The 47,213-nt window shown below is 74.1% G+C and carries 43 protein-coding genes; 27 read left to right on the forward strand and 16 right to left on the reverse strand.

The features are described from left to right. The first annotated feature begins 382 nt into the window (after positions 1–382). A complete protein-coding gene (locus ABZT17_RS33585; RefSeq protein WP_356354541.1) occupies positions 383–1,756 on the forward strand; it encodes an FAD-linked oxidase C-terminal domain-containing protein in 1,374 nt (457 codons plus the stop codon). A 558-nt stretch (positions 1,757–2,314) separates the two neighbouring features. Further along, the gene (locus ABZT17_RS33590) at positions 2,315–3,868 is read left to right on the forward strand and encodes an acetolactate synthase large subunit (RefSeq protein ID WP_356354543.1); all 1,554 of its coding nucleotides are present in this window, start codon (positions 2,315–2,317) and stop codon (positions 3,866–3,868) included. A 26-nt stretch (positions 3,869–3,894) separates the two neighbouring features. On the opposite strand, the gene ppdK is transcribed toward ABZT17_RS33590, so the two are convergent. Together ppdK and ABZT17_RS33600 are read right to left on the reverse strand one after the other, a co-directional pair. Continuing rightward, positions 3,895–6,582 (reverse strand): pyruvate, phosphate dikinase, encoded by a 2,688-nt coding sequence (gene ppdK / locus ABZT17_RS33595; protein WP_356354545.1) that lies wholly within the window; start codon positions 6,580–6,582, stop codon positions 3,895–3,897. A gap of 59 nt (positions 6,583–6,641) precedes the next feature. Continuing rightward, a complete protein-coding gene (locus ABZT17_RS33600; RefSeq protein WP_356354547.1) occupies positions 6,642–7,565 on the reverse strand; it encodes a universal stress protein in 924 nt (307 codons plus the stop codon). A 272-nt stretch (positions 7,566–7,837) separates the two neighbouring features. On the opposite strand from ABZT17_RS33600, the gene ABZT17_RS33605 reads away from it, so the two are divergent. From ABZT17_RS33605 to hypE, 11 genes are all read left to right on the forward strand, one after another. Further along, positions 7,838–8,356 carry a hydrogenase maturation protease gene (locus ABZT17_RS33605; protein WP_356354549.1) on the forward strand — a complete coding sequence of 173 codons (519 nt, stop codon included), beginning with the start codon at positions 7,838–7,840 and terminating at the stop codon, positions 8,354–8,356. After that, positions 8,353–10,641, forward strand: coding sequence for a carbamoyltransferase HypF (gene hypF / locus ABZT17_RS33610; protein WP_356354551.1), 2,289 nt, complete (start codon positions 8,353–8,355; stop codon positions 10,639–10,641). Before ABZT17_RS33605 ends, hypF begins: the two co-directional genes overlap by 4 nt. A 6-nt stretch (positions 10,642–10,647) precedes the next feature. Further along, complete coding sequence (locus ABZT17_RS33615) at positions 10,648–10,905, forward strand: HypC/HybG/HupF family hydrogenase formation chaperone (protein WP_356354553.1); 258 nt, start codon at positions 10,648–10,650, stop codon at positions 10,903–10,905. A 171-nt stretch (positions 10,906–11,076) separates the two neighbouring features. Continuing rightward, positions 11,077–12,213, forward strand: a complete 1,137-nt coding sequence (locus ABZT17_RS33620) for a 4Fe-4S dicluster domain-containing protein (RefSeq protein ID WP_356354555.1) — start codon at positions 11,077–11,079, stop codon at positions 12,211–12,213. After that, on the forward strand, positions 12,213–12,677 hold the full coding sequence (locus tag ABZT17_RS33625) for a cyclic nucleotide-binding domain-containing protein (RefSeq protein ID WP_356354557.1): 465 nt from the start codon (positions 12,213–12,215) through the stop codon (positions 12,675–12,677). The genes ABZT17_RS33620 and ABZT17_RS33625 overlap by 1 nt, the downstream gene beginning before the upstream one ends. Next, entirely contained in the window at positions 12,674–13,480 is an 807-nt protein-coding gene (locus tag ABZT17_RS33630) for an FAD/NAD(P)-binding protein (RefSeq protein WP_356354559.1), read from the forward strand. Before ABZT17_RS33625 ends, ABZT17_RS33630 begins: the two co-directional genes overlap by 4 nt. A gap of 1 nt (position 13,481) precedes the next feature. Beyond that, the gene (locus ABZT17_RS33635; RefSeq protein ID WP_356354561.1) at positions 13,482–14,234 is read left to right on the forward strand and encodes an oxidoreductase; all 753 of its coding nucleotides are present in this window, start codon (positions 13,482–13,484) and stop codon (positions 14,232–14,234) included. Next, positions 14,231–15,592, forward strand: coding sequence for a nickel-dependent hydrogenase large subunit (locus tag ABZT17_RS33640; protein WP_356354563.1), 1,362 nt, complete (start codon positions 14,231–14,233; stop codon positions 15,590–15,592). The genes ABZT17_RS33635 and ABZT17_RS33640 overlap by 4 nt, the downstream gene beginning before the upstream one ends. Further along, positions 15,585–16,205, forward strand: a complete 621-nt coding sequence (locus ABZT17_RS33645) for a CBS domain-containing protein (RefSeq protein WP_356354566.1) — start codon at positions 15,585–15,587, stop codon at positions 16,203–16,205. Before ABZT17_RS33640 ends, ABZT17_RS33645 begins: the two co-directional genes overlap by 8 nt. After that, complete coding sequence (hypD, locus tag ABZT17_RS33650) at positions 16,202–17,311, forward strand: hydrogenase formation protein HypD (protein WP_356354568.1); 1,110 nt, start codon at positions 16,202–16,204, stop codon at positions 17,309–17,311. The genes ABZT17_RS33645 and hypD overlap by 4 nt, the downstream gene beginning before the upstream one ends. After that, on the forward strand, positions 17,308–18,342 hold the full coding sequence (hypE, locus tag ABZT17_RS33655; RefSeq protein ID WP_356354570.1) for a hydrogenase expression/formation protein HypE: 1,035 nt from the start codon (positions 17,308–17,310) through the stop codon (positions 18,340–18,342). Before hypD ends, hypE begins: the two co-directional genes overlap by 4 nt. A gap of 59 nt (positions 18,343–18,401) precedes the next feature. On the opposite strand, the gene ABZT17_RS33660 is transcribed toward hypE, so the two are convergent. The 5 genes from ABZT17_RS33660 to ABZT17_RS33680 form a co-directional block, all read right to left on the reverse strand. Next, positions 18,402–18,989: a hypothetical protein gene (locus tag ABZT17_RS33660; RefSeq protein WP_356354572.1), complete on the reverse strand. Its 588-nt coding sequence runs from the start codon at positions 18,987–18,989 to the stop codon at positions 18,402–18,404. Positions 18,990–18,991: 2 nt separating this feature from the next. After that, positions 18,992–19,981 carry a hypothetical protein gene (locus ABZT17_RS33665; protein ID WP_356354574.1) on the reverse strand — a complete coding sequence of 330 codons (990 nt, stop codon included), beginning with the start codon at positions 19,979–19,981 and terminating at the stop codon, positions 18,992–18,994. Positions 19,982–20,042: 61 nt separating this feature from the next. Further along, the gene (locus ABZT17_RS33670) at positions 20,043–20,552 is read right to left on the reverse strand and encodes a flavodoxin domain-containing protein (protein WP_356354576.1); all 510 of its coding nucleotides are present in this window, start codon (positions 20,550–20,552) and stop codon (positions 20,043–20,045) included. Positions 20,553–20,577: 25 nt separating this feature from the next. Further along, complete coding sequence (locus ABZT17_RS33675; RefSeq protein ID WP_356354579.1) at positions 20,578–21,309, reverse strand: CBS domain-containing protein; 732 nt, start codon at positions 21,307–21,309, stop codon at positions 20,578–20,580. A 12-nt stretch (positions 21,310–21,321) separates the two neighbouring features. Continuing rightward, a complete protein-coding gene (locus ABZT17_RS33680) occupies positions 21,322–24,015 on the reverse strand; it encodes a GNAT family N-acetyltransferase (protein WP_356354581.1) in 2,694 nt (897 codons plus the stop codon). Between the two features lie 236 nt (positions 24,016–24,251). Between ABZT17_RS33680 and ABZT17_RS33685 the strand changes: the two genes are divergently transcribed. Beyond that, positions 24,252–24,716 (forward strand): cyclic nucleotide-binding domain-containing protein, encoded by a 465-nt coding sequence (locus ABZT17_RS33685; RefSeq protein ID WP_356354583.1) that lies wholly within the window; start codon positions 24,252–24,254, stop codon positions 24,714–24,716. A gap of 44 nt (positions 24,717–24,760) precedes the next feature. Further along, positions 24,761–25,420 (forward strand): CBS domain-containing protein, encoded by a 660-nt coding sequence (locus ABZT17_RS33690; RefSeq protein WP_356354585.1) that lies wholly within the window; start codon positions 24,761–24,763, stop codon positions 25,418–25,420. A 158-nt stretch (positions 25,421–25,578) separates the two neighbouring features. On the opposite strand, the gene ABZT17_RS33695 is transcribed toward ABZT17_RS33690, so the two are convergent. After that, positions 25,579–26,391, reverse strand: coding sequence for a universal stress protein (locus tag ABZT17_RS33695; protein WP_356354587.1), 813 nt, complete (start codon positions 26,389–26,391; stop codon positions 25,579–25,581). 449 nt (positions 26,392–26,840) lie between these two features. Between ABZT17_RS33695 and ABZT17_RS33700 the strand changes: the two genes are divergently transcribed. Both ABZT17_RS33700 and ABZT17_RS33705 read left to right on the forward strand, forming a co-directional pair. Beyond that, positions 26,841–27,671, forward strand: a complete 831-nt coding sequence (locus ABZT17_RS33700) for a universal stress protein (RefSeq protein WP_356354589.1) — start codon at positions 26,841–26,843, stop codon at positions 27,669–27,671. Positions 27,672–27,884: 213 nt separating this feature from the next. Further along, positions 27,885–30,218, forward strand: coding sequence for a heavy metal translocating P-type ATPase (locus ABZT17_RS33705; protein ID WP_356354591.1), 2,334 nt, complete (start codon positions 27,885–27,887; stop codon positions 30,216–30,218). A gap of 38 nt (positions 30,219–30,256) precedes the next feature. Here the strand turns inward: ABZT17_RS33705 and ABZT17_RS33710 are convergent, their stop codons facing one another. After that, a complete protein-coding gene (locus ABZT17_RS33710; protein WP_356354593.1) occupies positions 30,257–31,324 on the reverse strand; it encodes a zinc-dependent alcohol dehydrogenase family protein in 1,068 nt (355 codons plus the stop codon). A gap of 262 nt (positions 31,325–31,586) precedes the next feature. On the opposite strand from ABZT17_RS33710, the gene ABZT17_RS33715 reads away from it, so the two are divergent. After that, positions 31,587–32,252, forward strand: coding sequence for a DUF4389 domain-containing protein (locus ABZT17_RS33715; protein WP_356354595.1), 666 nt, complete (start codon positions 31,587–31,589; stop codon positions 32,250–32,252). Between the two features lie 47 nt (positions 32,253–32,299). On the opposite strand, the gene ABZT17_RS33720 is transcribed toward ABZT17_RS33715, so the two are convergent. Further along, positions 32,300–32,974, reverse strand: a complete 675-nt coding sequence (locus ABZT17_RS33720) for a pyridoxamine 5'-phosphate oxidase family protein (protein ID WP_356354597.1) — start codon at positions 32,972–32,974, stop codon at positions 32,300–32,302. Between the two features lie 287 nt (positions 32,975–33,261). On the opposite strand from ABZT17_RS33720, the gene ABZT17_RS33725 reads away from it, so the two are divergent. The 9 genes from ABZT17_RS33725 to ABZT17_RS33765 all read left to right on the forward strand — a co-directional run bounded on the left by ABZT17_RS33725 (position 33,262) and on the right by ABZT17_RS33765 (position 41,125). After that, positions 33,262–33,834 carry a hypothetical protein gene (locus tag ABZT17_RS33725; RefSeq protein ID WP_356354599.1) on the forward strand — a complete coding sequence of 191 codons (573 nt, stop codon included), beginning with the start codon at positions 33,262–33,264 and terminating at the stop codon, positions 33,832–33,834. Positions 33,835–34,047: 213 nt separating this feature from the next. Beyond that, entirely contained in the window at positions 34,048–35,073 is a 1,026-nt protein-coding gene (locus ABZT17_RS33730) for a 6-phosphofructokinase (protein ID WP_356354601.1), read from the forward strand. 135 nt (positions 35,074–35,208) lie between these two features. Further along, the gene (locus ABZT17_RS33735) at positions 35,209–35,910 is read left to right on the forward strand and encodes a response regulator transcription factor (RefSeq protein ID WP_356354603.1); all 702 of its coding nucleotides are present in this window, start codon (positions 35,209–35,211) and stop codon (positions 35,908–35,910) included. Next, positions 35,907–37,292 carry a HAMP domain-containing sensor histidine kinase gene (locus ABZT17_RS33740; RefSeq protein WP_356354605.1) on the forward strand — a complete coding sequence of 462 codons (1,386 nt, stop codon included), beginning with the start codon at positions 35,907–35,909 and terminating at the stop codon, positions 37,290–37,292. The genes ABZT17_RS33735 and ABZT17_RS33740 overlap by 4 nt, the downstream gene beginning before the upstream one ends. Positions 37,293–37,373: 81 nt before the next feature. Next, positions 37,374–37,769 (forward strand): hypothetical protein, encoded by a 396-nt coding sequence (locus ABZT17_RS33745; protein ID WP_356354607.1) that lies wholly within the window; start codon positions 37,374–37,376, stop codon positions 37,767–37,769. After that, positions 37,766–38,842: an FAD:protein FMN transferase gene (locus ABZT17_RS33750; protein WP_356354609.1), complete on the forward strand. Its 1,077-nt coding sequence runs from the start codon at positions 37,766–37,768 to the stop codon at positions 38,840–38,842. The genes ABZT17_RS33745 and ABZT17_RS33750 overlap by 4 nt, the downstream gene beginning before the upstream one ends. Continuing rightward, the gene (locus ABZT17_RS33755; RefSeq protein WP_356354611.1) at positions 38,839–39,531 is read left to right on the forward strand and encodes a ferric reductase-like transmembrane domain-containing protein; all 693 of its coding nucleotides are present in this window, start codon (positions 38,839–38,841) and stop codon (positions 39,529–39,531) included. Before ABZT17_RS33750 ends, ABZT17_RS33755 begins: the two co-directional genes overlap by 4 nt. Then, a complete protein-coding gene (locus ABZT17_RS33760; protein WP_356354613.1) occupies positions 39,528–40,835 on the forward strand; it encodes an NADH-ubiquinone oxidoreductase-F iron-sulfur binding region domain-containing protein in 1,308 nt (435 codons plus the stop codon). The genes ABZT17_RS33755 and ABZT17_RS33760 overlap by 4 nt, the downstream gene beginning before the upstream one ends. Continuing rightward, positions 40,832–41,125, forward strand: coding sequence for a ferredoxin (locus ABZT17_RS33765; protein ID WP_356354615.1), 294 nt, complete (start codon positions 40,832–40,834; stop codon positions 41,123–41,125). Before ABZT17_RS33760 ends, ABZT17_RS33765 begins: the two co-directional genes overlap by 4 nt. A 39-nt stretch (positions 41,126–41,164) precedes the next feature. Here the strand turns inward: ABZT17_RS33765 and ABZT17_RS33770 are convergent, their stop codons facing one another. From ABZT17_RS33770 to ABZT17_RS33795, 6 genes are all read right to left on the reverse strand, one after another. Beyond that, positions 41,165–42,154: a nitroreductase family protein gene (locus tag ABZT17_RS33770; RefSeq protein ID WP_356354617.1), complete on the reverse strand. Its 990-nt coding sequence runs from the start codon at positions 42,152–42,154 to the stop codon at positions 41,165–41,167. Positions 42,155–42,234: 80 nt separating this feature from the next. Then, positions 42,235–42,501 (reverse strand): SHOCT domain-containing protein, encoded by a 267-nt coding sequence (locus ABZT17_RS33775; RefSeq protein WP_356354619.1) that lies wholly within the window; start codon positions 42,499–42,501, stop codon positions 42,235–42,237. A 55-nt stretch (positions 42,502–42,556) separates the two neighbouring features. Further along, positions 42,557–44,992, reverse strand: coding sequence for a glycosyl hydrolase family 65 protein (locus ABZT17_RS33780; protein WP_356354621.1), 2,436 nt, complete (start codon positions 44,990–44,992; stop codon positions 42,557–42,559). A gap of 31 nt (positions 44,993–45,023) precedes the next feature. Beyond that, positions 45,024–45,899: a universal stress protein gene (locus ABZT17_RS33785; RefSeq protein ID WP_356354623.1), complete on the reverse strand. Its 876-nt coding sequence runs from the start codon at positions 45,897–45,899 to the stop codon at positions 45,024–45,026. Positions 45,900–45,955: 56 nt separating this feature from the next. Further along, positions 45,956–46,186 (reverse strand): hypothetical protein, encoded by a 231-nt coding sequence (locus tag ABZT17_RS33790; protein WP_356354625.1) that lies wholly within the window; start codon positions 46,184–46,186, stop codon positions 45,956–45,958. 293 nt (positions 46,187–46,479) lie between these two features. Beyond that, a complete protein-coding gene (locus ABZT17_RS33795; protein ID WP_356354627.1) occupies positions 46,480–47,019 on the reverse strand; it encodes a hydrogenase maturation protease in 540 nt (179 codons plus the stop codon). Positions 47,020–47,213: the final 194 nt, after the last annotated feature.

A 47,213-nucleotide genomic window follows, 5' to 3' on the forward strand; every position in this document is an offset into this window, starting at 1 on the left:
CGGAGTGCGTGGACATCCCGGGCGGCCCGCAGACGGAGACGTTTTTCGGCAAGGACGGGCACCGCCGCGGAAACTGACGTGTCGTCACTTCGCGGGCTCGCGGGCATGATCGCGCTCCCTGCGCGGATCGGTGCGAACGAGTCCTTCCATGCACGATCCTTCTCGGTGGCGGTCGCCGTGATCAGTGGCCGAACATCCCCATCCGGGACCGTTGGTCCCGGCCGCCGCGGCCCGACCGGCCCACATAGGGCCAACCGGCCCTGTTCCAGGGCCCGTTGACCGCGTTCGGCACCCACACCCTGCCCTCATCATGGCGAGCGCGCGGCACCGCCGCGCGGAGTGCGGGCCTCCGGTGCGGAAGGCTCGGGAAGGGGAACGGACGATGACCGACACCGGATCGCTCCTGGCGAAAGCGGTGGGACCGGAGCACGTTCTCGCAGGGGACCGGGTTCCGGAGCAGTACGGACACGACGAGTCGCTGACGGCCGCGGCACGGCGGCCGAGGTATGTGGTGCGTCCCGGCACGACCGCCGAGGTGTCGGAGATCCTGGGCATCGCCGGCGCACAGCGGGTCCCCGTCACCGCGCGCGGCTCCGGCACCGGGCTCTGCGGAGCGTGTGTGCCCGGCACGGACGGGATCGTCGTGTCGTTCGAACGGATGGACCGGGTGCTGGAGATCGACACCGACAACCATGTCGCTGTCGTCCAGCCGGGTGTGATCCTGGCCGAACTCGACTGCCTGACCGCGGAGTCCGGACTGTGCTACCCGGTGCGCCCGGGCGAGTCGAGTGCCTCGGTCGGCGGCACCATCGCCACCAACGCCGGCGGTATGCACGCCGTTCGGCACGGCGTCACCCGGCACCATGTCCTCGGTGTCGAGGCGGTCCTCGCCTCCGGCGCGATCGTGCGCAGCGGCGGAAAGTACGTCAAGACCAGCACCGGCTACGACCTGACGCAGCTGCTGGTCGGCTCCGAGGGCACCCTGGCCCTGGTCACCGAGGCGGTCCTGCGCCTCAAACCCCGCGCCGGCCACGGCGCGACGGTGCTGGCGCCCTTCGCGACGGCCGAGGAGATCGCCCGCGCGGTGCCCCGGCTGCTGGCACAGGGGCTGGATCCGTTGGCCCTGGAGTACGTCGACATGCTCACGATGGCGGCGATGACCGCCCAGGAGGACCTCGGGCTCGGCATCCCGCGACAGGTCCGCGACACGGCGCTCGCCTACCTGGTCGTAGTCCTCGAAGAGCGGTCGGCCGACCGGCTCGAAGCCGATGTGGAGTCGCTCGGCGGTCAACTGCTCGAACTGGGCGCGGACGACGTCTACGTCCTGCCCGCGGCGGCCGCACGCCGGCTGATCGAGGCCCGGGAGCGGGCCTTCTGGGCCTCCAGGAAGGCCGGCGCGGACGAGATCGTGGACATCGTGGTCCCTCGCGCCGTACTGCCCCGGCTGCTCGCCGAGGCGGACGTCATCGCCCGGGACAGCGGATCGATCATCACCGGCTGCGGCCACGCGGGCGACGGCAACGTCCACCTCGCGGTCTTCCAGCCGGACGGAAAGCGGCGGGACGAGGTGCTCGCACGGCTGTTCCGGGCGGGCCGGGCCCTCGGCGGGGCCATCTCCGGTGAGCACTGCATCGGCACGGCGAAGAAGCGGTACTTCCTGGACCTGGAGGACCCCGCCAAGGTGGAACTGATGCGCCGGATCAAGCAAGCCTTCGACCCCGACGGGATACTCAACCCCGGTGTGCTCTTCGACTGACAGTGGGTCCCATCAGCGTCTCGTCCGTCTGCCCGACCCGCCCCCGCCCGCCCCTCGGTGCGCGTGGGAAGGGCGGCACACAACAGCCTGGCAGCAAAGGACACAGCGGTGGTGGCGCTCGCACGGCGAGGTCCTGGCCGTCCGGATCGAAGGGACCGGCCCGGCCGCAAGGCCAGACGGGACAACGGCAGGTGCGACTCCATCGACGCCTGCGCGGCCGCGACCGCACTCCTGCCGGGACGGGCCGCAGGCACGCCGAAGGCCGGCAACGCAATCGTGGAGGCGATCCGGGCCCTGCGGGTGGTCCGCAAGAGCACGGTCAAGGCCCGCACCCAGACCATCGACCAGCGAACTCGCCCACCTGGCCTGCACGGTGAAGACCGCGCTGCACAGGCCCGCCCGCCGCTACCAGGCACTCGACGAGGAGATCAAGGAGGCCGACCAGGAGATCGGACCACTGCTCACCCACTGGTCCGCATGAATGACCCACACCACAGAACCGCTCCCACAGACCGCTTGACGATCCATGGGAGCTTCCGATCGAAAGGCGGAATCATTGTGAACGGTGCTCATGCCGTCGCGCGCACCCTCCTGAGCTGCGGGGTGGAGGTGTGCTTCGCGAATCCGGGCACCTCCGAACTGCACTTCGTCGCCGCCTTGGACGACGAGCCGGCTCTGCGGGCCGTGGCGTGTCTGTTCGAGGGCGTGGCCACCGGCGCGGCCGACGGCTACGGCCGGATGACCGGCCGTCCCGCCGCGACCCTGCTGCATCTCGGCCCCGGGCTGGGCAACGGCCTGGCCAACCTCCACAACGCCCGCCGTGCCGCCACACCGGTGGTGAACCTGGTCGGCGACCACGCGACCTTCCACAAGAAGTACGACGCGCCGCTGGAGTCGGACGTCGACGCGCTGGCCCGCACGGTCTCCGGCCGGGTGCGCCGCTGCGAGGACGCGGCCACCGTCGGCGACGAAGTGGCCGAGGCGGTGGCCGCCGCCACCGGTGCTCCGGGCCAGGTGGTCACCGTAGTGCTGCCCGCCGACGTGTCCTGGTCGGACGGAGCCCGGCCGGCGCGGCCCGTCGCGCCGCCGCAGGCCGCCGCCGTACCGGAGCCGACCATCGCCACCATGGCCGCGGCCCTGCGCGACGGCGAGCCCGCCGCCCTGCTCCTCGGCGGCCCGGCCACCCGTGAGCCCGCGCTGGGCGCGGCCGGTCGGATCGCCGCCGCGACCGGCGCCCGGCTCCTGTGCGAGACGTTCCCGGCCCGCCTGGAGCGCGGCGCGGGCCTGCCCTCCGTGGAGCGGCTCGGCTATCTCGCCGAGGGGGCCATCGCGCAACTCGAAGGCGTACGGCACCTGGTGCTGGCGGGCGCCCGCGCCCCGGTGGCGTTCTTCGCCCACCCGGGTCTGCCGGGTGCGCTGACCCCGGACGGCTGCCGGATCCACACCCTCGCCACGGCGGGCGACGACCTTGTCCAAGCGCTGGGCGACCTGGCGGACCGCGTCGCCCCGGACGCGTCCCCGGTGCTCCGGGCCGCCGTACGGCCGACGCCACCGACCGGCCCGCTGACCGCCGAGACCGCGGCGGCGGCCATCGGGGCCCTGCTGCCCGAACGAGCGATCGTGGTGGACGAGGCCAACACCTCCGGCCTCGGGCTGTCCGAAGCCACGGCGGGGGCACCGCGCCACGACTGGCTCACCCTCACCGGGGGCGCCATCGGCCAGGGCCTGCCCCTCGCCGCCGGCGCGGCCATCGCCTGCCCGGACCGGCCGGTGCTGTGTCTGGAGGCCGACGGCAGCGCCATGTACACCGTCTCGGCGCTGTGGACCCATGCGCGCGAGGGGCTCGACATCACCACCGTGATCTTCGCCAACGGTTCGTACGCGGTCCTCGACATGGAATTCCAGCGCCTGGGCGGGGCCGCCGGCGGCCCCGCCCAGCGTGATCTGACGGACCTGACCCGGCCCGGCCTCGACTTCGTCGCCCTCGCCCGGGGGATGGGCGTACCGGCGTCCCGCGCCACCACCGCCGAGGAGTTCACGGACAGGTTGCGTGAGGCCTTCGGCGAGCCGGGTCCGCATCTCGTCGAGGCGGTGGTGCCTGCACTGTTCTGAGCCGTGAGCATCTCGCTCCCGGCCGTTCACCTGCTGTCGCTGCTCCCGGTGCTGTCCATGAGGGCCGCCCGTCCCGCCTCCAGCCGTGCCGTCGGGATGCGGAACGGTGAGCAGGAGACGTAGTCGAGGCCCGCCCGGTGGAAGAAGTGGATGGACTGCGGGTCTCCGCCGTGCTCGCCGCACACCCCGGTCTCCAGCCGGGGGTCGACGCCGTGGCCGGCCTCGACGGCCAGTTCCACGAGCCGGCCCACGCCCTCCTGGTCGATCGTCTCGAACGGCGACACCTCGAACACGCCCTTCTCCAGGTACAGCGGGAAGAAGGAGGCCTCGGCGTCGTCGCGGGACAGTCCCCAGGTGGTCTGGGTCAGGTCGTTGGTGCCGAAGGAGAAGAAGTCGGCGGCCTCGGCGATACGGGCCGCGGTGAGCGCGGCGCGCGGCAGCTCGATCATGGTGCCGATGGGGCAGTCGAGGCGTGTGCCGGTCTCCTGCTCGACCTCGGCGAGGACGCGTTCCGCCTCGGTGCGGGCCAGCCGCAGTTCCTCGACCGTGTCGACGAGCGGGATCATGATCTCGGCGTGCGGGCTGCCGCCGGCCCGCAGCCGGTCGACCACCGCCTCGGCGATCGCCCGCACCTGCATGGCCATCAGACCGGGCACGGCCAGCCCGAGCCGTACCCCGCGCAGCCCGAGCATCGGGTTCTGCTCGTGCATCCGCTCGACGGCGGCGAGCAGTTCACCGTCGTGCGGGTCCGGCCGCTCGGCCCGGGCCAGCCGTACGGCCAGCTCGGTGCGGTCGGGCAGGAACTCGTGCAGCGGCGGATCGATGAGCCGGATGGTCACCGGCAGCGCGTCCATCGCCGTCAGGATGCCGGTGAAGTCCGCGCGCTGCAGCGGCAGCAGCGCGGCCAGCGCCCGCTCCCGGGCGCTGTCGTCGCGGGCCAGGATCATCGCCTCGACCAGCGACCTGCGGGCGCCGAGGAACATGTGCTCGGTACGGCACAGTCCGATCCCGCGCGCACCCAGAGCGCGCGCACGGGCGGCGTCCTCGGGGGTGTCCGCGTTGGCCCGGACCTCCAGGCGGCTTACGGCGTCGGCATGGGCGAGGCTGTCCAGGACGGCCTCGGTGAGCGGTCCGCTCGCGGTGCCCGTCTCCAGCGCGCGTCCGACGTCGGACGCGGTGAGCGGCAGGGCGCCGAGGTGGACGGTGCCCGCGGTGCCGTCGACGGAGACGATGTCCCCCTCGCTGACCACCACGCCGGATTCCGTGGTGAAGTGACGCGCCGCCGGGTCGACGGCGAGTGCTTCGGCGCCGCACACACAGACCTTGCCCATGCCCCGGGCGACGACGGCGGCGTGGCTGGTCTTGCCTCCCCGGCTGGTCAGCACGGCCTGGGCGGCGATCATGCCGGGCAGGTCGTCGGGGGTGGTCTCCCGGCGGACGAGGACCGTGTCCTCACCGGCGGCGGCCCGTCGTACCGCCTCGGCCGAGTCGAAGACGACGGCGCCGACGGCCGCGCCGGGCGAGGCCGGAACGCCGTGGGCCAGGGGCACGTCGGCCGGGGTGGTGTCGAAGCGCGGGAACATCAGCCGGGTCAGTTCGGTGCCGTCGACGCGGACGAGGGACTCGTCCGCCGAGATGGTCCCCTCCTCGCGCAGGTCGTGGGCGATGCGGAAGGCGGCCTCCGCGGTGCGCTTGCCGACCCGGGTCTGCAGGATCCACAGCTTGCCCCGCTCGACGGTGAACTCGACGTCGCACAGGTCGCGGTAGTGCCGCTCCAGGGTGCGCAGATGGTCGCCGAGCCGGACGTACGAACGCGGGTCGAGGCGTTTGAGTTCGGCCAGGGGCAGTGCGTCGCGGACGCCCGCGACGACGTCCTCGCCCTGGGCGTCGGGCAGGTAGTCGCCGTACATGCCGCGTTCACCGGTGGCGGGGTCGCGGGTGAAGGTGACGCCGGTGCCGGAGTCGGGGCCGAGGTTGCCGAAGACCATCGCCTGGACGTTGACGGCGGTGCCGAGGTCCTCGGAGATGTGCTCGCGCCGGCGGTAGACACGGGCCCGTTCCCCGTTCCAGGAGTCGAAGACCGCGCGGATCGCGCGGGCCAGCTGCTCGGCCGGGTCCTGCGGGAAGTCGGTCCCCGTCTCCTTTTGGATGATGGCCTTGAACTCCTCGGTGATCAGGGCGAGTTCGCCGGTGTCGAGGTCGTGGTCGCCGGTCACCTCCCGCCGTGCCTTGTGCGCGGCGATGGCCTCCTCGAACAGGTCGCCGTCCACGCCCATCACGGTGTGCCCGAACATCTGGATGAGCCGCCGGTAGGAGTCCCAGGCGAACCGTTCCTGTCCGGAGACCTTGGCGAGCCCGGTGACGGACCGGTCGTTGAGGCCGATGTCGAGGATGGTCTCCATCATCCCGGGCATGGAGAAGCGGGCGCCCGAGCGCACGGACACCAGCAGCGGGTCGTCGGGCGCCCCGAGGGTGCGGCCGATGGCCCGTTCGAGCCCGGCCAGCGCGCGGGCCGCCTCGACGGCCAGCTCGGGCGGCTCCTCGCCCGTCCTCAGATAGACCTTGCAGGCCTCCGTGGTGACGGTGAATCCGGGCGGCACGGGCAGCCCCAGCCGGGTCATCTCGGCCAGACCGGCGCCCTTGCCGCCCAGCAGGGCGGCCATGTCCCGGGTTCCTTCGGCGAACTCGTACACGAACTTGGTCGGAACGGACATCAGCGCTCGGGCCTCTCACTCGTGGGGTGCGACAGCGGCTTGCGGGGTACGACGGAGACTCACTTGTGGGGTACGACGGCGACGGGGCAGCCGACGTGCTGGATGGCGGCGTGGGTGACCGGGCCGATGCGCGGGCCCGCCGGCCGGTCCACGAGGTGCCGGCCGACGACCAGCAGGCCCGCCCCCGACGCGGCCCTCAGCAGCGCGGACCGGGCCCGGTCCCGGGTGACCGTCTCGACGACCTCGACGCCGGGGTACTTGTCGCGCCACACCTGGAGTACGGCGGCCAGGAAGCCGCGCCACTCCTCGGCCCGCTGGGCATCGCCCACCAGGGCGATCTCACCGGGGCCGAGCCCCAGGGCGGAGGGCGCCTGCCAGGCATGGACGGCACGCAGCCGCGCGCCCCGCAGCCGGGCGACCTCGAACGCGAACTCGATCACCTCGTCGCACGGGTCGCCGAGGTCCACGCCCAGGACCACGTCCCGGAAGCCGGTACGGGTGGAGGCGCCGCCGTCGGCGGACGGCAGATGCTCGTCGGCGGACGGCAGATGCTCGTCGGCGGCCTCCTCCCCCGCCCGGACCAGCACGACGGGCCGGGTGGCCCGCGCGACCACGCCCAGCGCGACCGAGCCGACCAGGAACCCGGTGAATCCGCTCAGTCCGCGCGACCCCAGGACCAGCAGCTCGGCCTCCTCGGCCGCGTTCAGCAGCGCCGCGGTCGCCGGGCCCTCCACCTGTGTGTCGTCCAGGTCGACAGCGGGTTCCACGGCCCGGACGCGGTCCTCCGCCTGACGCAGGGTGCGGCGGCCGAGATGCCGCTGGGCCGCCGTGGCGATCTCGCCGTCCTCCCGGCGGGGATGCCAGTTCCAGGCGTGGACCAGACGGAGCGGCCGGCCGCGGCGCCGCGCCTCCCGGGCCGCCCACTCGGCGGCTGCCAGGCTCTCGGCGGATCCGTCCACTGCGGCCATGACGGGCAAAAGCATGATGCGCACCTCCTGCGGTGGGTCTGCCTCTCGCTTCCAGCCTGGTCCGCCGGCCTACCGGCAGGTATGGGCCGCCAGGTCTCCGAGGTGGTCCGTTCGGCCCCAGCGCGCACCGCCGTCGCGCGGGCAGGGTGGAGTGGCCCACCGACCGGGCCACCCGACGGACCGGAGGTGGCCGTCGTGCCGAGCGCGTGGCGGTGAGGAGGGACGGCCCCGGCACAGGGGTCGTTCGGCCCATGGGGGGCCGGGCCGCGGCGGCGCACGGTGAGCGCATGAGGTCACCTGGACGGATCGCCGTCATCGGCGTCGGCAACGAGTTCCGGCGCGACGACGGTGTGGGCTGGGCCGTGGTCGAACGGCTCCGGGAGCGGGCCGCGGACCGGGCGATCCCACCGGGGACCGCGTTCGCCACCAGCGACGGCGACCCCGGCCGGCTGATCGGACTGTGGGAGGGCGCCGCCCTGGCGGTGGTCGTGGACGCGGCCCACGCGCACCCCGGCACTCCGGGCCGGGTGCACCGCCTCGAACTCGACGCCGGGCACCTGGCGCGGCCGTCGACGACCAGCTCGCACGGGCTGGGACTCGGCGAGGCCGTCGAACTCGCCCGCGTCCTGGGCCTGTTGCCGGACCGTCTGGTCGTCTACGCCGTGGAAGGAGCCGACGGTTCGTTCGGCACCGGGCTCACCGCCGCCGTCGCGGCCGCCGTGCAGCCCGTGGCGGAGGCCGTCGCCGACGAGCTCTCCCGGCACCCCGCCCGGCACCGGGACCCCGCCCTCGGAGGCCCGTCGTGAGCGCGCGGCGCTTCCGGGTGGACGGCGTCGTCCAGGGCGTCGGCTTCCGCCCCTTCGTGTACCGCACGGCGGCCTCGCTCGGCCTGCACGGCTGGGTGGCCAATGTGAACGGTCATGTCGAGGGCGAGGTCGCCGGACCGCCCCGCGCGATCGAGGAGTTCGCCGTCCGTCTGCGGGCCGACGCCCCGGTCCTCGCCCGGGTGCGCCAGGTACGGCTCACCGCCGTCGCCGGGCGCCCGGCGCACGCCTCCGGTTTCCATGTACGGCACAGCGCGCCCGCGGCGCCGGACCGCGCGCCGCGCGAGATCCCGCCCGACGCGGCGATCTGCGACGCCTGTCTGCGTGAACTGCGCGATCCCCGCGACCGCCGCCACCGCTACCCGTTCATCAACTGCACCGACTGCGGCCCGCGCGCCACGATCATCGAGGACCTCCCCTACGACCGGGTCCGCACGACCATGCGGCACTTCCCGATGTGCCGGGACTGCGCCGCGGAGTACGCCGACCCGGCCGACCGCCGCTTCCACGCCGAACCGATCGCCTGTCCGGTCTGCGGACCCGAGCCCGCCTGGGAGGGCCTGCGCGGTGAACCGGCCCTGCGGGCGGCGGTCGACACCGTCTCCGGGGGCGGGATCGTCGCCGTCAAGGGGCTCGGCGGCTATCAGCTGGTGTGCGACGCCGGCGATCCGGCGGCCGTGGCGGAGCTGCGGCGCCGCAAGAGCCGCCCGGCGAAACCCTTCGCCGTGATGGTGCGCGACCTCGCCACGGCGGCCCGGCTGGCACGGATCGGCGGCACGGAACGCGCGGCGCTGACCTCCCCGGAGCGGCCCGTGGTGCTGCTGGCCCGCCGGCGCCGCCACGGTGCGCCGCCCCTCGCACCGGATGTGCACCCCGGCCTGACCCGGGTGGGCCTGTTCCTGCCCACCACCGGCCTGCACCACCTCCTCCTCGACGAGCTGGCCCGCCCGCTCGTCGTCACCAGCGGCAACCGGAGCGACGAGCCGATCGCGATCGACGACGCGGAGGCCCTGCGCGCGCTGTCCTCGGTCGCGGACGGCTTCCTCACCCACGACCGGCCGATCCGCTCGCGCTACGACGACTCCGTGGTGCAGTTCACCGGCCGCACCCGGATCACGGTCCGCCGGGCCCGCGGGCTCGCTCCCACCCCGCTGCCACTGCCGGTCCTGGAGCCCGTCGCGGGGGTGGGCGCCCAGCTGAAGCACACCTTCACCCTGGCCGCCGACGGACGGGCCCATCTGGGACCGCACACGGGAGACCTGGCGGACCCGGCGACCCACGACGCGTTCGTGGCGTCGTACGACCATCTCAAACGGCTCACCGGTGTCGAACCGGTCGCCCTCGCCCACGATCTGCACCCCGGCTGTCTGTCCACGCGGTGGGCGAAGGAGCAGCCGCTGCGGAGGATCCCGGTGCAGCACCATCACGCGCATGTGGCGGCCTGCGCGGCCGAGCACGGGGTGCGCGGTCCGTTCCTCGGCGTGGCCTACGACGGTCTGGGCCTGGGCGACGACGGCACCCTGTGGGGCGGCGAGATCCTCGTCGCCGACCTGAGCGGCTACCGGCGCGTGGGCCGGTTCGCGACCGCGCCCCTGCCCGGCGGGGACGCGGCGGTACGCCACCCCTCCCGTACGGCGCTCGGACAGCTGCTGGACGGCGAGACACTGGGCTCGCCGCGCCCCTACCCGTGGCTGACCCGGCCGTTCACGGACCGGCTCGACCCGGCCGAGGTCGCGGCCGTGCGGGCCATGGTCGCCCGGGACGTCAACTGCCCCCGCGCCTCCAGCGCGGGCCGGCTCTTCGACACCGTCGCCGCCGTGCTGGGCCTGTGCGACCGGGTGAGTTACGAGGGCGAGGCGGCCGTCCTGCTGGAGGCCGCCGCGGGCGCCGAGCACGCCGTACCGCTCGCCCATCGCGTCGTACGGGCGCAGGGCCTGTGGGTGTACGACCCTGCGCCCACCCTGACCGACCTGCTGGAGCGGCAGGCCGACGGGGAGCCCGTGGGCCGGCTGGCCGCGGCCTTCCATCTCACCCTGGCGATCGTCACGGCCGAGCTCGTCGCCCGGGCGGTGGCCGAGGGCGCGCCGCGCACGGTGTGCCTGGGCGGGGGCTGCTTCGTCAACCGCCGGCTGCTCACCGAGGTGCGGCGCAGACTGCGCGCGCAGGGGCTGCGGGTACTGGTCGGCGGCCGGGTCCCGGTCACGGACGGCGGAATCAGCTACGGCCAGGCGGCGGTCGCGGCGGCGCGACTGGCCGCGGAGAGGTGAACGCGTATGTGTCTGGGCATCCCAGGGCGCGTCGTGGAGATCCACGACGACGCCGGACTGCGCATGTCCACGGTCGACTTCGGCGGCATCCGGCGCGAGGTCTGCCTCAGCTGCACCCCGGAGGCGGACGTGGGGACGTACGTCATCGTGCACGTCGGTTTCGCCATCACGACGGTCGACGAGGCGGAGGCGAGGCGGACGCTCGACGTGCTGCGGGCGATGGCGGGGGCGGTCGAGGGGGAGCTCGGGGAGCCGCTGCCCTGACCCGGGCGGAAGGGCCGCCATGGGGCCGGTCGGCCCGCCCGGCAAAGGCCGGTCAGCCCCTGCCCCCGCACCCGGCCGGGGACGGAACCTGACGGTGGAGGAAGACCAGCCGCTTCGGACCACAGCCAGGACCCCGGCTCGGACCGGACCCCGGACCAGGAGGACGACGACATGACCGCCACCGCAGCCCCCGCCGTGCTCGACCGGCACGGTCTGGACGCGCTGGTCGGGGCTCTGGTGGCGCAGGGACGCACCGTCGTCGGGCCGACCGTCCGCGACGGGGCGATCGTGCTGGCCGAACTGACCACGGCCGACGCGCTGCCCTACGGCTGGGGCGTCGAGCTGGACGCCGGACGCTACCGGCTGGTGCCCCGGGAGGACGGGGCCGCCTTCGCGCACAGCGCGGGCCCGCAGTCCTGGAAGTCGTATCTGCATCCGGCGCGCGAGCGGCTGTGGAGCGCCGACCGGACGCCGGAGGGCCACGTCACCTTCACCGAACACACGGCCGAGCCGCCGTCGTACGCGTTCCTCGGCGTCCGGCCCTGCGATCTGCGGGCCATCGCGATCCAGGACCGGGTCCTGACCGGCGGGCGGTACGAGGACAGCGGGTACGGCCGGCGCCGGCGGCGGGCGCTGCTGATCGCCGCCGAATGCACCGAACCGGGTGCGACCTGCTTCTGTGTCTCGGCGGGCGGGGGGCCGGCGGCCGACCCCGGATACGACCTCGCGCTGACCGAGGTGATCGACGACGAAGGTCACCGTTTCCTGGTGCGCGCCGGCAGCGAGGAGGGCGCCCGGCTGCTGGAGCGGGTGCCGCACCACGCGGCCGACCCGGTCACCGAGACCACCGCCCGCACCTCGGTGGACGCGGCCCGCGACCGCATGGGCCGGGCGCTGCCCGCGACCGACCTGCGCGCCCTGCTGAGCGGCAGCCCCGACGCGGCCCGCTGGAACGACGTCGCCGAGCGCTGTCTGACCTGCGGAAACTGCACCATGGTCTGCCCCACCTGCTTCTGCACCACCACGGAGGAGGTCACCGACCTCACCGGTGACCACACCGAGCGCTGGCAGCGCTGGGACTCCTGCTTCGACCTGGACTTCTCCTCTCTGCACGGCGGACCGGTGCGCCGCTCCGCGCGCAGCCGGTACCGGCAGTGGCTGACCCACAAGCTCTCCACCTGGCACGACCAGTTCGACACGAGCGGCTGTGTGGGCTGCGGGCGCTGTATCGCCTGGTGTCCGGCCGGCATCGACATCACCGAGGAAGTGGCCGCCCTGGAGGCCGAACGCGAAACGGAGACGGACTGATGCCCCCCTCGATCGCCCTGCGCATGAACCACGCCCTGCCTCCCGAGCACCGTGCGCGGCTGCTGCGCGTCGGCCGTGAGACCGCCTTCCCGCAGGGCGCCCGGCTGTTCGAGGAGGGTGGGCACGCCGGCCGGTTCTGGATCGTCCGCAGCGGCACGGCGGCCCTCGACATGCATGTGCCCGGCCGCCGCCCGCCGGTCGTCGAGACGCTCGGCATCGGCGACCTGCTCGGATGGTCCTGGCTGTACGAGCCGTTCGTGTGGCAGCTCGGCGCGGTGGCCGTGACCCCGGTGCAGGCCTATGAGTTCGACGCGGTCGCCGTGCGTCTGATGTGCCTGGACGACCCCGCCTTCGGGCGGGCCGTGGAGCACTGGGTGGGGCGGGTGCTGGCCCACCGGCTGAGCGCGGCCCGGGCCCGGCTGGTCGACCTGTACGACGGATACGAGACCGGGGAACCGCGATGACCGCCGTGCCGGTCCCCCACCGTGTGGTCGCCCGCCGTGCGGAAACCGCGGACACGGTCACCCTGCGGTTCGAGCCGGTCGGCCGTGCGCTCCCCGACTTCCTGCCGGGGCAGTTCGCGATGGTGCACTCCTTCGGGCGCGGTGAGATCCCCGTCTCGGTCAGTTCGGTCCGGGCCACGGGCGGGCTCGCGCACACCGTCCGCTCGGTGGGCGCGGTCTCCGCGGGGCTGTGTGCCGCCCGGGTCGGCGACGTCGTCGGCATCCGAGGCCCGTACGGCACGGGTTGGGAGCCGCAGCGGGCTCGTGGACGGGACGTGGTGATCGTGGCGGGCGGCATCGGTTTCGCCCCGCTGCGGCCGCTGATCCTGGGCGTGCTTGCCGCGCCCGCCGCGTACGGGCGGGTCAACGTCCTGATCGGGGCGCGGACCCCGAGCGATCTGATCGCCCGCGCCGAGGTGGCGAGCTGGGCCACGGCCTGCACCGGAGTGACCGTGGACCGGCCCGAGCCGCACTGGCGCGGGGACGTCGGGATGGTGACCCAGCTGCTGGGCCGGGCGCACTTCGAACCGGAGACGACGACGGCGTTCGTGTGCGGTCCCGAGCCGATGATCCGGGCCACGGCGCGGGAGCTCGCCCATCTCGGTGTGCCCCGCGACCGTATCCAGGTCTCGCTGGAACGGAACATGCGCTGCGCGACCGGCCACTGCGGACACTGCCAGCTCGGCGGGCTGCTGGTCTGCCGGGCCGGCCCGGTCGTCGACTGGAGCCGCGCCGAACCCCTGCTGTCCGTGAGGGAGTTGTGAGATGGCACCCACACTCGCGGTGTTCAAGCTGGCCTCCTGCGACGGCTGTCAGCTCACCCTGCTGGACTGCGAGGACGAACTCCTCGCGCTGGCGGGCGAGGTGGAGATCGCGCACTTCCTGGAGGCGACCAGCACGGTCGAACCCGGACCGTACGACCTGACGCTCGTGGAGGGCTCGATCACCACGGCCGCGGACGCCGAGCGCATCCGCCGGATCCGCGCCGAGTCCCGCCGTCTGGTGACGATCGGGGCGTGCGCCACCGCCGGCGGCATCCAGGCGCTGCGCGACTTCGCGGACGTCGACGAGTTCCGGCGGACCGTCTACGCCCACCCCGAGTACATCTCGACGCTCGCCACCTCCACCCCCGTGTCGGCCCATGTGGACGTCGACTTCGAGCTGCGCGGCTGCCCGATCGACCGGCGCCAACTGATCGAGGTGATCACCGCGTTCCTCGCCGGCCGCAAGCCGGACGTGCCGGACCACAGCGTGTGCTTCGAGTGCAAACGGCGCGGCACGGTCTGCGTCACCGTCGCCCACGGCACGCCCTGTCTGGGTCCGGTCACCCACGCCGGGTGCGGGGCGCTGTGCCCCGCCTACCACCGGGGCTGCTACGGCTGCTTCGGGCCGTCCGGCTCGGTGAACCTGCCCGCGCTGATCCCGCTGCTGCGCCGCGACGGCCTGGACGACGACGCGGTGGAGCGCTTTCTGCACACCTTCAACGCCCCCGCCTTCGACAAGGAGTTGGGCAAGTGACGCACCGCGGATCCCGTGTCCTGCACGTCGGCTCGCTGTCCCGGGTCGAGGGCGAGGGCGCGCTGCGCCTGCACGTCCACGGCGGGACGGTCACCGAGGCACGGCTGGAGATCTACGAGCCGCCACGCTTCTTCGAAGCGTTCCTGCGCGGCCGTTCGTACACCGAGCCGCCGGACATCACCGCCCGGGTCTGCGGCATCTGCCCGGTGGCCTACCAGATGAGCGCCTGCGCGGCGATCGAGGACGCCTGCGGGGTGGAGGTCGACCCGGCGATCCGGGATCTGCGCCGGCTGCTGTACTGCGGCGAGTGGATCGAGAGCCAGACCCTGCACATCCATCTGCTGCACGCCCCGGACTTCCTGGGCCGGCCGAGCGCCATCGAGCTGGCCAGGACCCACCGCACCGAGGTCGAGCGGGGGCTCAGGCTGAAGAAGGCGGGCAACGACGTGATGGAACTGGTCGGCGGCCGGGCCGTCCATCCGGTCAACGTCCGCCTCGGCGGTTTCCACCGAGTCCCGGCCCGAGCCGAACTGGGGCCGCTGCGCGAGACGTTGCAGCGGGCGCTCGAGGACGCGTGGGAGACCGTGCGCTGGGTGGCCGGCTTCGACTTCCCCGAGGCGCGCACCGACGCCGACCTGCTGGCGCTGGCCGCCCCTGACACGTACGCCATCGAGAGCGGCACACCGACCGTACTGCGCGCCGACGGCAGCCGGAGCTCCTTCCCGGTAAGGGAGTTCACCGAGCACGTCACCGAGACGCATGTCGCGCACTCCACCGCCTTGCACTCCCGGCTGGACGGGCGGCTGCATCTCACGGGCTCCCTCGCCCGGTTCGCGATCAGCGGCCCGCGGCTGTCGCCGGTGGCCCTCCAGGCATGTGCCGAGGCGGGACTGGGCGATCCACGCGAGGGCGCCGTGTGCCGCAACCCCTTCCGGTCCATCCTGGTGCGGGCGGTGGAGACCCTCTACGCCGTCGAGGAGGCGCTGCGGATCATCGACGGCTACGAGCCGCCCGCGCGCCCTCACACCGAGGTCCCGCCGGTCACGGGCGTCGGTCACGGCGCCACCGAGGCACCGCGCGGTGTGCTCTACCACCGCTACCGGATCGGCGCCGACGGCCTCGTCACCGAAGCGACCATGGTGCCGCCCACCGCGCAGAACCAGGGCGCGATCGAGGACGACCTGCGCCGTCTGGCCCAGGACGCCATCACCGAACACGATCTGGACGACGCCGAGTTGACGGCCCTGTGCGAGCGGGCGATCCGCAACCACGACCCCTGTATCTCGTGCTCCACCCACTTCCTCGATCTGACAGTCGTCCGTACCTCGGGCCCGACCGCGGGAGGCCGCCATGCCTGAATCTCCGTACACCGTGAGCGATGTGATGACGCACACCGTCGTCGCCGTCGGCAGCGAGGCGCCCTTCAAGGAGGTCGTCGAACTGCTCGACCAGTGGAAGGTCAGTGCCCTGCCGGTGCTGGCCGGCGAAGGCCGGGTCGTCGGAGTGGTCTCCGAGGCGGATCTGCTGGCCAAGGAGGAGTTCCGCGACACCGAGGAGGGCGACGCGGCCGACCGGGCCAAGGCGGGTGCCGTCACCGCGGGCGAACTGATGAGCGCCCCGGCGGTCACCGTGCACGCCAACGCCTCCGTCGCCGAGGCCGCCCGCATCATGGCGCGCCGACACGTCAAGCGGCTGCCCGTGGTGGACGGTGTCGGCCTGCTGCAGGGCGTGGTCAGCCGCAGCGACCTCCTCAAGGTCTTCCTGCGGGACGACCAGGAGATCGCGGCGGAGATCCGGCGCGGTGTGCTGACCCAGATGCCCGTGACCCGTCCGCTGACGGTCGAGGTGACCGAGGGCGTGGTCACCCTGGGCGGGGTGCTCCCCGACCGGATGCTCGTGCCCGTCGTCGCGCGGGCGGTACGGGCCGTGGAGGGGGTCGTGGACGTCCGGCTCGACCTCTCGCACCGATGAAGTACCTCGACGAGTACCGCGATCCCGTGCTCGCCCGGCAACTGCTGGACGAGCTGCGGCGGACGGCCACCCGGCCCTGGCGGATCATGGAGGTGTGCGGCGGCCAGACCCACACCCTCGTCCGCCAGGGCATCGACGAGCTGCTGCCCGCCGGGATGCGCATGATCCACGGCCCTGGCTGCCCGGTCTGCGTCACCCCGCTGGAGACCCTCGACCGGGCCATGGCCGTCGCCGCCCGCCCCGGGGTCGTCCTCACCAGCTTCGGCGACATGCTGCGCGTGCCGGGCACGCACACCGACCTGCTGTCGCTGCGGGCCCGGGGAGCCGACGTACGCGTGGTCTACGCGCCCATGGACGCGGTGCGCCTGGCAGCCGCCCACCCCGACCGGGAGGTCGTCTTCCTCGCGGTCGGCTTCGAGACCACCGCCCCCGCCAACGCGATGGCCGTCCTGCACGCGGCCCGGCTGGGACTCACCAACTTCTCGATGCTGGTCAGCCATGTTCTCGTGCCGCCCGCGATGACCGCGCTGCTCGACGACCCGGACTGCGAGGTGCAGGCCTTCCTCGCCGCCGGGCATGTGTGCGCGGTGATGGGCTGGCGGGAGTACGAGCCGATCGCGGCGCGCCACCGGGTGCCGATCGTGGTGACCGGCTTCGAGCCGCTGGACCTGCTGGAGGGCGTCCTGATGGCCGTACGGCAGCTGGAGTCCGGCCGCTTCGAGGTGGAGAACCAGTATGTGCGGGCCGTACGGCGCGCGGGCAACACCGCCGCCCAGCAGGCCGTACGGACGGTCTTCCGGGTCGCCGACCGGGCCTGGCGGGGCATCGGGGCGCTGCCCGACAGCGGTCTCGAACTCGCCGAGGAGTACGCGGAGTTCGACGCGGCCCGCCGGTTCGACGTGGGCGGGCTGTGTCCCGTGGAGGATCCCGAGTGCATCGCGGGCGCGATCCTGACCGGGGCCCGACTGCCCACCGACTGCCCCGCGTACGGCACCCGCTGCACACCCCGTCATCCCCTCGGCGCGCCGATGGTGTCGTCCGAGGGCACCTGCGCCGCCTTCCACGCGGCCGGACGCGTCGCCGTCGCGGTGAGGAGCACGCCATGAGCATCGAATGTCCCGCTCCCCGGCACGAGGAGGAGGTCGTGCTGCTGGGCCACGGCGCCGGCGGCCGTCTCACCGAGGAGCTGCTCGACCGCGTGGTCCTGCCGGCGCTCGGCGGGACCGAGGGGCCGCTGGAGGACGCGGCGCTGCTGCCGGGCAGGCCGGACCTGGTGATGAGCACCGACAGCTTCGTGGTCAGCCCGCTGTTCTTCCCCGGCGGGGACATCGGGTCCCTCGCCGTCCACGGCACGGTCAACGACCTCGCCATGCGCGGCGCGTGGCCGCTCGCGCTGTCGGTGTCCCTGATCGTCGAGGAGGGGATGCCGCTGTCCGAACTCCGGTCGGTCATGGACTCGTTGGGGAAGGCCGCGCAGGAGGTGGGCGTGCCGGTGATCACCGGTGACACCAAGGTGGTGGGCCGCGGCGCGGCGGACCGCCTGTTCATCAACACCACCGGGATCGGCTGGCGCCACGCCCCGCTGTGCCCGTCGGCCGCGAACGCCCGTCCCGGGGACGCGGTCCTGCTGTCCGGGCCGATCGGGCTGCACGGCACGACCGTGCTCAGCACCCGGGAGGGACTCGGCTTCGAGAGCGCCATCGCCTCGGACAGCCGGCCTCTGCACCGCATGGTCCACGCGCTCGCGCCGCTCGGTGCCGCGGTGCACGTGCTGCGCGACCCGACCCGGGGCGGACTCGCCGCCTCGCTGAACGAGATCGCCCGTGACTCGTCGGTCGCCGTCGAGATCGAGGAGAGCGCGGTGCCCGTACCGCGGGAGGTCGCCTCCGCGTGCGACCTGCTCGGCCTGGATCCGCTGGTCGTCGCCAACGAGGGCTGTCTGGTCGCGTTCGTCGCCGTGGGGACGGCCGAGGAGGCGCTGACGGCGATGCGCTCGCTGCCCGAGGGCATCCGGGCCGTACGGATCGGCGAGGTCCTGCCCGGCGAAGCACCGGGACGGGTGACACTACGGACCCTGGTGGGAGCCCGCCGCATCGTGGAGATGCCGCTCGGGGAGCAACTGCCGAGGATCTGCTGAGCCGCGGGCCGGGGCGCCGAGGGGGCGCTCCCTGTCGGGGGGGCCGCGCACCCGGCTGTTCAGCCTCGGGTGCCGCCCCATTGCCGGTCGAGGCGCGTCCAGTCCTCGTCCCACCGGTCCAGTCGTCCGCGGTCGAGGCGGGCGCACGCGCCCCAGCCGGCCAGCAGCACCAGACCGCCGACGGTGAGCGCGGCCACCACGCCCACCACCGCGCCCTGGAGGTCCGCCTGCTCGGCGCTGCCGGGCGCGGGCACCAGCCGGTTCTTGCCGTCGACCCAGATCCGGACGGTGCCGCCCGCCCTGCTGTCGGCCGCGACGCGTGCGACGCCCGTGTGGGACGTACCGTCCGCGGCGGTCCAGCGCACGCCGGCCCAGGCCTGCGCGGTGCCGTCGACCGAGTAGGTGGTGCGCACGGCGTTCCCGGTGAGTACCGCCTGCGCGGTGTGCCGCGTGGCCCGCAGCGCGTCGACGTCCCGCTCCACGGCACCGGCGATGTACACGCCCCCGGCGACGGCCGCCGTCAGGGCCAGGACCCAGGTGGCCAGGAGCAGCCACGCCTCCACGACATAGCTGCGGCGCCGCAGCGGATTGGGCCGCAGCCGCCACCAGCGCCGTCCGGCCGGGCGCCCGTGCCGCACGGTGGTCATCGTCACCACCGGGCCGACGCGCCGTCGTGGACAAGGACCTGGGAGACCGGCCGTCGCGCGGTGGTCCAGGTCCGCGCCGGTACGCCCAGCCGCAGCACCATCTGCGGATGGTTCCCGGCGGCCAGGCGCCGCCGCAACCGCGCGCGTGTCTCGGGCAGTTCGAGGGGCTGGGTGTGGAAGGCCGCCATGACGTCGCGCGCGGCGGCGGACAGCAGCACCCGCTGCAGGGCCTGCCCCGCCCGCACCCGGTCCGCACGGCCGTCGTGCGGGGTGGACAGCACCACGACGGTGCCCGTTCCGAGTCCACGCCTGCGGACGGGGACGATGAACCGGCGGGCCAGGTCGAGGTAGTCGCGGCCGGCGAGGAGCGTGGCGTCCGGGTGGAAACGGCAGGCGTCGACGGGCACTCCGCCGGCCCCGACGTTCCGCCGCACCTCCCAGGTGTGCCCCGGGTCCGCGCGGTGCGTGTCCTCGGCGGCGCGCACCAGCTCCGCCATCAGCTCCAGTTCCTCGGGCTCTTCCAGCACATGGAGGACGGCGCCCTCGGCTCGGGCGTGTCCGCGCAGATCGTCGAGCAGGCCGCGGGGCAGCGCCAGGGAGGCGAAGGGGCCGCGGTGGGTGTGCCGGCGGGGCATGGCGTCGATCAGAGCCGCCTCCGTCTCGGTGGCCGGCGCGTGGACACCGAAGCCCACCCGGGCCAGGAACGCGGAGTCCCCGGGCCGGGGCAGCAGCTCGACGACGGGCCGGAAGCCGAGGTGCCGTACGGCCATGCGTACGTTGAAGAGCGCCGCTCCGCAGGCGATGACCGCCTCCCGGCCACCGGGATCGGTGAGGATCATGCGCCGTCCGCCGTCGACGCGCACCTCGAAGCCGTGGTCATGGCCCTCCTCGACGAAGGACCAGGGCTGGCTGTTGTGCGGTGAGGGCGCGAGGGAGGCGGCGCGGGCCAGCCGCACCGCCGCGTGGCCGGTTCTCTCGTACGACACGGTCATGATGGGTCCCGCCTTCCGCGAACCGTGGGCATGCAACCGACCCGCCCCCTCTCTCAGGACCTCAGCTCGTCCGAGTCCTCGTGACCAGTTCGTCGGCGATCCGTGCCGCCCACGCCTCGATCTCGGGGAAGTCGCGGAAGTCACCGCCCTTGCCGCTGCGGATGATCATCCGGGCGATGCGCCCCTTGGCTCCCTCCCGCAGACAGCCGCCGAAGGTGACGTGCCCGCGGGCGTCGAGCCGGGTCATGGCCCGGCGTACCCCGGGCACGGGCGGGATGTCCTTCTCCGAGGCCGAGGCGTCGAGCGGGCCACTGCTGAACAGCCACAGCGGTCGCCGGGCCAGGTCCCGCCGGTACCGGCGCAGGAACCTGCGGGCGTCCTTGTGCCAGCGCCCGGCGTACAGACCACCGCCGACCACGACGGCGTCGTACGGCGTCACATCCGTCACCGTCGCGGCGGGCGCCGTGTCGGCGACGAGCCCCTCCTTGCGCAGGACGCCGGCCACCGTCTCGGCTATCTCGGCGGTCGAGCCGTTCGTCGTTCCATAGGCGACCAACACGCTCTCGGGCATGGTGTCCGCCTCCTCTCGCTTCGTGTCACAGCTTGCGCAGCCAGTCGTCGGCGACGCCGTGCATCGCCGGTCCCTCGGGCCGCAGATGCGAGTCGTCCAGCCGGAAGGTGAGCTTGTCGACGACGGCGACCACGCCGTCGATCTGCCGGGTCATGGAGACGGCGATCTCCGTCTCGCTCTTGCGTTCCATATGGCCGGAGAGCGTGACCACGCCCTCCACCACCGCGACGTCGATGCTGCGCGGGGCCAGCCACAGGGCGCGGACCACCACCTCGTCGACGACCTCCTTGTGGATCGCGGCGTCGGGCCGCAGGAAGACCTGGAGCAGGTCGCGTCGGGTGACGATGCCCACCAGCCGCTGCTCCTCGTCGAGGACCGGCAGCCGCTCCACGTGGTGCAGGGCCATGGTGCGCGCGGCTTCCACGATGCTGTCGTCCGCGTGCACCGTGACGGGCGGTTCGGTCATCAGCCGGCCGGCGGTGCGGGCGCGCGCCTTGGCCTTGCGCGTCCGGCTCTCACGGCTCAGCGTGGCGAGCGGGTGCCGCCTGTGGGGCTCGTACGGGTCCGGGGCGTCGGCCTGCCGGATCATCAGGTCCGTCTCGGAGATGACCCCGATGACCTTGTCGTCCTCGTCGACCACCGGCAGTCCGCTGATGCGGTTCTCGCCGAGCAGCCGGACCACTTCCTTGAAGGGCGTCCCGTACTCGGCACGGACGACCTCCGTCGTCATCACGGAGCCGACCTTGTTGTGCTTCATGACTGTTCCTCCTCAGCGGAGCCGGCGCAGATAGGGGTCCTGGGACCGGCGGGGAAGCAGGCGTACCCGCGCGTCGAGCACGGTGGCTCCCTCCGGTGTCGCGAGTACGGGGTTGAAGTCGGCCTCGGCCAGTTGCGGCAGGTCGCTCGCCATCCGGGACAGCCGCAGCAGCAGCTGTTCGAGCGCCTCCAGGTCGGCGGTCCGCCCGCCGCCCGCCCCGAACAGCAGCGGGGCGCAGCGCGGGGCGGTGATCAGGTCGTGCACGTCGTGGTCGGTGAGCGGAGCGAGGCGGGCCGCGTGGTCGGCGAGAATCTCGGTGGCGGTGCCGCCGAGTCCGAACAGGACCAGCGGCCCGAAGACCTCGTCCTGGACGACACCGGCGAACAGTTCGGTGCCCCGGGCGGCCAGCGGCTGCAGGACCACGCCCGTCAGCCGGCCGGCGAACCTGGTCTCCAGGTCACGGAAGGCGGCCCGGATCTGGGAGTCGCCGCGCAGGTCGAGGTGGACGGCGTGCTCGACGCTCTTGTGCAGCAGTCCCGGCCAGTGGGCCTTCATGACCACCCGGCCGTCCGCGCCGCGCAGCCGGTCGGCGGCGAGCACGGCCTCGTCCTCGGTCTCCGCCCACGCCCACGGGGACTGGGGGATGCCGTAGCAGGACAGGAGCTCGGCGCAGATGCGCGGGTCGAGCCAGCCGCCGTCGGGGTGGGTGTCGAGGTAGGCCTCCACGACCGTGTGGGCGCGGGCCGTGTCGACGTCGTCCAGGGCGGGGACGGTCCCGGCGGGCCGGGCCAGCCAGGCCGCACGACGGGCCGCGTGGGCCAACGCCCGTGCGGCGGCCTGGGGTTCGGCGTACGACGGCACGAAGGCGCCGTCGGAGGCGGTCAACAGCTCGACGGGCAGGGCCTGTTCGAGCCGCACCGCGGCGATCGGCCTGGCCCGCCGGCCGGGGGCGCGGGTGAGCGCGCGCAGGAGGTCGTCCCCGGTCGCCTCGGCCACCGCGGTGGGGACCAGGGCCACCAGGACGGCGTCGATCCCGCCGTACCGCATGATGCGGTCCACACAGTCCATGAGCTGGTCCTCGCCGACGGCGGCGGTGGCGTCCACCGGGTTGCCGACGGCGGCGCCCTCGGGCAGGACCCGCAACAGGTCGTCGATGAGCCGCGGTGACGGTGCGGGCAGGGTCAGTCCGGCCTCCGCGCAGGCGTCGGCCGCGAGCACGCCGGCACCGCCCGCGTTGGTGACGATGGCGACGCGAGGTCCGGCGGGCAGCGGCTGGGAGTGCAACAGGGCCGCGGCTTCGAGGAGTTCACCGACGGAACGGGTGGCGGTGACGCCGGCCTGGGTGAACAGGGCCTGGCGGGTCATGGTGCGGGTGGCGGCGGCAGCGGTGTGCGAGGCGGCGGCGCGGCGGCCCGCGTCGGTACGGCCGGCGTCCACGGTGAGCACCGGCAGGCGGCGTGTCACCCGGCGTGCGGTGCGGGAGAAGGCCCGCGGGTTGCCGAAGGACTCCAGATGCAGCAGGGCCAGGTCGGTGCGGCCGTCGCTCTCCCACCACTGGAGCAGGTCGTTGCCGCTGACGTCGTACTTGTCACCGAGGGAGACGAAGGAGGAGACACCGATGCCGAGCCGGGACAGCCCGTCGAGCAGGGCGATGCCCACTCCCCCGGACTGCACGGCCACTCCCGCCGTTCCGGGGCGGGGGTGGCCGGCGGCGAAGGTGGCGTCGAGGCTCAGGGCGGGGTCGGTGTTGGTGACACCGAGGCAGTTGGGACCGACGAGCCGCATGCCGTAGGTGCGGCAGGAGGTCATCAGCGCGCTCGCCTGGTCGGCGTCCAGGCCCGCCGTGACGACCAGGAGGGCCCGTACCCCCGCCTTGCCGCACTCCTCGGCGGTCACGGGCACCGCGGCCGCGGGCACGGCGACGACCACGAGGTCGGGTGTCCTGGGCAGGGCGGCGACCGACGGGTAGGAGGGCACGCCCAGGATCGAGGTGGCGGCGGGGTTCACGGCGAACAGGCGCCGGGTGAAGCCACCGGACTTCAGATGGTGCAGGACGGCCCGGCCGACCGAGCCCGGCTTGCGTCCGGCGCCCACGACGGCCACCGCGTCCGGGCGCAGCAGGGGCTGGAGGCTGGCGACATCCGCCGCCCGCCCGCGCTCCTCCACGGCCGAGAGATAGCTCTCGCTCTCGTCGAGCTCGATGGCGCAACGCACCTCGGGGCCCTCGAAACGACGGGCCGTGTGCAGACCGAGGTCGGCGAAGAGCCGTAGGATCTCGTGGTTCTCGCTGAGCGCGTCCGCCTTGAACCCGGTGATGCCCTCGGCGCGGGCGGCGGAGACCAGGTGCTCGACGAGCAGGGTGCCGACGCCCCGGTGGTGCAGGGTGTCGGCGACCGCGAGGGAGATCTCGGCCTCCTCGCCGGCGCCGGAGGTGTCGTACTCGGCGAGTCCGACGATCCGGCCCTGGGTCTCGGCGACGAGGGCGCGGTAGCCGGGGTGCGGCGAGGCGCAGGCGCGGTCGGCGGCCATCTCGGCGGAGCGCCGGCTGATCGCGAAGAACCTCAGCCGCAGGTTCTCCGGGGACATCTCCTCGTAGAACCCCCGCAGCTGATCGTGGTCGTCCGGGCGTGCCCCGCGGATGCACACGGTGGTGCCGTCCGCGAGCAGGGCGTGGACGGAGGGCCTGCTGAGAGCGTCGTGCGACATCGCGGGATCCCTTCCAGGTCTGTTGACACCTAGAGCGTCCAGCGGAACGAACCGTGACCCCATGGGCTGTCCGGGGCCGGATCGAGGGCCGGACGGCCCCCGCTCCTGGTGGAGATCGTCGCGGACGAGCGAGGAACCGGGTGGCCCGGGCCGGGGGCCGGGTGGCCCATGGACCGGTGTGCGGCGCGCGCACAGGCTGGAGGTGGCAGTTCCGCACGTCCCACCGGAGGCACCCCATGAACGCTCCCGCAACGACGAGCCTGCCGCGGGCGCTGTCCGCCGAGCACCGGCAGCGGCTGATGCGGCTGGCCCACGAGGTGTCGTACGCCCAGGGCGCCCGCCTCTTCGAGGAGGGCGGCCACGCCGACCGGTTCTGGATCATCCGCACCGGCACGGTCGACCTCGACATCCGCGTGCCCGGCCGCCGGGCCGCCGTCATCGACTCCCTCGGCCACAACGAACTGCTCGGCTGGTCCTGGCTGTTCCCGCCGCACACCTGGCACCTGGGCGCCGAGGCCGTCACCCCCCTGCGGGCCTACGAGTTCGACGCCGCGCAGGTGCGGGCGGCCTGCCACGACGACCCGGAGTTCGGCCGCACCGTCGCGGAATGGGTGGGCCAGATCGTGGCGCACCGACTGCGCGCGGCACGCACCCGGCTGCTGGACCTGTACGGCCCGTACGGCAGTGGAGGCGCGCGGTGAGCGCGCGCCAGGAGCACGACGGAGGGACCGGCGAAGGAGCTGAAGTGCACGGATCACCGCACATCGTCAGTGATGTGATGACGGGCGACGTCGCCGTCGTGGAGGGCGACGCGGCGTTCAAGGACATCGTGCGGACGATGCAGGAGCGCCGGGTGAGCGCGGTGCCCGTCGTGGACGGCGCGAGGCGTGTCCTCGGCATCGTCTCCGAGGCCGATCTGCTGCCCAAGGAGGAGTTCCGCGACGGCGACCCCGACCGGTACACCCAGTTGCGGCGGCTGTCGGACCTCCTCAAGGCCGGTTCGGTCACCGCCGGCGAGCTGATGACCTCACCCGCTCTCACCGTCGCGCCGGACGCGACCCTCGCCCAGGCCGCGCGGGAGATGGCGCGGGCCCGGGTCAAACGGCTGCCGGTCGTCGACGGCACCGACCGCCTCGTGGGCATCGTCAGCCGCGCCGACCTGCTGAAGGTGTTCCTGCGCGGTGACGAGGAGATCGCCGAGGAGGTGCGCCGGGAGGTGGTGTCCTACCTCTTCCCCCTGCCCGGCTCGGCGGTCCGGGTGGAGGTACGGGACGGTGTGGTGACCCTCGGCGGCCGGGTCCGCGACACGTCCCTGGTCCCGGTGGCCGCCCGGCTGGTGCGCGCGGTCGAGGGGGTCGTGGACGTCCGCTTCGCCCTGGACGCCCGGCCCGCCCCGACGGGCTGACACGGACACCCCGACGAACACTACGGACGAGATCGACAAGCACAACGGACGAGGTCGGCCGGATGGCCGACCTCGTCCTTCTCGTCCTTCGGGTGATCGCCGCGCTGAACCGCGCGGGTCGGCCGGACGCGTCCGTGGGCCGGCCGACCGGCACCGGTTCAGGTCCGCGTGTGCCCGGCCGGGACCACGGCGACGGTGCAGGACGCGTGCCGCAGGATCGCTCGGCCGACCGAGCCCGACAGCGCGTCCGCGATCCCCGTGTGTGCGGGCACGCCCACCACGGCGAGCTGGGCTCCGGCGCTCGCCTCGGCGACCGCGGGACGGGACCGGCCACGGATCCGGCGGAACCGCACACTGACGCCGGCGTACTTGCGCCGCAGCTCGGACAGGGCCCCGGCGCCGTCGTCCGGCCCGAGTTCACGCGTGTGCAGGACCACCAGGTCCGCGCCGCGCTCCGCGGCCTCGGCGAAGGCGAACGCGGCCGCCGCACGGGCGGAGGGTGAGGTGTCGTCGGCGAGGACGACCGGGCCGCTGCGGTTGGTGCGGCCCCGTACGACGAGCAACGGGCAGCGTCCGAGCGCGGTCAGGCGTCCCGCGACCGAGCCGAACGGCAGTCCGCCGAAGCGTCCCTGGCGACGGCCCCCGACCACGGTGAGCGACGCGGCGCGCGACTCGCCCTCCAGCACGGTGCCGGGCTCGCCCACGAGCACCTCGCTCGTGATCGGCAGCCCCGGGGCGACCTGGCGTGCGTGCCGTTCGGCCTCGGCCAGCGCTCCGCCGGCCGAGCCGCGCAGCCCGGCACCGTCCGGGTCCCAGGGCGGTACGCCGGGCGCCACGGGGTCGGACGGCCAGGCGACGACATGCGCCAGCCGCAGGCCCACCCCGCGACGGTCGGCCTCCCACGCCGCGGTCTCCACCGCGGCCAGGCTCGACGGCGACGCACCCACTCCCACCACGACCGGTCCGTTCATGACGCCTCTCTCCTCTCCGGGTCCCGCGTGCTCCGGACCGCCCCGGCCATGGACGCCGAGTGCTCCGGGCGGCCACACCGTCGGCGGGTCCGGACCGGGTGGCCCGGTCCGTCGTCCCGCCCCGCGAGCGGCCGAGTCCAGCGTCCGCTCGCCGCCCGTCCCCCGCACTGGGCCATACGGGCCCCGTGCGGCAACCGACGGTCCCTCCCCGCCTCGTGGTCGCGGTCCCCCACCGCTCCGTCCGCATGACCGGCGATCTCCACCGCGAGTGCGGCGTCGCCGCCCCGATCCAGGTGCCCCTGGAGTGTCGCCTCCTGCCGGAACGGCGCACCGACTCGGTCCCCTCCGCAGGCATGGACCACACGGTCTCCGGCCTGGGCCGTTCGGCCCCTGCGCCCACCCGGCCTCCGGGAGGAGCGTGGAAGACCCCGGCCGAAAGGCGGCGCACCATGCAGCGAGAGATCATCACAGGCGTCGACCGCTCGGCTCGCAGCCGAGCCGCCGCCGACTGGGCGGCCAGGGAGGCACTGCTACGCGCACTGCCGCTGCGGGTGGTGCACGTGGTACCGCCGGCCTCCCTGGACCCCGTGGAGCAGTGGCCCTACCACCCCGAGGCCGTGGCGGACCATGTGGTGGCCGAACTCCTCGCGCGGCACCCGGAGTTGCGGGCGCACGGCGAGAGCGTCACCGGTATGCCGGCCCCGGTGCTGCGCGCCCTGGGCCAGGACGCGGAGCTGCTGGTGCTCGGCCTGCGCGGCGAGGACGGCCGGGCCGGGGTGCCCGTGGGATCGACCGCGGCCCAAGTCGCCGCGGAGTCGGCCGGACCGGTGGCCCTGGTTCCCGGCGCGGCACCCGACGAGGGTCCGCCACTCCCCTCCACCGGTGTGACGGTCGGCGTCGAAGCCCGCGCCGACTCGGCCGCCGCGCTCGACTTCGCCTTCGAAGCGGCTCGTCTGCGCGGCGCACGCCTCCACGCGGTCCATCCCTGGCAGCTGCCCGCCGAGGCCGCCGCCTCGCCTTTCCCCGTCCTGGAGGAGGACCGCGCCGACTGGGAGGACCACGAGGTACAGCTGCTGTCCGACGCGCTGCGACCCTGGCGCGCCAAGTACCCCGACGTCGACGTACTGGAAGACGTCGTGCTGTTCACGCCGCTGGCAGCGCTCACGCATGCCTCCGCGGGCGCGGAACTGGTGGTGGCCGCACGGCGGTCCGCCCCGGGACCCAGGCTCCTTCAGCTGCTGGAACACCTGCGGCGCCCGGTCGTGGTGATGGCCTCCTGACGCCGGACCGATGTGGGCCACAGGGGCCCAATGGCGCACCGTCCGGCCCTCCCCGCGCCCTCCTGCGACGGCCAGCCTGGAGGGAGGAGGGAACCTGCGCGGGATCGCGGCGCAGGTGGGGAGACACGGCCCCGCGCCGCGCGCCCCGCGCCGCCTCCCGTCGCCGTAGTCCCGCACGTTTGAGCCGCACCGGCCGAGGGAGCGAGGCCCGACATGCACCACGTCACCGCGAGGAAGCAGCTGCGCCGGCTGTTCACGGCCCTGTTCGTGCCGCCGACGCCCGAGTCGGTCCTGTTGTGTCTGACCACGGCCGCGCTCGTCGCCGGTGGTGCCTTCCGGCTGGCCGGGGCTTCCGGGCTCGCCGACCTGTCCTGGGCCCTCGGCACCGCCGCCGCCGTCGTCCCGGCGATCGGCTGGGTACTGGAGACCCTGCGGCACGGCCGTGCCGGCGTCGACGTGATCGCCGTTCTGGCACTCGGCGGGACTCTGGCCGTGGGCGAGTATCTCGCCGGAGCGCTGATCGCGCTGATGCTCGCCTCCGGCCGCACCTTGGAGGCGGCGGCACAGCGGCGGGCCTCGCGCGACCTGCGATCCCTGCTGGAACGCGCGCCGCGCACCGCACGGATCCGTACCGGGTCCGGCGTGCGCGTGGTCCCCTCGGCCGAGGTCGCCGTCGGTGACCTGCTGGTCGTGGGGCCCGGCGAAGTGGTGCCCGCGGACGGCCGGGTGGCCGCGGCGGCCGCTGTGCTGGACGAGTCCGCGCTCACCGGCGAGCCGCTGGACGTGAAGCGTGCGCGGGGCGAGGCGGTGCGCAGCGGGGTGGTCAACGCGGGCGGCGCCTTCGAGTTGCGCGCGACCGCGACCGAGCGGGACAGCACCTACGCCGGGATCGTCCGGCTGGCCCGGCAGGCGGGCGCGGAGTCGGCCCCCGTGGTGCGGCTGGCCGACCGCTACGCGGCGCGGTTCCTGCCGCTGTCGCTGGCGGTCGCGGGAATCGCCTGGCTGGTCAGCGGTTCCGCCGTGCGGGCGGTCGCGGTCCTGGTGGTGGCGACACCGTGTCCGCTGCTGCTCGCGGCGCCGGTGGCGATCGTCTGCGGTCTGTCCCGGGCATCCCGGCTCGGTGTCGTGGTCCGCGACGGAGGAGCGCTGGAGAACCTCGGCCGGGCCCGCACCCTGCTGCTCGACAAGACGGGCACGCTGACGGGCGGCCGTCCCCGGGTGCTCGACGTCGTCGCCGCGCCGGGCCGGCAGCCGGCCCAGGTACTGCGGCTCGCGGCCTCGCTCGACCAGTACTCGCCGCACGTACTGGCGCGGGCCCTGGTCGACGCGGCACGCGAACGCGGCCTCAGCCTGTCCGCGCCCTCGGACATGTCGGAGGAGCCCGGGCGGGGTGCGTCCGGCACGCTGACCGGGCATCGGATGACGATCGGTCGGCGCGCCGAGAGTGTTTCGCTGCCGGGCTGGGCGCGGTCGGTGGAGAACCGGGCGCTGCTGGACGGGGCGGCCGTGGCCTGGCTGTCCGAGGACGGCGCTCCCGTGGGTGCCGTGCTCCTGCGTGACCCACTGCGCCCGGACGCACCGCGCACCCTGCGCCGTCTGCGCGCCTCGGGCATCGCACGGCTCGTCATGATCACCGGGGACCGTGCCGCGCCCGCCCGCGAGGTGGGCGCCGTCCTCGGCCTCGACGACGTCCGGTCCGGCCTCACCCCCGCCGACAAGGTCGCCGTGGTACGGGCCGAGCGCGAGCGCGCGGTCACCGTGATGGTGGGGGACGGCGTCAACGACGCCCCCGCGCTGGCGGCCGCGGACATCGGTGTGGCGATGGGCGCCCGCGGTTCCACGGCCTCCTCGGAGGCGGCCGACATCGTGCTGACCACCGATCGGGTGGACCGCCTGGCCGACGCCGGGGCCATCGCGGTCCGGGCCCGGCGGATCGCCGTGCAGAGCGCGCTCGGCGGCATGCTGTTGTCGCTGGTCGCCATGGTCGCGGCTGCCTTCGGGCTGCTCCCGCCGGCCGCGGGCGCGCTGCTGCAGGAGGGCATCGACGTCGCGGTGATCCTCAACGCCCTGCGGGTGCTGCGTGACGACCGGCAGGGCCGGCCTCCGGTGCCGCCGTCGACGGAGGCCCTCATCCGTCGCTTCGCCACGGAACACGACGATCTCCAGGACGTCCTGGACGCCGTACGGGACGCCGCGGACCGGCTGTCGGACGGCGCGGGGCCGGACGCCCTGACCGCCGTCGACGAGGTGCACCGGCTGCTCACCGAGCGGCTGTTGCCGCACGAGTACGCCGAGGAGCACCAGTTGTATCCGGCGCTGGCCCCGACGCTGGGCGGCTCCGAGGCGACGGCCACCATGAGCCGCGCGCACACGGAGATCGAACGGCTCGCCCGTCGCATCGAAACCCACCTCACGCTCGCGGGCCCGGACGGCGCGCTGCCCCCGGAGCAGCTGGACGACCTGAGGGCCTGTCTGTACGGCCTGCACACCGTGCTGCGCCTGCACTTCGCGCAGGAGGAGGAGAGCTACTTCTCCCTCGCACCGTGAGCGGGGTCCTCGACGTGGACGTGACGCCGGAGCTCTCCTCACACGGAAACCGGGACGACCTCGCGCCGCGGTCCGCCGAGCACGACCTTGAGCGCACCGGTGTCGCCGGCCCGGGAGAAGACCTCGTAGGCCTCCTCCATCCGTTCGAGCGGGAAGCCGTGCGTGACCAGCTGCGAGGTCGGCAGGCGTCCGGCCGCGGCCATGCGCAGGAGGGTGGGCGTGGAGTGGGTGTCGACCAGACCTGTCGTGATCGTCACGTTCTTGATCCAGAGGTCTTCCAGGTGCAGGGTCGCGGGCCTGCCGTGCACGCCGACATTGGCGACGTGCCCGCCGGGGCGGACCATGCGCGCGCACATCTCGAAGCTCTCCGGGACACCGACCGCCTCGATGACCACGTCGGCGCCGAGGCCGTCGGTGAGATCGGCGATCAGCTGCTCCGGCGCCTCGCTCGCGTCCGCCACCGCCTCGGCGCCCAGCTTCCTGGCCGCCTCCAGGCGGGAGGCGGCCAGGTCCACGGCGACGATGCGTTCGGGCCCGAACAGCCGTGCCGTGGCGATCGCGGCCAGACCGATGGGGCCTGCCCCGACCACGGCGACGGTGTCCCCGGGACGCACCTGTCCGTTGAGGACGCCCACCTCGTAGGCGGTGGGGAAGATGTCGGCCAGCAGTACGGCGTCCTCGTTGTCCACCGCGCTGGGCAGCGCGTGCACGGACAGGTCGGCGTAGGGGACGCGGACGTACTCGGCCTGGGTGCCGTTGACGAGGTGGCCGAGGATCCAGCCTCCGCCGCCTCGGCACTGGCCGTACATGGCCCGGCGGCAGTAGACGCAGCGCCCGCACGCGCTGATGCAGGAGACGAGGACCCGGTCACCGGGGCGTACGCTGCGCACGTCGCCGCCGACCTCGACGATCTCGCCGACCGCCTCGTGTCCCAGAACCGTGCCGGGGCGCACCTCGGGCACATCGCCCTTGAGGATGTGCAGGTCCGTCCCGCAGATGGTGACGGCGTCCACCCGCACGATCGCGTCGGTGGGCTCTTCGATCCCAGGGTCCGCGACTTCTTCCCAGACGCCCTCTCCCGGGGCGTGGAACACATAACCCTTCATCTCCGACCTCACCCTCTTGCTGCGTGTGATCCTGGAGTCGCCGGAAAGTTCCCCCGCACTCCAGCTTGGCCGACACCCGCGGATTCCGCTTGGGCCGGTCGGCCCCGTGGGCGCACCGGCCGTGGAGGCGGAGCGCTCCGGACGGGACCGATGGCCCGGGGCCGCCCCCGAACGGCCCTGGTACGGGGCGGCGTCGCGCGACCACGCTGGACTCGGGCCCGAGTCGCCGCGGCGGCGCACCGGGCCGAAGGAGTTGATCGCCATGACGACCCTGGCGCACATACCGAACCGTCCCGTGCGGGTGAACGCGGTGCTCGACCCGCATCTGTCCCGCTGGCTGTGGCTGGTGAAGTGGATCCTGGTCATCCCCCACTACGTGGTGCTGTTCTTCCTCTGGATCGCCTTCACCCTGGTCAGCGTTGTCGCGTTCTTCGCCATCCTCTTCACCGAGCGGTACCCGCGATCCCTCTTCGACTTCAACCTGGGTGTCCTGCGCTGGAGTTGGCGGGTGGCCTACTACTCGTACGGCGCCCTGGGCACCGACCGGTATCCGCCGTTCAGCCTGGGCGAGGAGCCCGACTACCCGGCGCGGCTGGACATCGCCCACCCCGAACGGCTGTCCCGGGGCCTGGTGCTGGTGAAGTGGTGGCTGCTGGCCATCCCGCACTACATCGTCATCGGGTTCTTCCTCGGCGGCTGGCACCTCGGCTGGTGGGACGGCGGGCTGGTGGTCGTACTGGCGCTGATCGCGGCCGTGACCCTGGCCTTCACCGAGAAGTACCCCCGGAGCCTGTTCGACCTGATCCTGGGGCTGAACCGGTGGGTACTGCGGGTGGCCGCGTACGCCGGTCTGATGACGGACGTCTATCCGCCGTTCCGCCTCGACATGGGCGGCACCGAGCCGCCCGAGCCGGTGGACGAGGCGTGATCGCCCGACGCCCCGTCTCACGACGCCCCGTCTCTCGACGCCCCGTCTCACGCGGTGATACGGCGCCCTGTGATCACCAAGGGGGCGACACGCACCCAGACGTCCCGGTGCCCACCGGCCCAGGGCGTGCTGCGGGCGTGCGCGCTGAGCCGATGTGTCTCATCGGGGTCCGTCACGGTGCGGGCGTGGCCGCGCACCAGCACGCTCCAGCCGCTGCTGAACACGTCGTCGATGCGGTCGACCTCGAAGGCGACCTGGCAGCCCGACGCCTGGGAAGGCGTGCTGCCGGCTTCGGTCCTGAAGACGATCGCGCCTTCGACCACACTGTAGTTCACGGGCACGACGACGGGTCCGGAGGCGGTGGGCACCGCGATCCGCCCCACTCCGTGCGTGGCGAGCAGCGACCGGCACTCCGGGACGCTCAGCTCGACGAGGCGGGCGCCGTGTGCGGGCCGCCTCAGCCCCGGGGGCAGATCGGTGTCACCACCGGTGAGGTCCCGCACGGTGGTCCCCAGTACCTCGGCCAGCCGCAGCAGAGCGCCCGACCCCGGCGCGGCACCGGGGTGTTCCTCCAGGTACTTGAGGTAGCCGGGCGCCATGCCGGCCCGGGAGGCCGTCTGCTCCCTGGTCAGCCCGCGTTCCGTACGCCGCGCGGCGAGCCGGCGGCCGAGATCGCCGAGCGCGTGGTTCTCCGCCGGTCGGGAAGGTGCCTCCTCCGCCATGGCCGGTCACTTCCTCTCGTCCGGCCGGGCAAGGGCCCGGCGCCCGGATCACCCCTTGGATTCAGCGTGACCCGGTGGGGCCGGGCGCGCTTGGGCCGGTCGGCCCTGTCTGCGCGGCCGGACGGGACCGGGCACGTACCGCGGCCGGCTTCCCGGGGCTCAACAGCCCATGCCGGCACCCGTCTTGGTCCCTGTCGGCCCCATGACTCACCCCTGAGCGGCCCATGTCACGCCGCGCTCCACGCTGTCACGGTGGGCACAGCGAGACGACGAGGAGGTGCAGAGCCATGCGGGCAGACAGGCGAACGACGAAGTGGCTGTGGCGGTGGCGGTCCAACCCGCTGCGGCGCCGCGAGGACGTTCTCGAGGCGTGGCTCGTACTGACCGTGTGGGCGGTCATCGCGGTGGGCGGCACGCTCGCCGGTGCGCTCACCGCGCGGGCCACCGCCGATGTCCTCGCCCAGCAGCGAGCCGAGCGCACACCCGTGGCGGCCGTCCTCCTCTCGAGCACGAGGCAACCTGGGGCGAGCAGCTACTACCGCGCGTCGGCCAAGGTGCGCTGGACGCTTCCGGATGGTTCGACGCGGACCGGGAACACCCTGGTCGACACGGGTCTCGGCGCGGGAACGCACATCGTGGTCTACACCGACCGGCAGGGCGAACTGACCACCCGGCCGCCCAGCAGGTCGGCGGCGGACGTCGAAGCGGCCGTTCTGGGAGCCACCGCCGGGCTCGGCGTGACGGGCGCGACCCTCGGCGCAGGGGCATTGGCCCGCCTGCGGCTGGACCGACGGCGTGCGGACCACTGGGGCCGGGAGTGGGCCACGGTCGGTCCCACCTGGGGGCACAAGACCGGCTGACGGCGGCTCCCTGGCACCGCGCGGTGCGCGACCTCCGGCGGGCCGACGGTCCCCGCGACGTCGACTGCGAGGTCTCGGTCGCCGCCCGGGTCTTCGGCGCTCATGCTGGAGGAGGAGACACCCGGCTCCCCGGGTGCGCGTCCGCGGAGGTGCCCTGCGGCGCACCCCTCCCGGGACAGGGCCGTGCTCCGCCGGGGAGACAGGGAGGAAGCCATGAAGATCGCAGTTCTGACCGGCGGCGGTGACTGCCCCGGCCTGAACGCCGTCATCCGCAGCGTCGTGCGCAAGGGCACCCAGGACTACGGCTACGAGTTCGTCGGCCTGCGCGACGGCTGGCTCGGCGCGCTCCGCGACAAGGTGATCCCACTGGGCATCGCCGAGGTACGGGGCATCCTGCCGCGCGGCGGAACCATCCTCGGTTCCTCCCGCACCAACCCCCTCACCCACGAGGACGGAGTACGCCGCATCCGGGACACCCTGGCCGCCCACCGGATCGACGCGCTGGTCGTGATCGGCGGCGAGGACACCCTCGGCGCGGCCACGGAGCTGAGCGGCCAGGGCGTCCGGCTCGTCGGCGTGCCGAAGACCATCGACAACGACGTGGCCGGCACCGACTACACCTTCGGCTTCGACACCGCCGTCAATATCGCGACGGAGGCCATCGACCGCCTCCACACCACCGCCGAGTCGCACATGCGCACCCTTGTCGTGGAGGTGATGGGCCGGCACTCCGGCTGGATCGCCCTGCACGCCGGCGTCGCGGGCGGCGCCAACGTGATCCTCCTTCCTGAGCGGCCGTTCGACGTCGACCAGGTCTGTGGGTGGGTGCGCAACCGCTTCAAGATCAATTACGCGCCGATCGTGGTCGTCGCCGAGGGAGCCGTCCCCAAGGAGGGACAGATGATCCTCAAGGACCAGACCCGGGACGAGTACGGGCATGTGCACCTGTCCGGCATCGGCGAGTGGCTGGCCCAGGAGATCGAACAACGCACCGGCACCGATGCCCGCACCACCGTCCTCGGCCATATCCAGCGGGGCGGCACCCCGAGCGCCTTCGACCGCTGGCTGGCCACCCGCTTCGGTCTGCATGCCGTCGACGCGGTCCACGACGGCGCCTTCGGCACCATGGTGGCCCTGCGCGGCACGGACATCGTCCGCGTCCCGCTCGACCAGAGCCGCGGCAGGACCAAGAAGGTCGATCCGGCGCTGTACGACGAGTTCGAGGTGTTCTTCGGCTGACGGCACGAACTCCAGAGGACTCCGGAGGCTCCGGAGGGCTCCAGAGGACGAACGGCCCCTTCCGCCGCCCGCGAGGGCCTGCGCAGGCTGAAGTGCGGGGGCTGGCGGATCACCGGGCCGAAGGCGGTCGGAGGCATGAACGAGCAGGTCGACGGCGCGTCGGAGACACGGGTGCTGGTCGTGGAGGACGACCGCGGCATCGCGGACTCCCTGGTACGCGGACTGCGGCAGGCGGGATACACGGTCGAGGGCGTCCGGACCGGCCGGGCGGCCCTGGCGGCCTCGTCCGCCGACGTGGTCCTGCTCGACCTGGGGCTGCCGGACATCGACGGCGTGGAGGTGTGCCGCAGACTGCGGGCCCGGTCGGACGCCGCGATCATCGCGGTCACCGCGCGCGGGGAGGAGGCGGACCGCGTGGTGGCCCTGGACGAGGGGGCCGACGACTACCTGGTGAAGCCGTTCGGGCTGGCCGAGCTGATGGCACGCATCCGTGCCGTGCTGCGCCGTCGGCGCCCGAGCGGGCCGGAGCTCCTGCGGCACGGCCCGCTCACGGTCGATCTGCGGACCCGGCAGGTGTCGGTGGCGGGCCGGCCGGTCGCGCTGACGCCCAAGGAGTTCGGCATCCTGGAGTGCCTGGCCGCCGATCCGGGCCGGACGGTGAGTAGGCAGGAGATCCTCGAAAGGGCGTGGGACGCGCACTGGTACGGCCCCACCAAGGTGCTGGACGTCCACATCGCGGCCCTGCGCCGCAAGCTCGGCACGGCCGGGCTGATCGAGACCGTCTACGGACACGGGTTCCGGCTCGGCACGGTCGCGGGACCGCAGGAGCAGACGTGAGCCGCCGCATCACCCTGACGTTCCTCGCGCTGACCACCGCGCTCCTGGTGCTGGCGGTGGTTCCGCTCGGGGTGCTGATGACGGCCCGGGAGCGGGTCTCCTTCCGCGACGACCAGCGCTCGGCCACCCGGGTGATCGCCGCGGCGTCCGAGGAGTACCTCTCCGACCACCGGTCGGCCGCCGCCATGCACAAGGAACTGGCCGCCGCGGCCGAGGCGGGTGACTGCGCCGCCGTGTACGACGACGCCGCTCGGCTGGTCGCGAGTACGCCCTGTACGGCGGCCCGGGGCGGCGAGGCCGACGAGCTGGTGGAGCGGGTGCTCGCCGGGCACGAGCCCGAACCGCCGGAGAACGAGGGCCGGCTGCTGACCGCGGAACCGGCGGGTGATGTCCGCCGGCCGGCCGGCGCCGTCGTGCTGGCCCGTTCCGCGGGGCCGCTGGACGCGCGGGTCGCCGCGATCTGGGGCTGGTCCGCCGGGATCGGCGCGCTGGCCCTCGCGGCGTGCGTGCTGCTGTCCGTCCGGCTGGCCCGCTGGGTGGGCCGCCCGCTGTCGACCCTGGACGCGGCCGCCCAGCGGCTGGGCGAGGGCGAGCTCGGGGAGCGGGCGGTCGTCGACGGCGGGCCGCCGGAGGTGAGGCGGCTGGCGGCGACGTTCAACACGATGGCGGGCCGTACGGAGGCGCTGGTGCACGGCCACCGGGCGGTGATCGCCGATGTGTCGCACCAGCTGCGCACCCCGCTCGCCGCGCTGCGGCTGCGCCTCGATGTGCTGGCGGCCCGCGCCGAGGGCGACACCGCGGCGGAACTGGCCGCCGCGCAGGTCGAGATCGCCCGGCTGTCCCGCCTGGTCGACGGGTTGCTGGCGGTGGCGCGAGCGGAGCAGACGACGCCCCGGCGGACCCCCGTACGAGTCGACGAGGTGGTGGCGGAGCGGGTGTCCGCCTGGGCGCCGGTGGCCGAGGAACGGCGTGTCCGGCTGTCGGCGGACGCCGGTCCCGCGCTGACCGCCGCGCTGGGCGCCGGGCATCTGGAGCAGGTCCTGGACAATCTCGTCGCCAACGCGCTCGACGCCGTGGACGACGGGGGCGGTGTGACGGTCGGAGTGCGGACCGTGGGGCGCTCGGCCGAGGTGCGGGTGCGGGACGACGGGCCGGGGATGGGAGCGAAGGCGAAGGAGGTGGCCTTCCACCGGTTCGGCAATCCGGAGGCCGGCGGCACCGGGCTGGGGCTGGCCATCGTCCACCGGCTCGTCACCGTCAACGGGGGTGCCGTACGGCTGGAGGACACGGCCGGGGGCGGGCTGACCGTCGTACTGGAACTGCCGTTGTGGACGGGGACTCCGGCGAGGCCGAGATCTTTACCGGATCTGAAGGAGACATGAGCGGGTTCCGGGGTGGCGGCCGCACAGCCTGGAAGTGCGAGCAGCCGAACTCGGGCCGCTCTTCCTCCAGGAGCCGCTGCCATGTCGTATCCGCCCCACGACTTCGACTCGTCCCCCGTCCCGCCCCCCGGGGCGGCGCGCGCACGTGATCGCGGGCTGACGCGGATCCGTGGTCTGACCGCCTGGATCGTGGGCGCCGCCGTCGCCGGAGCCGCCGCCCTGGGCGCCGTCTACACCCATGTGCTGCCGGGGAGTTCGGCCGCGCCCGCCCCCGGCGGCCCGGTCGGGGGCAATCCGGCGGTGTCCTCCCCGTCCCCCTCCGCCGCCGGCCACGGCTCGGGCGGGGACGATCAGGGCGAGGGTGACGGCGAGCGGGGTGACGACTCGGGAGCCACGGCCCGGCCCGGACTGCGGCCCCCGGCCCAAGCACCGGCCCCCACCGTTCAACAACCCCAGACCACGACGGGGGCGTCATGACGCCCCGGGCCGCCGACGCGAGGACCTCGGCTGCCGCGACGCGCCCCACGGCGGTGCCGCGCGCCGCCCGATCCGATCCCGCCGCAGCGGATGCCGCCGGCGCCGTTCCTCCGGCCGAACTCGCCTTCCCCGCCCTCGGTACCACGGCCGTCCTCCTCGTCGCGGACCCGGGCGCCCTGTCCGCCGCGGAGGCGGTCCTGCGGGCCGAGCTCGCCGCCGTCGACGCGACCTGCAGCCGCTTCCGCGCGGACTCCGAACTCACCCGTGTGAACCTGGCCGCGGGCTCCCCCGTAATGGTCGGCGCGCGCTTCGCCGAGGCACTCCAGGCCGCGCTGCGGGCCGCCGAGCTCACCGACGGCGCCGTCGATCCGACGGTCGGCCGAGCGGTGATCGCGCTCGGCTACGACCGCACCTTCGCCTCCGTCCGGCCCGAGGACGCCCGCCCCCTGCCGGTGTTCCGACCCGCTCCCGGATGGCGCCGGATCACCTGGGACCCGCGCACCGGAACGCTGCGCCTGCCCCCGGACACGTCCCTCGACCTGGGCGCCACCGCCAAGGCCCTCACCGCCGACCGGGCCGCCCACCGGGCCGCCGCCGTGGCCGGCTGCGGTGTGCTGGTCAACCTGGGCGGCGATCTCGCGACGGCCGGGCACCCGCCGGCCGGCGGGTGGCGGATCGCCCTCGCCGACGACCACTCCCGGCCGCTGCCCGACGGCTGCCCCACCGTCACCGTGACCACCGGCGCGCTGGCGACCTCGGGCACCCGGGTGCGCGCCTGGCGGCGGGCCGGACACGCCGTGCACCACATCGTCGACCCGGCCACCGGCGAACCCTCCCCCGCGGTCTGGCGCACGGTCACCGTCGCCGCGGCGACCTGCGTGGACGCCAACGCCGCGAGCACGGCGGCGATCGTCAGAGGTCATACGGCCGTCGACTGGCTGCGCGGTACCGGGCTCCCCGCCCGGTTGGTCGCGGCCGACGGCCGGGTCGTACGCCTCGGCGGCTGGCCACCGGACCACTGCCCGCACGAGCCGCCGACCACCGAGACACCGGACTCCGGAGAACCGCGATGACCACTTCCGCTCTCATGGGCAGCCCGCTCTGGTACGCCAGTCGCGCCGGCGGCACCCTCGCGCTGGTGCTGCTCACCGCCACGGTCGTGGTGGGCGCCGCCTCCGGCGGCCGTGCCGCGCCCCGCGCCGTCGGCCGCTTCGAGATCGGCCTGCTGCACCGCAACCTGTCCCTGCTCACCCTGGTGTTCCTCGTCCTGCACGTGGTCACCGCGGTGCTCGACCCGTTTGTGCATCTGGGGTGGGCCGTGACGGTACTGCCGTGGGCCGCGTCCTACCGGCCGCTGTGGCTCGGGCTCGGCACGGTCGCGTTCGATCTGCTGCTGGCCGTGCTGCTCACCAGCGCCGTGCGGCTGCGGATCGGGGTGCGGCGCTGGAGGGCGGTGCACCTGCTGGCGTACGCCGCCTGGCCGTTCGCGCTCTTCCACGGTGTCGCGACGGGCTCGGACACGCGGCTCCCCCTCCAGCTGTGGCTCTACGCCGGATGCCTGGCCTCGGTGGTCGGGGCGGTGTGGTGGCGGCTGGCGAAGGCCGGTCCCGGGCGCGCCGCCGGACGACTGATCGCCGCGGTCGGCGCGGGGGCCGTGCCCGTCGTGCTGACCGCGTTCCTGGCCGCCGGGCCGCTGCAGCCCGGCTGGGCCCACCGTGCCGCCGCCACCGCGACGGCGCTCCACCTGGGGAGGGGCCGGTGAACACCGCCACCGCCGGTACGGCCACCGACACCCGGCTCCTCTCCGGCTGGTACGCCACCCGGCGCCCCGCCGATCTGACCGACCACCTGCGCCGGTACGGCCCGGCGCCGGTCACCGCGGCCCGCGGCAACCGTCACTCCGCGCCGCTGATCCGGGCGCTGGTGGCGGCGGGGCTCACCGGGCGCGGCGGTGCCGGGTTCCCGACCGCCGAGAAGCTGCGCGCGGTGACGCGGGAGCGGGGCCGCCCCGTGGTCGTCGTCAACGCCATGGAGAGCGAACCGGCGAGCCGCAAGGACCAGTTCCTGCTCGCCGTGGCGCCGCACCTCGTGCTCGACGGGGCGGTGCTCGCGGCAAAGGCGGTCGGCGCCGACATCGTGCACGTGTGCGTGCCGCGCGTCCGCTCGGCACAGTACTGGCAGTTGCGCCGAGCCGTGGACGAGCGCGAGAAGGCGTGTGTCGACGACGTCCTGCTCCGTCCGCACGCCCTTCCGCACGCGTATGTCTCCAGCGAGTCGACCTCGCTGGTGCGCTGGCTCAACGGGGGCGAGGCCCGCCCGCTGAGCACCCCGCCGCGCAGTCACGAACGCGGTGTCGGACGGCGCCCCACCCTCGTCCACAACGCGGAGACCCTCGCCCATCTCGCCCTCGTCGCCCGCTACGGCCCCGGCTGGTTCCGGCAGGCCGGGACGCCGGACGAACCCGGCACCACGCTGGTCACCGTCTCCGGAGCGGTCGCCGCTCCCGGTGTCCTGGAGGTCGGGCTCGGCACCCCGCTCACCACCGTCCTCGATCTCGCGGGCGGGACCGGTGAACCGCTCGGGGCGCTGCTGCTCGGCGGCTTCGGTGGTACCTGGCTGGCGCCGGAGCACCTGGGCACGCCCCTCACCCGACACGACCTGGCGCCGCTGGGTGCGGCGCCCGGCGCGGGCGTGGCCGTCGCGCTCCCCCGGCTCGCGTGCGGGCTCACCGAGACGGCCCGGATCCTGGCCCACCTGGCTTCGCAGAGCGCCCGTCAGTGCGGCCCCTGCCGCTTCGGACTGCCGGCGGTCGCCGAGGACTTCGCCGTTCTGGCGGCCGGCCAGGCCGACAGCGCCGATCTGGCGCGACTGCGCCGACGCACCGGCCTGCTGCCGGGCCGGGGCGCCTGCCGCCACCCCGACGGCGCGGCCCGCCTCGCCGCCTCCGCCCTGGACTGCTTCGCGGACGACGTCGGCCACCACCTCGCCCACGGTGCCTGCCGCGCCGCCCACCGGCCGCCCCGGCTCTCCGTCCCGCCGGCCACTCCCCCGGAGACCTGGCGATGACCGGCGACCGCACCCTCCGCATCGACCGCGCCGCCTGCACCGGCCGGGGACTGTGTGCCGAACTGCTCCCCGAGCTCATCGCTCTGGACGAGTGGGGCTACCCCGTCGTCGGGCAGCCGGCCGTCCCGCCCCGTCTGCGCGCCCACGCCCGGCGTGCCGTGGCCGCGTGTCCCGTACTGGCCCTGCGCGTGGACCGGTCGCCCCGGGACGAGGACCGGCCGGCCCCGCCGCGGCCACGCCCTCGGCAGTACGGCACGGACGACGCGGACGACGCCGACATCGGCACGTGACCCGCGCGTCCGGTCGGACCGCCGCTCTGCCGCCGCGGGTCAGACGATCTCCAGGACCTCCTCCACGGGCCGTCGTGGGCTCGCGGTGCCCGCGGGGCCGTAGCCCAGGCGCAGCACCATCTGGACGAAACCCATGGACGAGGTCGGGTCGCGGGCCAGTTCGCGCAGGTCGTGGCGTTCGAGGCTGTGCGAGGTCAGGGACGTGGCGAGGCCGTGGAGGGTGGCCAGCAGCAGGACCCGTTCCATCGCCTCTCCGGCGCGCAGCCAGTCGCCGGGACGGTCGTGGGTGGTGCCGAGCAGAGCCAGGTTCGGGGCGGTCTCGAACACGGCGGTGGGGCGGCCGGGGACGGGCCGCCGGCCTGCGAAGTCCCGCACCGGTGCCCGGCCGTCCCTCCTGCCGGGCCCAAAGGCGTAGTCGGGGACCCCGTCCCTCGCCGCTCCGGTCTCCCTCGCTCCGACCCGGGTCCAGGCCCGCATCTCCTCCAGATACGCGGCATCGGCGCTGTCGCGTCCCTCGGCGTCACGGACATGGTCCAGCAGCGACTCGGTGTGCCAGCGGTCGGGGAACACGAGCTGGGCCCCCTCCCGTTCGGCGGCGTCACGCAGCGCCTCCCTTACGACGGCCGGGACCGCCCTGTCCTCGAAGGGGTGGCGGCTGGTGTGCCGACGGCTGATCGCGGGGAAGAGGCGGGCCAGTTCGCGGTCGGCGCGGTGGACGTCGAGGAGGCGGACCGTGGCCAGCAGCCGCGGGTCGGCCGGGTCGGGCAGGACCTGGACGTCCGCGTACCGGCCGTCGTCGGCCGCCGCGACGCGCAGGTTGAACAGGGCCGCACCGCAGCCCAGGTGCAGTCCGCGCCGGTCGGGGTCCGCGCGCTCCATCGCCCGGTCGAGGTCGGCGAGCAGTTCGAGCGTGCCGCTGCCGCGGATGTGGCGGAACCGCCAGGGCTGGGCGTTGTGCAGGGACGGGGCGGACGTGGCGGAGGCCACCAGGGCCATGACCGTCGTGGTGTCGAGTGGTCGCGCCGGCATGGGGCGCACCTCCCATCGGGAGCGGTCGGACGGCCGCGGTCAGTGCTGGTTGAGGGGGGTCAGTCTTGGTGACGGCGGGGTCAGTGCTTGGTGAGGGTGGGACCGTCGCCGCGCAGCACGGCCAGTCGGCGGTGGTACTCCTCCTCGTCGACCTCGCCCCTGGCGAATCGTTCGGCGAGCAGCTGCTCGGGCGAGGGGCGCGCGGTCGTGGTGCCGGGCTCGGAGGCGCGGTTCAGGCCGCGGTAGAGCATCACGGCGACGGCGATGAGCAGCGCCCACATCAGGACCATGCCGACCGAGGCGGTGAACCAGTCCCAGCCCGTCATGTCATGGTGGTTCCAGTACATGTCTGCCCCTTCCGCTCGCTCGGACCTGCTCACCGGCAAGCCTCGTCCGACCCGGTCAGGGAGGGTATGGGCCATCAGGTCTCCCGCTCCGGCCCATCCGGCCCCCCTCCGCTCCCGATGGCCGGTCGAGCAGCACCAGCCGGTCGCTCTCCCCCGGCCGCAGGCTGACCGACCGGTCGGGCAGCCGCACCTCGATCGCCGACGCCTCGGAGGCCGGCACGGCGATCTCCAGCCGTCCCCGGCTCAGGCGCAGCCGTATGTCCCAGTGGCCCTGGTAGCGCAGGACGAAGCCGTACGACGACAGTTCCGGCAGCGGCACCGGGTCGAGCCACAGCGCCCCGGCGCGGGTCTCCAGGCCGGTCAGCCCGCGCTGGACCAGGTCGAGGGTGCCGGCCATGGCGCCCAGGTGGATGCCCTCGCCGGTGGTGCCGCCCTGGAGGTCGGCGACGTCGCCCCGCAGCGCCTCCTGGCAGTACTTCCAGGCCTCGGCGCGCCGGGCCCGGGCCAGCACCCAGCCGTGGACCAGCCCGCTGAGCGTGGAGCCGTGGCTGGTGCGGGCCAGGTAGTGGTCCACGGTGCGCGACCAGGTCTCGTCGTCGAGCGGGGTCCCCAGCCGCCGGAACAGGGCGCCGAGCTCGGCCGGGGAGAACAGATAGCCGAGCATCAGGACGTCGGCCTGTTTGGAGGCCCGGTAGCGGTTGACGGTGTCGCCCTCCGCCTCCAGGATCCGGTCCAGCCGGCGGATGTCCCCGTACCGCGCGCGGTAGCCGTCCCAGTCGAGTTCGGCGAGGTCCCCGTAGCCGTCGAACTGGCTGATGACACCGGAGTGGAAGGGCACGTGGAGGGTGCGGGAGACGTCCTCCCACTGTTCGAGTTCGCCGGCGTCGAGGCCGTTCCGTTCGAAGAGTTCACGGCGGCGCGCCTCGGGCAGGGCGCGCAGCAGTTCCAGGGTGCGGGCGAGGACCCAGGCCGCGGTGACGTTGGTGTAGGTGTTGTCGTCGAGGCCGGGCCGCTGGGCGCCGGGATAGGCGTCGTGGTACTCGTCGGGGCCGACGACGCCCTTGATGCGGTGCCGGCGCAGATCCTCGTCGTAGACGGCCGAGTCGGCCCAGAAGCGGGCGATCTGCAGCAGCATCTCGGCGCCCTTGGTGTGCAGGAACTCGGTGTCGCCGCTCGCCTCGCAGTACTGCCAGACGTTGTAGGCGATCGCGGAGCCGACGTGGTGCTGGAGGTGGGAGTGGTCCGGCAGCCAACGGCCGGAGTTGGGATTGAGGTGGAGCCGCTGGGTCTCCTCACGGCCGTCGCTGCCGCTCTGCCAGGGGTACATGGCGCCTCGGCGGCCCGCCTCCCGGGCGGCGGTGCAGGCCTGTTCGAGGCGGCGGTGACGGTAGCGCAGCAGGGCGCGGGAGACCTCGGGGAAGTGCAGGTTGAGGTAGGGCAGCACGAACAGCTCGTCCCAGAAGACATGTCCCCGGTAGGCCTCGCCGTGCAGTCCGCGGGCGGGCACTCCGACGTCGAGGTCGGCGGTGTGCGGGGAGAGGGTCTGCAGGACGTGGAAGAGGTGCAGACGCAGAATGCGTCCGGGCTCGCCCGGGACGTCGAGGTCGGCCCGGCGCCAGAGCTGGTCCCAGGCGGTGAGGTGGTCGTCGAGCAGCACGTCGAAGCCGGGGAGGCGGTTCACGCGGTCCACGGCGGCGAACAGGGGGTCGCTGATCGCGGGGTCGCGGGAGGTGTGCAGGGCGATGGTCTTGTCGACGGTGACGGTGTGGCCCTCGGCCAGGCGCAGCACCGTGTGCTGGGTGGGGCGCGGTCCGCCGGCCCGGACGGTGACCGGGGTGCCGGCGCTCAGCCGGGCGGCCATGCCGACGCGGATGTCCGAGGTGCGGGTGCGGCAGCGCAGCCAGACGGTGCCGGAGTCGTCGGTGCCGGTGTGCACATGGGTGAGGTGGTGGCCGTCGAGGTCGTGGTAGCGCGGCACGCCGGCGTTGGTGACGGTGCCGTCGAGGGCGGCCTCCACCTCCAGTGCCCCGTCGAATCCCTCGGCGGTGAACTCGGTGCGCAGGGCGGCCACATGCGGGTCGGCCATATGGACGAGCCGCTGCTGACGCACCACCAGCGAACGCCCCTGGCCGAGTCCGTAACGGGTACGGCGCTCCAGCAGTCCGCAGGTCGGACGGAGTGTCTGCCGGTGCTCCAGCACGGTCGAGGTGTCGGGTGCGAGCCACCGGCCGCCGGGCAGGCGAAAGCGCAGGGGCAGCCAGTTGGGCAGGTTGACGATGTCCTCGTTCTCGACCCTGCGGCCGGCCACGTCGGAGGTGAGCCGGTTGTAGCAGCCGGCCACATAGGTGCCCGGGTAGTGCACCTCGTCCGCGGCGCACTCGGGCAGGGTGCCGCGCGTGGCGAAGAAGCCGTTGCCCAGCGTGTACAGGGACTCGCGCAGCCGTTCGTCGGCGGGGTCGTAGCCCTCGTACTCCCACACCCGGTCCGTCACGTCGATCCGGCCCTTCCGCGCACCAGGGCGGTCACATCTGCTGCGGTACGACGGCCACCGGGCAGTCGGCGTGGTGGAGCAGGGTGTGTCCCACCCGGCCGAGCTGGAGGCCGAAGTGCCCGTGCCTGCGCCGGGCCCCGATGACGACGAGGTCGGCGGCGGAGGAGCGGTTCAGCAGCACCTGCCGGGCCGGTCCCTCCGCCGTGTGCCGGCGCACCCGGACCGCCGGGTGGTCCGCCACGGCGTCGTGGAGCACGGCGTCCAGCAGCGTCACCGCCCGTTCCTCGTGGTGACGCGCCCGGTCAGCGGTGGAGCCGGGGTCGTCCGCGCCCTCGTGCGCCGGGCGGCGCCAGGCGCGTACGACGTCCAGTTCGCATCCGCGGGCCTCGGCCTCCCGGACGGCGAACCGTGCGGCCTCGCCGCCGGTGGCGGGATCGGCCGCGCCGAGCAGGATCCGTTCGTGGGTGCCCTCCAGGGCGGCTTTGTCGCCGCGCACGACGACGACCGGGCAGTGGGCGCGGGCCGCGACGGCCAGACCGACCGAACCCAGCAGGAGTCCGGTCAGCTCACCGCGGCCGCGGCTCCCCGTGACGAGGGCGAACGCGTTGTGGCCCTCGCGCAGGAGTGCCTCCGCCGCCTCCTCGGGGACCACCTCACCCGTCGCCTTCAGGGACGGCGCGGCGCGGCGGGCGCGCTCCACGGCGGAGCCGACGATGTGTTCCGCCATCACCTGCTCTGAGGGGCGGGCGAGGCCGGTGGACGGCACCGCCCCCTCGTAGCGCTCCCACCGGGAGGCGTACACGACGCGCAGCGGCCGGTCGTGCCGGGCGGCTTCGTCCACCGCCCAGTCGACCGCCGCGAGACTCGGCTCGGATCCGTCGACGCCTACGACCAGGGGCAGCTCCATCGTTCCCACCGCCTTTCGTCGGGCCATGGAGCCCGCGGCAGCGCGGGGCTCCAGGCTCAGCGTGTCACCGGTGCGCCGTGGGCACGATGGGTGGTTCGGCCCCCATGGGGGACGTTCGGCCCCATCGGGGCCCGCGGGGGCGGCATCGGCGGGCGGTGCCCGCGGTGGTGCGTCAGCCGCACGAGGAGTGCGTCGAACAGTGTGACGAGGACGAAGGTCACCGCCATCGCCGCGACCAGCAGGACGGCGAACCGCCCCCAGAACTCCGGTGTCAGGGTGGTACCCACGGTCCTTGCTCCTCTCGGGTCGGTGTCGCTCGGTGATGTCCCTTCACCTACAGCCAACTCCCTTGAGGCGTGCGGCACATGAGCCTTCCGGCCCGAACCGCGGTCTGGAACGGCCCTTGCGCGGGGCCGCGGCTGTTCGTCGGGGCGCGTGGGCATGGTGGTCGTGTCCGGGTCTCCTCCGGGACGAGGGCCGGTCGGCCCTGTTGCCCGCACGGCGGGCGTGGTGTGCTGGATGTGGCGGGAAGGACCCGGCGAAGACGCGGAGCACCGGCCTCGAGCCGCTCACCGCGCAATCAGGATCCGCGAGAAGCGGATGGGTCCTTCCCGCCCTGACGTGCGATGCCGCACACGGTCGCCGTGCGGTGGCGGACGACCTCCTCCTCCACCCGTGCGGTGAGGAGCGCGACGGTCCTCGCGACCGGCGTGGACAGGCCGTCCCCCGGTGAGAAGTCGTCGGCCTCGACGGCGTAGGCGATCAGGTGGCCGGGCAACCGGTCGAGTTCGCGGGCGAGTTCGACGGCCGCGCCGAGCCCGTGCGGGCCCAGGACGTCCGGGCACCGCAGCCCGGCGGAGTCCAGGTCCAGCCGGTAGACGCGGCCGGGGTGACCGGTGCGGGCGTGGGCGGACTCCAGCACGACGGCGAGTTCCGTGTTCTCCCACAGGCCCGTGAGGTGCCCCGGTTCGCCGTCGCACTCGGCGAGGGTCGTGCCCGGGGGCAGGGGGCGTACGACGGCTCGTCGCCGCAGACGGGCGAGTACCGCCGCGCCGATGCCGTCGTCGTGCCGGAGCCGGTCGCCGACGGCGATGACCGCGATACGGGTGGAGACAGCCATGGTTCCTCTCCCTCCGACCTCTCCCTCCCCGGTGTGTGTCTCCAGCGTGCGGGGGTCCGAGGGCACTGGCATGGGCCGAAGGGGCCCGGCTCGGGGACCGGGTGGCCCGGCGCTTGTCGGCGTACAGCTTGGCGGGGTCGTCCCAGTCGAGGGAGTGCAGCCGGGCCAGCAGGTCCGCCACGGACAGCGCCTGC

Origin of the sequence: Streptomyces sp. NPDC005648 (assembly GCF_040605395.1) — a bacterium.
Lineage (GTDB): Bacteria > Actinomycetota > Actinomycetes > Streptomycetales > Streptomycetaceae > Streptomyces.

Excerpts from the sequence above, each read along its gene's own strand:
- ABZT17_RS33585 (WP_356354541.1), top strand. The coding sequence starts at position 383 with ATGACCGACACCGGATCGCTCCTGGCGAAAGCGGTGGGACCGGAGCAC.
- ppdK (WP_356354545.1), bottom strand. The coding sequence starts at position 6,582 with ATGTCCGTTCCGACCAAGTTCGTGTACGAGTTCGCCGAAGGAACCCGG.
- ABZT17_RS33600 (WP_356354547.1), bottom strand. The coding sequence starts at position 7,565 with ATGCTTTTGCCCGTCATGGCCGCAGTGGACGGATCCGCCGAGAGCCTG.
- ABZT17_RS33605 (WP_356354549.1), top strand. The coding sequence starts at position 7,838 with ATGAGGTCACCTGGACGGATCGCCGTCATCGGCGTCGGCAACGAGTTC.
- ABZT17_RS33615 (WP_356354553.1), top strand. The coding sequence starts at position 10,648 with ATGTGTCTGGGCATCCCAGGGCGCGTCGTGGAGATCCACGACGACGCC.
- ABZT17_RS33620 (WP_356354555.1), top strand. The coding sequence starts at position 11,077 with ATGACCGCCACCGCAGCCCCCGCCGTGCTCGACCGGCACGGTCTGGAC.
- ABZT17_RS33625 (WP_356354557.1), top strand. The coding sequence starts at position 12,213 with ATGCCCCCCTCGATCGCCCTGCGCATGAACCACGCCCTGCCTCCCGAG.
- ABZT17_RS33630 (WP_356354559.1), top strand. The coding sequence starts at position 12,674 with ATGACCGCCGTGCCGGTCCCCCACCGTGTGGTCGCCCGCCGTGCGGAA.
- ABZT17_RS33635 (WP_356354561.1), top strand. The coding sequence starts at position 13,482 with ATGGCACCCACACTCGCGGTGTTCAAGCTGGCCTCCTGCGACGGCTGT.
- ABZT17_RS33645 (WP_356354566.1), top strand. The coding sequence starts at position 15,585 with ATGCCTGAATCTCCGTACACCGTGAGCGATGTGATGACGCACACCGTC.
- hypD (WP_356354568.1), top strand. The coding sequence starts at position 16,202 with ATGAAGTACCTCGACGAGTACCGCGATCCCGTGCTCGCCCGGCAACTG.
- hypE (WP_356354570.1), top strand. The coding sequence starts at position 17,308 with ATGAGCATCGAATGTCCCGCTCCCCGGCACGAGGAGGAGGTCGTGCTG.
- ABZT17_RS33660 (WP_356354572.1), bottom strand. The coding sequence starts at position 18,989 with ATGACCACCGTGCGGCACGGGCGCCCGGCCGGACGGCGCTGGTGGCGG.
- ABZT17_RS33665 (WP_356354574.1), bottom strand. The coding sequence starts at position 19,981 with ATGACCGTGTCGTACGAGAGAACCGGCCACGCGGCGGTGCGGCTGGCC.
- ABZT17_RS33670 (WP_356354576.1), bottom strand. The coding sequence starts at position 20,552 with ATGCCCGAGAGCGTGTTGGTCGCCTATGGAACGACGAACGGCTCGACC.
- ABZT17_RS33675 (WP_356354579.1), bottom strand. The coding sequence starts at position 21,309 with ATGAAGCACAACAAGGTCGGCTCCGTGATGACGACGGAGGTCGTCCGT.
- ABZT17_RS33680 (WP_356354581.1), bottom strand. The coding sequence starts at position 24,015 with ATGTCGCACGACGCTCTCAGCAGGCCCTCCGTCCACGCCCTGCTCGCG.
- ABZT17_RS33685 (WP_356354583.1), top strand. The coding sequence starts at position 24,252 with ATGAACGCTCCCGCAACGACGAGCCTGCCGCGGGCGCTGTCCGCCGAG.
- ABZT17_RS33695 (WP_356354587.1), bottom strand. The coding sequence starts at position 26,391 with ATGAACGGACCGGTCGTGGTGGGAGTGGGTGCGTCGCCGTCGAGCCTG.
- ABZT17_RS33700 (WP_356354589.1), top strand. The coding sequence starts at position 26,841 with ATGCAGCGAGAGATCATCACAGGCGTCGACCGCTCGGCTCGCAGCCGA.
- ABZT17_RS33705 (WP_356354591.1), top strand. The coding sequence starts at position 27,885 with ATGCACCACGTCACCGCGAGGAAGCAGCTGCGCCGGCTGTTCACGGCC.
- ABZT17_RS33710 (WP_356354593.1), bottom strand. The coding sequence starts at position 31,324 with ATGAAGGGTTATGTGTTCCACGCCCCGGGAGAGGGCGTCTGGGAAGAA.
- ABZT17_RS33715 (WP_356354595.1), top strand. The coding sequence starts at position 31,587 with ATGACGACCCTGGCGCACATACCGAACCGTCCCGTGCGGGTGAACGCG.
- ABZT17_RS33720 (WP_356354597.1), bottom strand. The coding sequence starts at position 32,974 with ATGGCGGAGGAGGCACCTTCCCGACCGGCGGAGAACCACGCGCTCGGC.
- ABZT17_RS33725 (WP_356354599.1), top strand. The coding sequence starts at position 33,262 with ATGCGGGCAGACAGGCGAACGACGAAGTGGCTGTGGCGGTGGCGGTCC.
- ABZT17_RS33730 (WP_356354601.1), top strand. The coding sequence starts at position 34,048 with ATGAAGATCGCAGTTCTGACCGGCGGCGGTGACTGCCCCGGCCTGAAC.
- ABZT17_RS33735 (WP_356354603.1), top strand. The coding sequence starts at position 35,209 with ATGAACGAGCAGGTCGACGGCGCGTCGGAGACACGGGTGCTGGTCGTG.
- ABZT17_RS33745 (WP_356354607.1), top strand. The coding sequence starts at position 37,374 with ATGTCGTATCCGCCCCACGACTTCGACTCGTCCCCCGTCCCGCCCCCC.
- ABZT17_RS33750 (WP_356354609.1), top strand. The coding sequence starts at position 37,766 with ATGACGCCCCGGGCCGCCGACGCGAGGACCTCGGCTGCCGCGACGCGC.
- ABZT17_RS33755 (WP_356354611.1), top strand. The coding sequence starts at position 38,839 with ATGACCACTTCCGCTCTCATGGGCAGCCCGCTCTGGTACGCCAGTCGC.
- ABZT17_RS33765 (WP_356354615.1), top strand. The coding sequence starts at position 40,832 with ATGACCGGCGACCGCACCCTCCGCATCGACCGCGCCGCCTGCACCGGC.
- ABZT17_RS33770 (WP_356354617.1), bottom strand. The coding sequence starts at position 42,154 with ATGCCGGCGCGACCACTCGACACCACGACGGTCATGGCCCTGGTGGCC.
- ABZT17_RS33775 (WP_356354619.1), bottom strand. The coding sequence starts at position 42,501 with ATGTACTGGAACCACCATGACATGACGGGCTGGGACTGGTTCACCGCC.
- ABZT17_RS33785 (WP_356354623.1), bottom strand. The coding sequence starts at position 45,899 with ATGGAGCTGCCCCTGGTCGTAGGCGTCGACGGATCCGAGCCGAGTCTC.
- ABZT17_RS33795 (WP_356354627.1), bottom strand. The coding sequence starts at position 47,019 with ATGGCTGTCTCCACCCGTATCGCGGTCATCGCCGTCGGCGACCGGCTC.